General features: G+C 33.9%; 44 protein-coding genes. 15 read left to right on the top strand and 29 right to left on the bottom strand.

Annotated elements, in window-relative coordinates; genetic code table 11:
• Positions 1 to 270: 270 nt before the first annotated feature.
• The gene (locus HNQ00_RS11980) at positions 271 to 1,059 is read right to left on the bottom strand and encodes an ISAon1 family transposase (RefSeq protein WP_463671352.1); all 789 of its coding nucleotides are present in this window, start codon (positions 1,057 to 1,059) and stop codon (positions 271 to 273) included.
• Positions 1,060 to 1,277: 218 nt separating this feature from the next.
• The gene (locus tag HNQ00_RS16420) at positions 1,278 to 1,541 is read right to left on the bottom strand and encodes an ISAon1 family transposase N-terminal region protein (protein WP_463671353.1); all 264 of its coding nucleotides are present in this window, start codon (positions 1,539 to 1,541) and stop codon (positions 1,278 to 1,280) included.
• A gap of 741 nt (positions 1,542 to 2,282) precedes the next feature.
• On the opposite strand from HNQ00_RS16420, the gene HNQ00_RS11975 reads away from it, so the two are divergent.
• From HNQ00_RS11975 to HNQ00_RS11950, 6 genes are all read left to right on the top strand, one after another.
• Complete coding sequence (locus HNQ00_RS11975) at positions 2,283 to 2,822, top strand: lysozyme inhibitor LprI family protein (RefSeq protein ID WP_173838734.1); 540 nt, start codon at positions 2,283 to 2,285, stop codon at positions 2,820 to 2,822.
• A gap of 291 nt (positions 2,823 to 3,113) precedes the next feature.
• Entirely contained in the window at positions 3,114 to 3,920 is an 807-nt protein-coding gene (locus HNQ00_RS11970; protein ID WP_173838733.1) for an enoyl-ACP reductase FabI, read from the top strand.
• Positions 3,921 to 4,055: 135 nt separating this feature from the next.
• Entirely contained in the window at positions 4,056 to 5,054 is a 999-nt protein-coding gene (locus HNQ00_RS11965; protein ID WP_173838743.1) for a glycosyltransferase family 2 protein, read from the top strand.
• A gap of 3 nt (positions 5,055 to 5,057) precedes the next feature.
• The gene (gene coaE, locus HNQ00_RS11960) at positions 5,058 to 5,654 is read left to right on the top strand and encodes a dephospho-CoA kinase (RefSeq protein WP_173838732.1); all 597 of its coding nucleotides are present in this window, start codon (positions 5,058 to 5,060) and stop codon (positions 5,652 to 5,654) included.
• Positions 5,655 to 5,713: 59 nt separating this feature from the next.
• The gene (locus tag HNQ00_RS11955; protein WP_173838731.1) at positions 5,714 to 7,297 is read left to right on the top strand and encodes a sensor histidine kinase; all 1,584 of its coding nucleotides are present in this window, start codon (positions 5,714 to 5,716) and stop codon (positions 7,295 to 7,297) included.
• A gap of 5 nt (positions 7,298 to 7,302) precedes the next feature.
• On the top strand, positions 7,303 to 8,016 hold the full coding sequence (locus HNQ00_RS11950) for a response regulator transcription factor (RefSeq protein ID WP_026707544.1): 714 nt from the start codon (positions 7,303 to 7,305) through the stop codon (positions 8,014 to 8,016).
• Positions 8,017 to 8,218: 202 nt separating this feature from the next.
• On the opposite strand, the gene HNQ00_RS11945 is transcribed toward HNQ00_RS11950, so the two are convergent.
• From HNQ00_RS11945 to HNQ00_RS11905, 9 genes are all read right to left on the bottom strand, one after another.
• Positions 8,219 to 8,959: an acyl-[acyl-carrier-protein] thioesterase gene (locus HNQ00_RS11945; protein ID WP_173838730.1), complete on the bottom strand. Its 741-nt coding sequence runs from the start codon at positions 8,957 to 8,959 to the stop codon at positions 8,219 to 8,221.
• A 5-nt stretch (positions 8,960 to 8,964) separates the two neighbouring features.
• Complete coding sequence (gene miaA, locus HNQ00_RS11940; RefSeq protein ID WP_173838729.1) at positions 8,965 to 9,894, bottom strand: tRNA (adenosine(37)-N6)-dimethylallyltransferase MiaA; 930 nt, start codon at positions 9,892 to 9,894, stop codon at positions 8,965 to 8,967.
• Positions 9,895 to 10,080: 186 nt separating this feature from the next.
• Positions 10,081 to 10,911 carry an ion transporter gene (locus HNQ00_RS11935; protein ID WP_173838728.1) on the bottom strand — a complete coding sequence of 277 codons (831 nt, stop codon included), beginning with the start codon at positions 10,909 to 10,911 and terminating at the stop codon, positions 10,081 to 10,083.
• Positions 10,912 to 10,929: 18 nt separating this feature from the next.
• The gene (locus HNQ00_RS11930; RefSeq protein ID WP_173838727.1) at positions 10,930 to 12,291 is read right to left on the bottom strand and encodes an exonuclease domain-containing protein; all 1,362 of its coding nucleotides are present in this window, start codon (positions 12,289 to 12,291) and stop codon (positions 10,930 to 10,932) included.
• 76 nt (positions 12,292 to 12,367) lie between these two features.
• Positions 12,368 to 13,027 (bottom strand): YggS family pyridoxal phosphate-dependent enzyme, encoded by a 660-nt coding sequence (locus HNQ00_RS11925; RefSeq protein ID WP_173838726.1) that lies wholly within the window; start codon positions 13,025 to 13,027, stop codon positions 12,368 to 12,370.
• A 28-nt stretch (positions 13,028 to 13,055) separates the two neighbouring features.
• Positions 13,056 to 14,270 carry a DUF1015 domain-containing protein gene (locus tag HNQ00_RS11920; RefSeq protein WP_173838725.1) on the bottom strand — a complete coding sequence of 405 codons (1,215 nt, stop codon included), beginning with the start codon at positions 14,268 to 14,270 and terminating at the stop codon, positions 13,056 to 13,058.
• A 71-nt stretch (positions 14,271 to 14,341) separates the two neighbouring features.
• Entirely contained in the window at positions 14,342 to 15,229 is an 888-nt protein-coding gene (locus tag HNQ00_RS11915; RefSeq protein WP_173838724.1) for a 3-hydroxyacyl-CoA dehydrogenase family protein, read from the bottom strand.
• Positions 15,230 to 15,286: 57 nt separating this feature from the next.
• The gene (locus HNQ00_RS11910; protein ID WP_173838723.1) at positions 15,287 to 16,252 is read right to left on the bottom strand and encodes a Gfo/Idh/MocA family protein; all 966 of its coding nucleotides are present in this window, start codon (positions 16,250 to 16,252) and stop codon (positions 15,287 to 15,289) included.
• 160 nt (positions 16,253 to 16,412) lie between these two features.
• The gene (locus tag HNQ00_RS11905) at positions 16,413 to 17,027 is read right to left on the bottom strand and encodes an alpha-ketoglutarate-dependent dioxygenase AlkB family protein (protein ID WP_173838722.1); all 615 of its coding nucleotides are present in this window, start codon (positions 17,025 to 17,027) and stop codon (positions 16,413 to 16,415) included.
• 236 nt (positions 17,028 to 17,263) lie between these two features.
• Between HNQ00_RS11905 and HNQ00_RS11900 the strand changes: the two genes are divergently transcribed.
• Positions 17,264 to 19,747 carry a zinc-dependent metalloprotease gene (locus tag HNQ00_RS11900; protein WP_173838721.1) on the top strand — a complete coding sequence of 828 codons (2,484 nt, stop codon included), beginning with the start codon at positions 17,264 to 17,266 and terminating at the stop codon, positions 19,745 to 19,747.
• 88 nt (positions 19,748 to 19,835) lie between these two features.
• On the opposite strand, the gene HNQ00_RS11895 is transcribed toward HNQ00_RS11900, so the two are convergent.
• The 3 genes from HNQ00_RS11895 to HNQ00_RS11885 all read right to left on the bottom strand — a co-directional run bounded on the left by HNQ00_RS11895 (position 19,836) and on the right by HNQ00_RS11885 (position 23,635).
• A complete protein-coding gene (locus HNQ00_RS11895) occupies positions 19,836 to 21,185 on the bottom strand; it encodes a TIGR00341 family protein (protein WP_217425270.1) in 1,350 nt (449 codons plus the stop codon).
• Positions 21,166 to 22,344 carry a Na+/H+ antiporter NhaA gene (gene nhaA, locus HNQ00_RS11890; protein WP_173838720.1) on the bottom strand — a complete coding sequence of 393 codons (1,179 nt, stop codon included), beginning with the start codon at positions 22,342 to 22,344 and terminating at the stop codon, positions 21,166 to 21,168. Before nhaA ends, HNQ00_RS11895 begins: the two co-directional genes overlap by 20 nt.
• Before the next feature lie 295 nt (positions 22,345 to 22,639).
• Positions 22,640 to 23,635 carry an LLM class flavin-dependent oxidoreductase gene (locus tag HNQ00_RS11885; RefSeq protein ID WP_173838719.1) on the bottom strand — a complete coding sequence of 332 codons (996 nt, stop codon included), beginning with the start codon at positions 23,633 to 23,635 and terminating at the stop codon, positions 22,640 to 22,642.
• Positions 23,636 to 24,101: 466 nt separating this feature from the next.
• Here HNQ00_RS11885 and yaaA point away from each other — a divergent pair, with 466 nt between their 5' ends.
• Positions 24,102 to 24,860: a peroxide stress protein YaaA gene (gene yaaA, locus HNQ00_RS11880; RefSeq protein ID WP_173838718.1), complete on the top strand. Its 759-nt coding sequence runs from the start codon at positions 24,102 to 24,104 to the stop codon at positions 24,858 to 24,860.
• Positions 24,861 to 24,926: 66 nt separating this feature from the next.
• Here yaaA and HNQ00_RS11875 read toward each other — a convergent pair whose 3' ends face one another.
• From HNQ00_RS11875 to HNQ00_RS11860, 4 genes are read right to left on the bottom strand one after another with little or no spacing between them, the layout of a single operon-like run.
• Complete coding sequence (locus HNQ00_RS11875; RefSeq protein ID WP_173838717.1) at positions 24,927 to 26,513, bottom strand: MDR family MFS transporter; 1,587 nt, start codon at positions 26,511 to 26,513, stop codon at positions 24,927 to 24,929.
• Between the two features lies 1 nt (position 26,514).
• The gene (locus tag HNQ00_RS11870; protein ID WP_173838716.1) at positions 26,515 to 27,594 is read right to left on the bottom strand and encodes an HlyD family secretion protein; all 1,080 of its coding nucleotides are present in this window, start codon (positions 27,592 to 27,594) and stop codon (positions 26,515 to 26,517) included.
• An 11-nt stretch (positions 27,595 to 27,605) separates the two neighbouring features.
• Complete coding sequence (locus tag HNQ00_RS11865; RefSeq protein ID WP_173838715.1) at positions 27,606 to 28,940, bottom strand: TolC family protein; 1,335 nt, start codon at positions 28,938 to 28,940, stop codon at positions 27,606 to 27,608.
• Positions 28,930 to 29,562: a TetR/AcrR family transcriptional regulator gene (locus HNQ00_RS11860; protein WP_173838714.1), complete on the bottom strand. Its 633-nt coding sequence runs from the start codon at positions 29,560 to 29,562 to the stop codon at positions 28,930 to 28,932. The genes HNQ00_RS11865 and HNQ00_RS11860 overlap by 11 nt, the downstream gene beginning before the upstream one ends.
• Before the next feature lie 365 nt (positions 29,563 to 29,927).
• Here HNQ00_RS11860 and HNQ00_RS11855 point away from each other — a divergent pair, with 365 nt between their 5' ends.
• The 7 genes from HNQ00_RS11855 (at position 29,928) to HNQ00_RS11825 (ending at position 34,862) form a co-directional block, all read left to right on the top strand.
• Positions 29,928 to 30,308 (top strand): DoxX family protein, encoded by a 381-nt coding sequence (locus tag HNQ00_RS11855; protein WP_173838713.1) that lies wholly within the window; start codon positions 29,928 to 29,930, stop codon positions 30,306 to 30,308.
• Positions 30,309 to 30,313: 5 nt separating this feature from the next.
• The gene (locus HNQ00_RS11850) at positions 30,314 to 30,901 is read left to right on the top strand and encodes a TetR/AcrR family transcriptional regulator (protein WP_173838712.1); all 588 of its coding nucleotides are present in this window, start codon (positions 30,314 to 30,316) and stop codon (positions 30,899 to 30,901) included.
• Positions 30,902 to 30,967: 66 nt separating this feature from the next.
• Complete coding sequence (locus HNQ00_RS11845) at positions 30,968 to 31,600, top strand: nitroreductase family protein (protein ID WP_173838711.1); 633 nt, start codon at positions 30,968 to 30,970, stop codon at positions 31,598 to 31,600.
• A gap of 220 nt (positions 31,601 to 31,820) precedes the next feature.
• Positions 31,821 to 32,816 carry an NADP-dependent oxidoreductase gene (locus HNQ00_RS11840; RefSeq protein ID WP_173838710.1) on the top strand — a complete coding sequence of 332 codons (996 nt, stop codon included), beginning with the start codon at positions 31,821 to 31,823 and terminating at the stop codon, positions 32,814 to 32,816.
• Between the two features lie 209 nt (positions 32,817 to 33,025).
• Complete coding sequence (locus HNQ00_RS11835) at positions 33,026 to 33,583, top strand: C40 family peptidase (RefSeq protein WP_173838709.1); 558 nt, start codon at positions 33,026 to 33,028, stop codon at positions 33,581 to 33,583.
• A 123-nt stretch (positions 33,584 to 33,706) separates the two neighbouring features.
• A complete protein-coding gene (locus HNQ00_RS11830) occupies positions 33,707 to 34,159 on the top strand; it encodes a hypothetical protein (RefSeq protein WP_173838708.1) in 453 nt (150 codons plus the stop codon).
• Positions 34,160 to 34,298: 139 nt separating this feature from the next.
• Positions 34,299 to 34,862, top strand: a complete 564-nt coding sequence (locus HNQ00_RS11825; RefSeq protein ID WP_173838707.1) for a DUF4494 domain-containing protein — start codon at positions 34,299 to 34,301, stop codon at positions 34,860 to 34,862.
• Between the two features lie 78 nt (positions 34,863 to 34,940).
• Here HNQ00_RS11825 and HNQ00_RS11820 read toward each other — a convergent pair whose 3' ends face one another.
• The 11 genes from HNQ00_RS11820 to HNQ00_RS11770 all read right to left on the bottom strand — a co-directional run bounded on the left by HNQ00_RS11820 (position 34,941) and on the right by HNQ00_RS11770 (position 46,154).
• Positions 34,941 to 37,352 carry a TonB-dependent receptor gene (locus tag HNQ00_RS11820; protein WP_173838706.1) on the bottom strand — a complete coding sequence of 804 codons (2,412 nt, stop codon included), beginning with the start codon at positions 37,350 to 37,352 and terminating at the stop codon, positions 34,941 to 34,943.
• 138 nt (positions 37,353 to 37,490) lie between these two features.
• Positions 37,491 to 38,756, bottom strand: a complete 1,266-nt coding sequence (locus tag HNQ00_RS11815) for a sensor histidine kinase (RefSeq protein WP_173838705.1) — start codon at positions 38,754 to 38,756, stop codon at positions 37,491 to 37,493.
• Positions 38,749 to 39,426: a response regulator transcription factor gene (locus HNQ00_RS11810; RefSeq protein ID WP_173838704.1), complete on the bottom strand. Its 678-nt coding sequence runs from the start codon at positions 39,424 to 39,426 to the stop codon at positions 38,749 to 38,751. The genes HNQ00_RS11815 and HNQ00_RS11810 overlap by 8 nt, the downstream gene beginning before the upstream one ends.
• Before the next feature lie 309 nt (positions 39,427 to 39,735).
• On the bottom strand, positions 39,736 to 40,641 hold the full coding sequence (locus tag HNQ00_RS11805) for a metalloprotease (protein ID WP_254598508.1): 906 nt from the start codon (positions 40,639 to 40,641) through the stop codon (positions 39,736 to 39,738).
• A gap of 490 nt (positions 40,642 to 41,131) precedes the next feature.
• Complete coding sequence (locus HNQ00_RS11800) at positions 41,132 to 41,932, bottom strand: hypothetical protein (RefSeq protein WP_173838702.1); 801 nt, start codon at positions 41,930 to 41,932, stop codon at positions 41,132 to 41,134.
• A gap of 15 nt (positions 41,933 to 41,947) precedes the next feature.
• Positions 41,948 to 42,199 (bottom strand): FUSC family protein, encoded by a 252-nt coding sequence (locus tag HNQ00_RS11795; protein ID WP_173838701.1) that lies wholly within the window; start codon positions 42,197 to 42,199, stop codon positions 41,948 to 41,950.
• Between the two features lie 51 nt (positions 42,200 to 42,250).
• Complete coding sequence (locus HNQ00_RS16340; RefSeq protein ID WP_173838700.1) at positions 42,251 to 42,715, bottom strand: hypothetical protein; 465 nt, start codon at positions 42,713 to 42,715, stop codon at positions 42,251 to 42,253.
• Positions 42,716 to 43,006: 291 nt separating this feature from the next.
• Positions 43,007 to 43,768, bottom strand: coding sequence for a tryptophan synthase subunit alpha (trpA, locus tag HNQ00_RS11785; RefSeq protein WP_173838699.1), 762 nt, complete (start codon positions 43,766 to 43,768; stop codon positions 43,007 to 43,009).
• Positions 43,769 to 43,812: 44 nt separating this feature from the next.
• On the bottom strand, positions 43,813 to 44,133 hold the full coding sequence (locus HNQ00_RS11780; protein ID WP_173838698.1) for a gamma-glutamylcyclotransferase family protein: 321 nt from the start codon (positions 44,131 to 44,133) through the stop codon (positions 43,813 to 43,815).
• Positions 44,134 to 44,343: 210 nt separating this feature from the next.
• Complete coding sequence (trpB, locus tag HNQ00_RS11775) at positions 44,344 to 45,525, bottom strand: tryptophan synthase subunit beta (protein WP_173838697.1); 1,182 nt, start codon at positions 45,523 to 45,525, stop codon at positions 44,344 to 44,346.
• Between the two features lie 11 nt (positions 45,526 to 45,536).
• A complete protein-coding gene (locus tag HNQ00_RS11770) occupies positions 45,537 to 46,154 on the bottom strand; it encodes a phosphoribosylanthranilate isomerase (protein ID WP_173838696.1) in 618 nt (205 codons plus the stop codon).
• Between the last annotated feature and the right edge of the window lie 117 nt (positions 46,155 to 46,271).

Here is a 46,271-nt window from a genome sequence, read left to right as displayed (position 1 = left end):
AACAGAGTAGTTAAGCCCGCCTGCGCAGATGGTACTGCAGTTATGTGGGAGAGTATGTCGTCGCCTTTCTTTATCCTGAATTTATTTTAGGATCTATAAGAACCCTTATCCAATCGGATAAGGGTTTTTTGTTGTGTAAAAAGGTGAACTATTGTGGGAGCCCCCTCTATAGCTATCTGTTTTTATCTGGGCTAATCGGGATGCGTCGATTTTAATTGGATACTATTTTGGGATCAAGTGCAAAAGTTGGGGATTAAGCAAATAATTTAGTTAATCTAAATAGAAAGAAATCAAATTTTCTAACACCTCTATCCCGATAGCTATCGGGAGAGATCTAAAAGCTTTTATTTTAGCATTGAAAGATTCTGCAGAAGCATTAGTGCTTCTATTACCAAAATAATTCAAAATAGAATCATAGTTAATTTTAATGGTATTCATTATTGTATTAAAACTTTTTATTCCTAAGCCCTCAACATCGTTATACCAGTGTGCTAATTTTGTGATAGCTATCAATTTATCAGTATTGTTATTGTAAATATTGCGTAATTTTTGACTTAAAAAGTAAACTGTTTTAATTTCTGGATATGCTTCAAATACTATTGTTGCCCTAACTTTTTGGCTTTCGCTCCATTTGTTAGAGCTTTTGTAGAGTAGAAACCTACTCCTGGTGAGTAATTGCTTGGCAGTATCTCCGTTAGAGAATTCTTTAGAAACAAAAGGTGTATTGTTGAGTTTTGCTTCTAATATACTTTGGTTTTCTTGATCTAGCGCCTCCCATTTTAATCTAATGCGAATTTCTTGTACAGCTTCTAAAGCAAGTTCTTGAACATGGAGACGATCTATTACTTGTGTTGCTTTTGGAAAAGATTTCTTAGTAATTAATTTCATGCTATTAGCCATGTCTAGAGTAATTTCAATAACCTGAGAACGTTTTTTTAAATCTATCCTTTTTAAATGATTAATAACTACTTCTGATTTTGTTCCAGCAATAATGGCTACAATAGAACCTTTTTTACCTTTTCCTGCTTTATTGGTCACTACGGTATAAAGCTCTCCCATTGACAAGTTTACTTTGTCTATAGATTAATGACTACCTATGTTTTCAGGGAAAATTAGCCACTCATTTGCATGTTCTCGTTGTTCCCAATTGGAAAAATTACTAAGATGTTTTTTATATTGTCGTTGCAATTTTTTACGATTAACACCAAAGAAAAATCCAATAGTATGACAATCGTTTGCTTTAGTATCTATTAATTTCTTTTAAAAAATCCGCAAACTCATGAGTCATGCGGGTTCCTTGTGCTACAATATTCCTCCCGATAGCTATCGGGACTAAAAACTACTTTCCCTGTATCTTTGTTAAGCCACCTCCTACGATTAATATGGAGATATACGAATTTCCCTCTAAGTGGAAATTCTTGAATAGTAATCTCATGTAAAAAACCTTTTGAAACTACTTGTCGATTATTATACTCTTTGGGTGGAGCACTTTTTTCTTCAAAAAACAAATGCATTTTCTCTTGTTCAGTTTTGGTATTCACCAAATCGAAGTGTTCTACAATTAATTCAGTCAGTATGAGTTTTAAAAGTTCTATATAATTTACCAAGGGGTACTTTTTTGTCTGCTAATTTAATGAAAATCAAATCCCTCCCCAACTTTTAGGATTGATCCGAAAAAAAAAATGGTTTAGATTGCTGTCTTTTTTAATTTTTATTCTGTTATATGATGCTGCTTTAGCCATGTTTGTTATAGTTTATGAATTTTATATACCAATTTTTGCTACTATATTTATTTTTCAGTTTCATAAATACTTATTGCTATATTGATGCATTGTACTTCATTAATTATACTGTATGATGTGGTTTCGTCAACTTTTAAGGGAGTTGCTTTCATGTAAGAAGATGGTTTTATTTGATTACTTATATTTATGCACTATTTTTAGCTCAATTGCAGTAGTTGTATTATTTTATTTTCTTCTTCTCATTTTCAGTTTTGTATATATTGAGTATTTTTTTTAAATATTTTAATTAATTGTATATCAATTTGTTATATTAAAAATGGTTTCGCATATAATTTGGATTATCATACTATAAATTCCAGTAATAAAATTTAATACTATTATTTTTATTGTATTGTTTATTAGGTGCATGTAAAAGAATCGTTTGTTTTAATATAATTTTATGTGTTCCTTTTATCGAATTGTATTATTTTGCTATAAATAATTAATAGACTTAGTATATTTATTTTTATTGAGTTACGCATAATATAAATTGACGAAATAATGAGAACATTTTTTTTAATAGCTATCCTATTTGTTGGAGGTTTTGTAAATGCACAAACCGAATTAACTTCTTCTAAAATTATTCAAATAAAGGCTAAAGTTGATCAAATGGCGTCTAAATATAAGGACTCTATAAATAGTAGGCTGGGAGATACTAAAAGTTCAATAGGTACTGATTTTAAAACTGATGTCTACCGTGTTGACAAATTAGCAGATCTTAAAGTGGGTGTTGACTATTCTACTGCTGGTATGACGGCTGCTATAGTGTCCCTAAATAATGATTATGATGCGTTATTAAATAAATACTATACTATATTAATGAAGAGGTTAACGCCTGAAGATCAGGAGAAACTAAAGATAGCACAACGTAATTGGCTTAATTTTAGAGATAGTGAAATTCAAGTTATTACTACCGTTTCAAAAGGTGAGTATTCAGGGGGCGGCACAATACAAAGTAATATTATGGCTGGCCGTATTAGTGATTTGACAAAGCAAAGATTAAACGAAATTATGGATCACCTCAATCAATTTATGGATTAAAAATACCTTCGTCTTTTCCTAGGTTATTATCCTGCATTTTCTGTAAAGGGAGGTATTGTAAATGTTTTATGAATACTAAACCTGCTAATCTACCCCCGACAGTCGCGGTATCGCTCAATTTTAAAAACAAGGTTTTTTTACCGTAGTTTTTTTATTGAGAATATAGCAGATGGCGGGACTAAATGCTATTGAAATTTGAGAATAGTGTGGTCCTAAGATGATGGATAAAGCGGATCATCTTGCAAGCTTAATGTGGAAAGTGTATTTTTGACTGTTTTAAAAAAAGAAACTATGTATAATTTATTGAAAGGAAAACGAGGAATTATTTTTGGTGCTTTAGATGAAAATTCAATTGCATGGAAAACTGCTGAACGCGTGCATGAGGAAGGCGGTGTTTTTGTATTGTCGAATGCTCCTGCTGCAATGCGGTTGGGAAACATTACTGATTTAGCTCTTAAAACAGGTGCTCAAGTTATAGCTGCAGACGCAACATCTGTAGCTGATTTAGAAAATTTAGTGGAGCAGGCTATGTTTATTTTAGGAGGTAAAATAGATTTTGTTCTGCATTCAATTGGTATGTCTGTGAATGTTAGAAAAGGCAATCACTATACTAATCAAAATTACGATTTTACAGAAAAAGGTTGGAATGTATCTGCAGTTTCTTTTCATAAAGTACTGCAAGTATTGTACAAAAAAGATGCTATGAATGAGTGGGGAAGCATTGTGGCTTTGTCTTACATGGCTGCACAGCGTGTATTTCCCGATTATAATGATATGGCGGATAATAAAGCTTTTTTAGAATCTGTGGCAAGAAGTTTTGGATACTTTTTTGGTAGGGACAAGAAAGTCAGGGTAAATACAATCTCGCAATCTCCTACAGCTACAAAGGCAGGTCAAGGGGTGAAAGGTTTTAGTGGTTTTATCGCATTTTCTGATAAGATGGCGCCACTTGGCAATGCATCTGCATTAGATTGTGCTAATTATACTGTATCAATGTTCTCTGATTTGACAAAAATGGTAACCTTGCAAAATTTACTACATGATGGTGGATTTTCTAATGTGGGAGTGAGCCAAGAGGTAATGGAGATGTTTGAATAATTATTTTTAGACCTTATAAATAGAGTAAAAACCAACACTTAATAGCTGTTGGTTTTTTTTATTGATAATGTTAAAAAAGCTATCTTTGCGCGCTAAAATAGCTTGTTTAAGTTTAATCAATATCCCAAAGTACCTATGTTGTTCTCACTGATAATTCCTGTTTATAATCGTCCTGATGAAGTTGATGAACTTTTAGAAAGTTTAGTTCAAACTGATTATCAAAATGAGTTTGAGGTTGTGCTAGTTGAAGACGGATCTACAATAAGGTGTGAGGATATCGTTGCAAAATATACGGAGCGCTTGTCTATATCGTATTATTTTAAACCTAACTCTGGTCCAGGAGATTCTAGAAATTATGGAATGCAAAAAGCCAAGGGAGATTATTTTATCATCTTTGATTCTGATTGTATTATTCCTAGTCAGTATTTAAATGAGGTTGATAAAGCTTTGAAATTAAATTATGTCGACTGTTTTGGAGGTCCGGATCAAGCGCTGGATAGTTTTTCGGATATTCAAAAAGCAATTAATTTTGCGATGACTTCATTTTTAACTACTGGTGGAATTCGTGGTGGTTCTGAAAAGATAGATAAATTCCAGCCTAGAAGTTTTAATATGGGAATTTCTCGAAAAGCTTTTGAAGCCTCAAAAGGTTTTGGAAATATTCACCCTGGTGAAGATCCAGATTTGTCTATTCGATTATGGAACTTAGGTTTTGAAACCAAACTCTTTCCAAATGCGTATGTATATCATAAGAGAAGGATTGATTGGGATAAGTTTTCGATTCAAGTAAATAAATTTGGAAAAGCCAGACCAATTTTGAATAGTTGGTATCCGAAGTATAACAAGCTAACGTTCTTTTTTCCAACCGTTTTTATTTTGGGATTTGCCTTATCAATTTTCTTGTTGATTTTTACTGTTGATATTTTAATCAAACTGTATTTTATTTATTTTGTAATTATTTTTATTAGTGCAACTTATAAAAGTAGAAGTTTAAAAATAGGAGCACTTTCGGTATTGGCAGTTTGGAAACAGTTTTTTGGCTACGGAACAGGATTTTTAAAATCTTATATTAAGGTTATTATATTAAAGCAGCGACCACAAGAAGCATTTCCAGAATTATTTTTTAAAGTGTAATATATGACTAAAATTATAGGGTTAACAGGAGGAATAGGAAGTGGTAAAACAACAATTGCCCAGCATTTTCATTCTCTAGGAGTTCCTATATATATTGCAGACGATGCAGCAAGGGAGGTAATGCAAGATAAAAGTATCATTGCGTCCTTAAAAAAAGCTTTTGGAGTTTCAATTTTTGATGGTGAGGAACTCAATCGTGCTGCTTTAGCCTCAATTGTGTTTAACGATAGCGAGAAATTATTACAGTTAAATGCGATTGTTCATCCTGCAGTGCGGGTTCATTTTGAAAGCTGGTTCAACAATCATTTAGGAGCTACCTACATAATTTATGAAGCTGCAATCTTATTTGAAAGTGGGAATTATAAAAAATGCAATCAAGTTATATGTGTTGTTGCTCCATTAGATACAAGAATACAACGTGTTGTAAGCAGGGATAATACTGATATTGCCTCAATTGAAAAACGGATAAATTCGCAATGGACAGACGAACAACGTATCAATAAAAGTGATTATGTAATCGAAAATGTAAATCTCGCAACAGCCAAGTTAAAAGTGGAGGAAATTCATAAAATTTTATTGATTAAACAAAACGGTCGCTAGATGTTAATGTTTGGTTAATAGATTATCATTCATACTGTTAAAATGTTAATTTTGTTCTGATGAATAAATTTTTTTTTAGAATACTGGTTTTATTGATGAGTTTATCCTTAATCGGGATTATACTTGTACAAGTTTATTGGTTTATCAATTCCTTCAAAAATAATGAGGAGCAATTTAAATTTCACGTTACACAAGTTATTGGTAATGTGGCAGATAAAATGCAAAAGCAGGAAGCTTACTCGTTTTTAGACAGGTACAATCATATAAAAGATAGTACAGGGACGATACCTAAAAAGGAAGACCTTCTAGAGGTTTACTATTTTGAAAGAAATACAAAAACCAACAAGACGTATGTTTATTCAAACAGTATAATATCTGAGGATTTTAATATTTCATCTTCATTGTTTAATAAAAAGTTGAATAACGAAAAGTTTAAAAGTTTTAGTTCAAAAAGGACTACTGAGGTTTATAATAATAGTGGGGTCGATAAGTCAAATATTAAACAAAATTTGATGCCCGATGTTACTATTGAAAAATCAGGAAACTTAGATGTATTAGATAAAGTACAATTTGAAATCTATTATAAGGATTTTGCTGCAGCTAAACCTTTACAAGAAAGGATTTCTAATGAGGCTTTACAAAAATTAATCAAAAAAGAATTAGAACAATTTGGCGTTAAAACCAAGTTTGAATATGGAATTTATAGTAATGGCATTGCAACACCTATAAAATCGGCTGACTTTCAATATGATAAGGAGTCAACGTATTCAACACCTGTATATACAGATAACGAAGGAAACGAAAAATACAAGTTGTTAGTTAGTTTTCCTCACAAGAAAAAGTTCTTGTTAAGTGAGTTGATTAGTTTAAGCGTTTTATCAATAATTTTTACATTGATTATTATTATTGCTTATTCAAGTGCTTTGAGTCAATTAATAAGACAACGTCAGATTTCTGAAATCAAAACAGATTTTATTAATAACATGACTCACGAATTTAAAACACCTATTGCGACGATAAATTTAGCATTAGATGCTATTCGTAATCCTAAGATTATTGATGATCGGGAAAAAGTGATGAAGTATTTGCAAATGATTCGTGACGAGAATAAACGAATGCATGCGCAAGTAGAAAACGTTTTAAGGATTTCTAAGTTAGAGAAGAAGGAGCTCGATATAGAAAAGGAATCTTGTGATGTAGTTGATGTGATTAATGATGCTATTGAACATGTTAATTTGATTTTAGAAGACAGAGAAGGAAGTATTGAAAGCCATTTTAATGCAGATAGAACTTCGGTTTTAATTAACGAGGTGCATTTCACAAATGTGTTAGTAAATGTATTAGAAAATGCCATTAAGTACTCTCCAGATATTCCTCGCATAGAGGTTTTTACAGAGAATATTAAAGATATGATCTTAATAAAAATAAAAGACAACGGTTTAGGAATGAGTAAAATCGCTCAAAAACGAGTTTTCGAAAAATTTTATAGAGAGCATACCGGAGATTTACACAATGTAAAAGGGCATGGGTTAGGTTTAGCTTATGTAAAAAGAATTGTTGAAGACCACAATGGTCAAGTATATGTAGAAAGTGAAAAGGGAAAAGGAAGTACCTTCATAATAAAAATACCACTAATAAATTAGATACTATGGAAACTATAAATAAAAAAATACTTCTTGTTGAAGACGACTTAAATTTTGGAGCTGTACTTAAAGATTATTTAATGCTAAATGACTTTGAAGTTGTTTTAGCTAAAAACGGAATGGAAGGTTTCGAAAAATTTAAAAAAGATACGTACGATTTATGTATCCTTGACGTAATGATGCCGTACAAAGATGGGTATACATTAGCTAAGGAAATTAGAGAGAAAAATAGCGAAGTGCCTATTATCTTTTTGACTGCTAAATCAATGAAGGAGGATGTTTTAAAAGGGTACAAAGCGGGAGCAGATGACTACTTAAACAAACCTTTTGATTCTGAAGTGTTGTTGATGAAAATCAAAGCAATCATTCAAAGAAAATCTTCTGATATGAAAAGCGAGCAAGTTCAGTTTGAATTTAATGTGGGTAAATTTCACCTTAATTCAAAATTGAGATTCTTGACTTTCATGGAACAAGAGCCTATTAAATTGTCTCCTAAAGAGAACGAATTACTAAAAATGTTAATCCTTCATGAAAATGATTTGATGCCAAGAGAATTAGCATTGACAAAAATCTGGAGAGATGACAATTACTTTACTTCTAGAAGTATGGATGTGTATATCGCTAAACTTAGAAAGTACCTTAAACTTGACGAAGATGTTGAAATTTTGAATATTCACGGAGAAGGTTTTAGATTAGTTGTAAAAAATAAAACTGTATAATCAGTACCGTTTATATATAGAAGGCTTCGAGAAATCGGAGCCTTTTTTTTTGTAACTAATCCTGCTTTCCGCTACAAGATTTTTCATAAAAAAAGAATTTCCATTGTCTTAAAAAGAGCTTCTTTTAGTCGCTTTTTTAAGCCAGGAAATTCATATTTTTATGTGCAAATGCTTTCCACTTCATTCAGGGTTATGGATCTTACTACTTCAAGTTCAACTGCAGGGCATAGCAATTTTTATCTTCTTTAGAAACAGTAAAAATGTAAGCATCCTCAGCCACGTTTTCATGAATAACTACTTTATCTTTTAGAGAAAGTTCTTTTAAAAAATTCATCTCAAAACTTTTTATTCTTTGATATAGTATAGTTTTTTCATCTACTAGGTCCAAGCACCATTCTAAGTACTTTACGTTATTAACGTGATTGACGATATCTAGATCTGATAATTTGATCATCTTTTCAAAAAGGATTTCTTTTTCGGTACTGATTTTAATTTTCGAAAAGCCTTCTATAGTTGCCTTCTTATCAGGAAAAAGTTCAAAGTGATCGTGAGCGAGCGCTAAGGCTTCTGGTCTGCGTCTTGAGGTATTGAATACTGCCCAAAACGTTTCTGAACCTATAATCTTTTTACCGTTAAGATGTACTTCTAAGGCACGAATGGATCTAGAATTTTCTAAGGTATTAATCCAGGTAGTGACCGTTACTGTGTCGCGCCATTTAGGTAAGGCACTTACTTCTACACGCATTCTACTCAAGACCCAAGCTTGATTAAATTCTTGCATGTCTGAAAAACTAATTCCACCTATATCAGAATGTGAGGCGGCAGTAAGTTGCAAAATATTGCATAATTCAGTGTATTTTAAATAGTCATTTGGCATGCATTGTGAAAAATTGATTTCCCAATCTTTACTGTGTATAGAAGTGAAATTTGGACTTATTGGCATAGGAATTATAATGTAATTTGTGTTTTTTTATTGATGTGGTCAAATACTTCTTTATAAGGTGTTTCAAAGTCAAACCATGTTGTGTTTTCGTCACGCTTAAACCACGTTAATTGGCGTTTTGCAAATCTTCGGCTGTTTTTTTTGATTTCTTCTATAGCAAAATCTAGTTTAATAGTACCATCAAAAAAGTCAAAAAGCTCTCTGTAGCCCACTGTTTGCAATGCATTCAGTTCTCTATTGGGATATAGCGCCTTGGCTTCCTGTAGTAGTCCGTTTTCCATCATAATAGTAACACGCTGGTTAATTCTATTATATAAAACGCTTCGATCTGCCTCTAGTCCTATGATTATAGGAGTAAAGGGGCGACTGTGCTGTTTCTGATTTAAAAATGAAGAATACGGTTTACCAGTTCCTAAACAAACCTCTACAAATCGCATCATACGCTGTGGGTTCAATAAGGTCTGGGGATTATCGGCTGTTATAGTCTTAAAATATTCTGGATCAAGTTGCTGTAATTGTTGTTGCAAATAGTTGATACCTAATTTCTCATAGTTAGCAGTTACACTTTCTCTTATAGAATGCTCTATTTCAGGAAATTCGTCAAATCCCTTTAAAACAGCGTTTACATACAAGCCAGAACCGCCTACTAAAATTACATAATCATTTGTTTGAAAAAGAGTATCTATAGTTGCAATTACCTGTTTCTCATAATCACCTACTGTATAGCCTTCGAATATAGACTTATTTTGAATAAAATGATGTGGAGCAGCTTGTAATTCGGCAACACTTGGGACTGCAGTACCTATAGTCATTTCCTTAAAAAATTGACGACTATCACAAGAAACGATTTCGCAGTTATAATGATTTGCTATCTGAATACTCAAAGCAGTTTTTCCTATTGCTGTTGGTCCTACGATGGTAATTAAATGTTTCATGTCGCTATTTTGCTTAGATGAAATTCGTAAATGTTAAGTATTGCAAGGTAGTATTTCTTACTGAAAAATTAGGCTTGTAACACGCGCTTTAACAAAGAAGGATAGCTAATTTAAAAGTGGTAAGAAACAGCACTTACGACCTTTTATCAATCCCAAATGATAAATGGCAAGAGATAAGATAAGTGGTTAAAATTTATGTCCGCAATTGGAACAGTAATTAGCAGTTGTTGTGTGTGCTTCGTCACCACATCCCTCACAAGCTTGAGGCTTAAAATGATCATTTTGCTTTTGACTGTTTTTTGCAATTTCCGCTGTAACTATTCCAGTAGGAACTGCAATAATTCCATAACCCAAAATCATTACAAAAGAAGCAATAAATTGTCCCAATGGCGTTACGGGTGAAATATCGCCATAACCAACGGTGGTTAACGTAACAATAGTCCAATATATACTTGCTGGAATACTGGTAAAACCACTTTCTTTTCCTTCTACAATGTACATTAGTGAACCAATGATGATGGTAATTATTAGTACAAAATAAATGAAAACCACAATTTTACCACGGCTCGCATTTATAGCTTGCTTTAACTGTACAGACTGACTTGTAAATTGAGGATGATTTAATATTTTAAATAAACGAAGTAAGCGTAGGGAACGAACGACACTAAATATGCTGGTACCAAGGAAGAATATAGACAAGTACATAGGCATGATCGCTAACAGATCTATAATACCGTAAAAACTAAAAATATACTTCCAGGGTTTATCTATAGATACGATTCGTAATATATATTCTATGGTAAAAAATATTGTAATGATCCATTCTAACGTTACTAGTTCATAATGATATTTTAAATCAAACGAATTTACAGTCTCCATCATTACTAGTACTACGCTAAGTAATATAAGCCCAAGTAAAATTAAATCAAAGAGGCGACCTGCCTTAGTGCTGGTGCCATAAATGATAATGTGTACTTTTTGTCTAAAAATGTCGTACTGCGATTTAATTTTCCCCATGAAGGTGCTCGTTCTTTTTTAGAATTTTATCAGTTTGGGTTTTTTCTCCTTACGTAAGTAAGACTGTATTATATTTTTGACATCCCTATTATTAATCATCGGTATCAATATGTTCTTTAGTACTTCTATATTAGTAATTTGATAGTTCAAATCATAGAAAGCATATCCTTTATAGATTCCGTTTTCGATCAGGATAGCACTACGCTCACTTATTGTTCGTCCACGATCTACAATAACCATATTTTGACTTTCAAATTCACTTGCTTTAATAAAGGCTTTTACACGTTCATTATATTCTTGAGGCGAAACTAGACCAATGCATGCACCATCACATTCCTTAATTTTATATTGAAAACAAGCGGTTTTAGTTTCGTACAATCCAGTGTACTTCTGGCACAGATGGTATTTTTCAGTAACTCTAAAAAGCATGTTCTTACCTTCAAGTAGAGAGGTAAAAGAAGTTATTTCTTTTTTTCTACCATCAGCCTTATGAAGTTTGAGGTTGATGTAACCATCTTTATCAACTTCAGGATACAGTGCCCATTGAAATATGGTTTTACGCTGCGCACGGTTATACCTTGGTTTATTAATTTTTATTTCTTGACTTTCTTTTAAGAGCGCAACTAATTCACTTCCAGTTTCTTCATAAGTAACTGCGAAAACTTCTGCTTGAATTTTCTTAGCGCTATTTGTAATGCCAGTAAAATGCTGATTGATTCTCTTTTTTATATTCTTGCTTTTGCCCACATAAATAATATCTCCCTTTTCATTATAAATATAATATACACCTACAACATTAGGTAAATCACGGATGATATCTTGTAAACGAGGAGCAAGTCCTTTTTCTATTTTTAACTTGATGAAATCTTTAACGATTTCCTTGTGCACGTCTTTTTCAAGAAGCATTTGAAATAACTTTACAGTAGCTAGAGCATCTCCACTAGCGCGATGCCTATCGGCCATAGGTATTCCTAATGCGCGTACTAATTTCCCTAAACTATGTGAAGGCTGTTCAGGTAATAGTTTTTTAGATAGTTCAACGGTACATAGCGTTTTCATAGTGAAATCGTAGCCCAGTCTTTTAAACTCTGTTCTCAAGATTCTGTAATCAAAATCGGCATTGTGTGCCACAATAACACAGTCTTCAGTAATTTCGATAATGCGTTTTGCTACCTCATAAAACTTTGGTGCCGAAACCAACATAGAATTATTTATTCCAGTTAATTTCACCACAAATGGTTGAATGGGTATTTCAGGATTTACTAAACTAATGAATTGGTCTACAATCTCATGACCATCATATTTATAGATAGCAATCTCAGTAATTCCCTCTTCATTAAATGCTCCTCCAGTGGTTTCTATGTCTAATATTGCGTACAAATTTCTTTCTTTAATGTTGCTGATATACTCTTCTTTTATTACTAAATATTAAGTATATGTATTGTAATTTTAAGGACTATCGCCCTCCAAATATGCTGCTTCCTATTCTAACCATGTTGCTACCGCAGTCTATAGCAAGCTTATAATCTCCAGACATTCCCATAGAGAGTGTCTGTATTGAATTACTCATTACTTTGTCATTTTTTAAACTTTCATAGATGGCGTTTAATTCTTTAAACTCTCTGCTTATTTGGTTTTGATCATCAGTAAATGTAGCCATTCCCATCAAACCTACGATGCGAATATTTCTTAATTCTTTAAAATCATTCGATTCAAGTAATTCGTGTAATTCCTGCTTGTCCAAACCAAATTTTGTGTCTTCCTCAGCAATGTGCATTTGTAGCAAGCAATCTATTGATCGGTCGTTTTTTAATGCTTGCTTGTTAATCTCGCTTAATAATTTTAAACTATCAACACCGTGTACTAAGCTCACAAATGGTGCCATAAATTTCACCTTATTTGTTTGTACATGACCAATCATGTGCCACTGAATATCCTTTGGCATTTCTTCCCATTTTTCAGCCATCTCTTGGATCTTATTTTCACCAAAAATGCGTTGTCCCGCATCATAGGCTTCCATTAGGTCAGATACTGGTTTTGTCTTTGAAACTGCAACAAGGGTTACTTGTTCAGGAAGTGTACTTTTTATTAGGTTTAAATTAGCTGCTATTGCCATGTTATATGCTTTTTATTTTAAGCTTAATTTATAATTCGTAGATTACGATTCCGCTTCTAAACTTAGGTTCAATATACGTACTTTTTGGAGGCATAATCAAATTATTATCTGCTAATGCCTTTATTTCATTAATATTTGAAGGGTAAAGTAAAAATCCCACTCTAAATTCCCCCTCATCAATCTGGTTTTTTAATTCTAAAACGGATTGCTTGCCAGAGAGATACTCTATACGCTCATCGTTGCGCAAATCTGCTACCGCGAGTAAGGGTAGGAGCACCGTATTATACAAAATTTGAGTGTCTAAACTTTCTAAAGCATCTTTTGATGGAGCTACTTGATTTTTTAGTTTTAAACTATAAAAGTCACCGTCAAGATACATACCAAATTCATTTTTAACAACAGGCTGATACGGTTGTTGGAATTTGTTTTCGAGTATAAAATTCAATTGCAGTTTTGAGATGAAATCCTCTTTAGACAGGCCGTTAAGATCTTTGACTACACGATTAAACTCGTATATTTTAATATTATTTTCTGATATTAAATAACTCAATAAATGCGCTTTATTAGTATCATTAGGATAATCTTCAGACAATAGTTTAGCAGCTTCAGTGCGATGATGTCCATCTGCTATGTATAAAGAGTCTACTTTGCTGAATATATTTTGAATCCACGCGATCTCGGATTCATCATCAATTTTCCACAGATAATTAATCTCTTTTTTAGTAGTCGAAAACTCAAAGTCGGCTAATTGTTGCGTTTGCTCAAGAATCCACTTTTCTATAGCACTATTATCAGGATAAGTCATTAGAACTGGCTCTGTATTGAACTCAGAGTTTTTCATGTACTCTTTGAGTAGTCTTACTCGAAACGCCAGTGTTTCTTCGTGTTTTTTAATTTTGTTGTTGCGGTAATCGTCTATGTTTGCAGCAACAATAATTCCTGTAAAAGAATGGTTGCTAGTAACAATTTTGTGAATATAGATTGCCGGCTTAGCATCTTTAATTATGATACCTTCGTTTTTAAAATCTTGGTATTTTTGATGAACTTGTCGGTATCTTTTTTCAAAGGTTACTGTTTCCTGATTATTGTAAGCAGGTTTTATAACATGTAAAAAAGATAACGGATTAAAGTCTAATTGTGCAGCTAGCTCTGCAGTGACATACTCTTCATAAGAACGGCAAGTCACTAAGCACACTTTATCACGAGTAGGACGAGCGGCTTGAAAAGGAATGATTTTTGCCATAATAAATCAAAAATAAAGTCCAAAAAACTAGCTTGTATAGAATAATAAACTAGGTTTTTGGACTTTTTAGACTATATAAATTGTTTCGAAATCTTCTCTGCTTTTTTACTCTCTAAATAATCGTAGAAGCCTCCTCCAGATTTAACTCCTAATTTTCCAGCACGTACCATGTTTACTAATAAAGGGCACGGAGCATATTTAGGATTTTTAAATCCATCATACATCACGTTCAAAATAGCCAAGCAAACATCTAAACCAATAAAATCAGCTAGTTGTAAAGGTCCCATAGGATGTCCCATTCCTAATTTCATAACGGTATCAATCTCATAGACACCCGCTACCTTGTTGTATAAAGTCTCAATAGCCTCGTTAATCATAGGCATCAAAATTCTATTGGCTACAAAACCAGGGTAATCATTTACTTCAACGGGTGTTTTTCCAAGTTTCTCAGAAAGTGTCATAATCGTTTGAGTCACTTCATCGCTAGTGTTGTATCCTCGAATGATTTCGACCAATTTCATAATAGGCACCGGATTCATAAAGTGCATTCCTATAACGCGCTCCGGGTTTGTCACAACCGCTCCAATTTGTGTAATTGAAATAGAAGAAGTATTTGTTGCAAGAATAGTATCTGCTCCACATGCTTCATTCAGTTGTTTGAAAATTTCTAATTTCAAACCAACGTTTTCTGTAGCGGCTTCGACAACTAGGTCAGCACCTACAACGCCATCTTTTACATCTGTATAGGTAATAATGTTTGTTATTGTTTTAGCTTTGTCTTCAATCGTGATGCTTCCTTTTGTAACCATTCGATCTAGATTAGCCGCAATTGTAGCCATTCCTTTATCCAGAGATTTCTCAGATACATCAATTAATTTAACGGTAAATCCGCTTTGTGCAAACGTGTGGGCAATTCCGTTCCCCATTGTTCCAGCACCTATTACTGCTATTACTTTCATTTAATTTATTTTTTAATTTAAAGTCTTCTCGTCTAACTTATAAATCGTCTTCTATTATTATTTCTTAAAGCAATCAATGATTTGGTACGCTACTTTTAAAGCATCAGTTGCTTGTTCTAAGGTAACTACAGGGGTAGTATTGTTAGTAATGGCATCTGCAAAAGTTTCTAATTCGTCCAGAATGGCATTATTTTGCTCTACTTCAGGATTAGAAAAATAGATTTGCTTTTTTACGCCTTCTGCATTTTGCAAAATCATGTCAAAATCACCTGGAACTTCAGGAGCATCTTTCATTTTTACAACCTCACATTTTTTCTCTAAGAAATCTACCGAAATGTAAGCGTCTTTTTGAAAGAAACGCGTTTTACGCATGTTTTTCATTGAGATTCGGCTTGCTGTTAGATTAGCAACACAACCATTTTCAAATTCGATTCTTGCGTTAGCAATATCAGGCGTGTCACTAATGACAGAAACACCGCTTGCGCTAATATTTTTCACCTTTGATTTCACCACACTTAATATAACATCAATGTCGTGAATCATTAAATCGAGTACTACTGGAACATCCGTACCTCGTGGGTTAAATTCAGCTAGACGATGCGTTTCAATAAACATAGGTTTTTCGATCATGTCTTTTGAAGCGATAAATCCAGGGTTAAAACGTTCCACATGACCTACTTGACCTTTAACATTATACTCCTTAGATAATGCAATTATTTCGTCAGCCTCTTCAATAGTATTCGAAATAGGTTTTTCAATAAAGACGTGCTTACCTGATTTAATAGCAACCTTAGCACACTTATAATGAGAAAGTGTAGGGGTAACAATATCTATGACGTCTACTGCGTGAATAAGTGACGCTATCGTACTAAAGTGTTTGTAACCAAATTCTTTAGAAATCTTATCAGCATTTTCTTGATTAGGGTCATAAAAACCAACTAATTCATATTTGTCAGATTGTTGTAGTAATCGTAAATGTATTTTTCCTAAGTGACCTGCACCTAATACTCCAATTTTCAGCATAATGATGTAATTTGTACAAAAATAGCAATTAATACTAACATTAAATAAGGAATCAATACAATTGTTAGGGCAAATTTCACAAGTCAAAATAGCCTTAAAATCAGTGTAAAAAAGGAAATAAATACTAGTTCACTAACAAATTTATTGCCGTGTCTTGCTTTTAGTCTTGGTGTACAATCGTTCTAAAAGTAAGATTCACTCTTGGTTTAGAAACTAATTTAGTAGGAGGTAAGCGGTGGAGCCAGTGTGTTTGGGTTTCGTCTTTCATTACTAGCAAGCTACCGTTTTGCAAAATTACTTGTATAGTTTCTTTAGTAGTTTTGTTTTTAAAGGCAAATTTTCTCTCTGCACCAAAACTCATTGACGCAATAGCACCATTTTTCTTCAAATCTTTTTCGCCATCACTATGCCAAGCCATACCTTCATTACCATCATGGTACAAATTTAAAAGGCAAGAGTTGTAGGTTTCACCAGTAGTTATTTCGGCTAGATTTTTTAATTCTATTAATTCAGCGGTCCATGGTAGTGCTTCTTTAGTAGTATTTGAATAAGTGTATTTAAACGGAATATCTCCATACCAAGCCACCTTTCTTTTAGTGATGATCAATTTTCCAAAGATGACCGCTTGATCATTTTTCCAAGCAATGGTTTCCAGTAACTTATTTAAATAATCATTTGCCTCTTTTTGAGTCATCAGTGTCCCATAGTAATTTACGGTGCCCTCTTTCGGTAGCAAATTGACTTGGCTTTGCGGTTGATCGTTAAATAAGTCCATAATGTAGCAGCTTTTTATAAAGATTAAAGTTCGTTAAAAAATGCGCGATCGCAAACATATTTTGGTTCATTTTTTTATTCGAAAATAAATTATAAAATACGAATAGTAAAGCAATAAAAATTAGTAGGATAACATCGAGGGCAGTTGTTAATTTAGTGTTAAAACATCATAAATAAATTAATATAGAGGTGGTTAAATTTATTTTTGAAAGAGATTAATCAAAAAATAACCTATTGATGAAGAAAATTGTCATTTTGAGTACATTAGCTGGATTGTTATTAACACCAGTATGTGTCACCGCACAAAAGCAGTGGCATATTGATGAGAATAAAAAGAAGAAACCAGAAACTACTGCCCCTCCAGCCGAAAAAAAATCAGAGCAACAAATTAAAGAGTATAGCAAAGTTATCACAAAGGATGCTATATCTGATGATGGTTTGTTTACTGTACATAAGGTAGATAAAAAATATTTTTTTGAAATTCCGAATACCCTTTTAAATAAGGATATGTTGCTCGTGAGCCGTCTTTCAAAATTGCCTTCTAACTTAGGTGGTGGATATGTAAACGCGGGATCTGAGACAAACGAGCAACTGATTGTATGGGAACGTTTTCAAGATAAAATTTTGATCAAAGTGAAATCATACAATGCTGTCGCTAATGATAGTTTGCCGATAAGCATATCAGTAAAGTCTAACAATTACGAACCCACATTATTTGCATTTGATATCGTTGCTTTTAGTAAGGACTCCTTGAATACAGTAATTGATGTAACAAAATTCTACAGTTCTGATGTGAAAGCGATCAGCGGAATATCTGCTTCTATGAGAGAGTCTTATAAAGTAAAAGGACTAGATGATTCGCGTAGTTTTATTAATAGCATGCGCAGTTATCCTATGAATATTGAGGTTATTCAAGATTTTACTTATAATGCCTCTAAGCCGCCAGTTTTACAAGATTCTGAGACCATTAGTATACAAATGAATCAATCGATGATTCTGTTGCCAGAAAAATTAATGCAACCTCGTCTAGCAGATGATCGTGTGGGTTACTTTACTATGAGTCAGTATGATTATAATAGTGAAGAATTAAAATCAGACAATAAAACGTACATCCGCCGATGGAGATTAGAGCCAAAAGATCCTGCTGCTTACGCTCGTGGCGAACTAGTGGAACCTATTAAACCTATTGTTTATTATATTGACCCAGCCACTCCTGAGAAGCTGAGAAAATACATTAAACAAGGAATTGAAGAATGGCAAAAACCATTTGAAACAGCGGGTTTTAAAAATGCAATTATTGCCAAAGACCCACCTACAAAAGAAGAAGATCCTGATTTTAGTCCTGAAGACATGCGTTACTCTGTAGTGCGCTATGTGGCTAGCACAACTAGAAATGCTGTGGGACCAAGTATCTCTGACCCTAGAACGGGGGAGATTATAGAAAGTGATATTATCTGGTACCACAACCACCTTCGCTCTTATAGAAATCGCTATTTATTAGAAACTGGAGCGGCAAATCCAAGTGCTCGTACTTTAAACACTAGTGAAGAGGAAATGGGTGAGATGATGCGCTTTGTTATTGCACATGAAGTGGGGCACGCGCTAGGCTTTCCTCACAATATGGGCGCTAGTAATGCCTATGATGTTGAAAGTTATAGAAATGCCGATTTTACACAGAAAAACGGAATAGCAGCCAGCTTAATGGATTATGCTCGTTATAATTATATCGCTCAAGCGGGTGATAAAGGGGTTCGTTTCATTCGTCAGATGGGACCTTATGATCACTACGCTGTGAACTGGGGATACCGTGTAATTCCTGGAGCAGTTTCTCCAGAGGCAGAGGTGGCTACCTTAGACAAATGGATTTTAGAAAAAGCTTCAAATCCTATTTACAAATACGGTAAGCAAAGCAGCAGTTTTGATCCTACATCGCAAACAGAAGATATTGGTAATAATTCAATGAAAGCGAGTTCGTACGGACTTAAAAATCTACAATATGTAGGAGCACATCTAGCTGAATGGACTAGTGATAAAACAAACAACTACGAGGATTTAAGCGAGCTATACGATGAGTTTCTAGGAGTTTGGAGTCGTTATGTAGGTCATGTAGTAACCAATGTAGGAGGTGTTTTTGAAAATAGTAAGAAACCAAATCAAGCTGGTCCCGTTTATACCGTAGTACCAAAAGCACAGCAAGTAGAAGCCATGATATGGTTGCAACAAAATGCTTTTGCATCACCTACTTGGTTGGTTGATATGAAAACATTACGCAATATTGATTTCGCTGGTTATACAGAACGTTTTAGAAATTTACAAACGCGACATTTAAATTCGGTTTTAAGTTTTGATAGATTGGGTAGATTAATGGATGCTGCTGTGCAAGGTGATGATAATTATAAAGCAATTAATATGCTTACTGACATGCGCAAAGGAATATGGAAAGAAGCTGCAGCACGCACAAATGTTACTATTTATAGAAGAAACTTGCAAAGAGCTTTTATCGAAAGAATGGCTTATTTGATGCAAGAAGAGATGAAGTCAAGTCGCTCAGAAAGCGCCTATAACGTTTCACAATCAGATGTGAGAGCCTTAGTTAGAGGGGAATTGAAAGCTTTAAAATCACAACTAGCAATGGCTAACAATCCTAATCTTAATACTGAGACTCGTTACCATTATGAGGACTGTATCGCTAGAATTGCTTTAATCCTAGACCCTAAATAAGAGAACTAGTTATCTAATACTTAATTAGTGTCCATAAAAAAATCCGCTGCAAGGCGGATTTTTTTTGTGTCTATACTTTATTGTGTGCTTATTTAACAACAGTTTTTTCAGCCACTTTTTTGACTGGTTTAACAGGTTGTCTGTACAGTTCTATTTCGCTTTTAGCTAATCTTTTTTCCAACCAGAATGTTAACTTTTGTACGTTCTCGTCTTTCAATGGTGTTTTACTTTGATAGATAAGAACAGGAACTACTGCGGTACTATCGGTATTTTCATTAAAAACGTGGTTTGAAACTGCAATATTTTGAACTTCTGGGAACAAAATTTTTATTTCGTTAAGTAGGTTTTTATTATCGTACTTATCAGCTTCGATTTGCTTTTTAAGTTTTAATATCGATACATCTTTCTCACTTAAAACCGACTTATTAAATTTAATCTCATTTAAAATATCTGTCTTTAAATCAGTGGTATCTTGTATCACACTTAATTTAGTATTCGGGATTTGGTAGTCTTTTAATTTAGCGTTAAAGGCTTTGATCTGGCTATCAGAGAATTTTTTACTTAAAAATCCCAATTCTAATTTCTTTGGACTTTCGTTAAACTTAGTTTTCTTGTATAAAATAGCAATACCCTTACTAGAAAATTCACTTTCGATAAAAACATCTATTTGGTGTTGGTAGTTTTTTTGTTCGAATAATTGGTAAGCAAAATAAATACTTGGTAAGATCAATATAGTTATTAAAGTTGTGATAATGTATTTTACTCTTTTTTCGGTGCTTTCATCTAGTTGCTTCTTTTTAGGATATTTCAAAAAAGTCACAATAAAGAAAGTAGAAATACAAATAAAAACACAGTTAATCGAGTACAAGTAAATGGCTCCAAAGAAAAAGCGCATGCTTCCTATAGCTAAACCATAACCAGCAGTACAAAGCGGTGGCATCAGGGCAGTAGCAATGGCTACACCAGGGATGGGATTTCCTTTTTCTACACGAGTAATAGCAATAGCCCCTACAATTCCTCCTGCAAAAGCAATAAGGATATCATAGATATTAGGTGATGTTCTTGATAATAGCTCGGGTTGCATTTCCTTGAACGGACTAATATAAAAATATATTGCCGAGACTATAAGTCCTACTAAAGTTGCTACTAATAGATTTTTTAAAGACCTTTTTAATAAGTCAAAATCGAATACCCCTAAACCAAAACCAGCACCTATAATAGGCCCCATTAAAGGGGAAATAAGCATGGCTCCAATAATTACTGCAGCCGAATTTACATTCAGTCCTATCGAAGCGATAACAATAGCACACGCTAGAATCCATAAGTTAGCGCCTCTAAAAGAGATATTTGACCGTACATTTTCAAGGACTGTATATTTATCATCCTCACCTTTATTGAGGTTGATGTAGTCAAGTAATTTAGCTATTAGTACTTTCAATTGTAGCTTGTTTTAAAGTTGTTTTTAAGAATAAGAATCCTAATACTCCCGCTACTAATGAAGATAGTAGAATTACAAATTTAGCATTATTTATAATCGTTTGATCGTCAAAGGCAAGTAAAGTTATGAAGATAGACATGGTAAAACCAATTCCTCCAAGGAAACCTACACTTATAACAGTTTTCCAGTTCAAATCAGCAGGAAGTTTACAAACGCCTAAACGTACCGCTATAAAACTAGCTAGAGCAATACCCAGTGGTTTCCCTACAATTAGCCCTAGAGCAATCCCTATACTGTAATGCTGTGATAACGTTTCTCCTATATTTGAGCTTATGATTATTGCTGTGTTTGCTAATGCAAAAAGCGGAAGAATGAAAAAACCAACCGGTTTGTGCAAGGCTCTTTCCAGTTTTGAGAAGATTGAATCTTTTTCTCCATGGCAAAACGGAATCGTGAAAGCCAACAAAACTCCGGTAATAGTAGCATGAATTCCTGAATGCAACATGAACCACCACATCACCACACCACCTAGTAAGTACAATGTAAGGCTACGCACTTTCATGCGATTCATTATTAAAAGTCCTACAAATACAGCTAATGCAATGAATAAATTCATCCATACAATGGTTTTAGTGTAAAATATTGCGATCACTAGTATCGCTCCAAGGTCATCAATAACAGCAAGTGCCGTTAAAAAAACTTTCAGTGATAATGGAACTCTATTCCCTAAAAGAGATAATATACCTAAAGCAAAAGCAATATCTGTAGCCATAGGAATACCTGCTCCAGAGTGCGTTACTGTACCGTAATTGTTTATTAAAAATATTCCAGCGGGAATAAACATACCTCCCATTGCTGCAAAAATAGGCAGTAAAGCATCTTTTACATTTGATAGTTCACCGTCGTTAATTTCTCGTTTTAACTCTAAACCTATTAATAAGAAGAAAACAGTCATTAAACCATCATTAATCCAATACTCTAAACTCTCACCAAAAAATTTAGCATGCCAAGTATAAATATACTGCGATGCAAATATGGAATTTGCCATGATTAATGAAACGATAGTACAAGCGATTAATATTAATCCAGTTGCTTTTTCATTATCAAAAAACTCTTTAAACAAGTCACCATTATAAATTTTCTTGATGGCTTTTTTCATTTTTCTTTTCACGTGCACGGTTCTCTGTATTTTAGGTGACAAATTATGTCTGTTTGTACTATTTTTTTGGACGTAATAGCCCGATTTACAAAAATAGGCAAAATGTTAGAAAATAGCCTCTTTAATACGGTAATTATTAAGGCAAACTTGATATTAAATCATATAAAAAGCGCAATAAAATCTACAATTGCTCCCGTTTATAATGTAGAGAACCCTGTAAATTGTATTGCGCTTGTATATAATAATTCTGTAAGTTATTTACAGGCAGTGATCTAGCTGTTTTTGATCTTGTAAATTACTTTTCTTGAGCTTCTTTAATGATTTCGTATGATTTCAAGCGGGCGTCAAAATCATAAATATGAGAGACAACCATTAATTCGTCAACATTAGTTTGCTCTACAAAATCTTCTAATTGAGACTTGATTTCTGTAGGGTCGCCTACAAATGAGTAATGCAAAAACTGTTGCATAACTTGTTTTGCTTCTTCAGGAACTTTAAAGTTAGGATCTGCTGGTTGCAGCGGTCTTCTATCGTTTGTTAATATACCTAAGAATACTTTTTGCATTGATGTAGCTAGCGCAGCAGCTTCGGTACTAGTTTCGGCGGCGGTAACATTTACACAAGCGAGAACGTACGGTTCTTTTAAATATTCAGACGGTTTAAAATTAGCTCTATAAATCGATAATGCTTGCAGTAATTGCTGTGGTGCAAAATGACTTGCAAATGCATACGGTAGACCTAATGAAGCTGCTAATCTAGCGCTATCTGTGCTCGAACCCAAGATCCAAATGGGGATATCTAATCCTTCACCCGGTATGGCGCGTACTGCAGCATGACTATTTTCAAGAGATAAGTATTCTTGCAGTTCGACTACCGTACTCGGGAATTGGTAGGCCGCTTGATCATTTCTTTGCAATGCCTGAGCGGTTAATTGATCGGTACCTGGCGCTCGTCCTAGTCCTAAGTCAATTCTTCCAGGGTAGAGTGTAGCGAGCGTTCCAAATTGTTCTGCAATGATTAATGGAGCGTGATTAGGAAGCATAATTCCTCCAGAACCAACTCTGATTTTCTTTGTATTTTCGGCGATATGGCCAATTAAAATAGACGTAGCCGAACTCACAATGTGTGGCATATTATGATGTTCAGATAGCCAGAATCTTTTATAGTCTAATGATTCGGCTTTTTGAGCTAATGCAACACTGTTTTTAAAAGTTTGTGCCGGCGTTTTTTCTGCTAGTACAACAGCTAAATCTAATATTGATAAGGGAATAGTATTGAAATTATTTTTCATGTATCTTAATTCTAAATGAGTAATTGCAAGTGCTTAATGGTTTGTATTGTCTTTAAAATTTTTTTTTAAAAAGCCAACAAAGCCCTGCGTTTATTGCTATTGCAAAGATAATAAATACGGTTTTTTTTATCGCTAATTGTTTGTTAATATGTATACGATGTGCGGCAGTTGTTTTTTTGCTTTCGTTAAAATAGTTTCGCTGTTATGAACTAATTTTCCTCTCTTTTACAGCTGCTATTACTTGTATTCTCTGATTAATTTTCGAATAAAAAAGTAGCGCAAAGTATCCTTAAACTTTTATAAATTTCATCATTTTTGCTTTCGCGAAAGCGGAAATGGTCTAAACTTTGAAATGGAAAGTATCTAGAATTCTTATCGCGATATTGTATAATTCAATGAGCTTAACAGAATTTATGGTTTACAATTTGTATTTTTGGAAGCAATAAGAAAATAGAAAGACAGACCTATGAAAATCGTTATATCACCAGCAAAATCACTTGAATTTGAGAGAGAATTACCAACCGATAAATTTACCGAAGGGCAATTTTTAAAAGAAAGTAGAAAAATTCAAAAAGAATTGAAACAAAAGTCTCCCAAAGAACTTTCTGAATTAATGCATATTTCTGATAAGCTGGCTGATTTAAATTGGGAACGCAACAAGGATTGGAAAACACCTTTTACGATAGAAAATGCCCGTCCTGCTATTTATACTTTTGATGGAGATGTTTATACGGGTTTAGATGCATACAGTATTCCGGTTTCAAAAATTGATGTACTGCAAGATAAATTGAGAATATTATCAGGTTTGTATGGAATTTTAAAACCCTTAGATTTAATGCAAGCCTACCGTTTAGAAATGGGAACTAAATTTCCAGTTGGGGAAGCAGCTAACCTATATGAATTCTGGAAAGAAACGCTGACTAAAACTTTAAATAGTGAGTTAAAGGACGACGAGCTTTTTGTAAACTTGGCGAGTAATGAATATTTTTCGGCAGTGGACGTAAAAAAATTAAAAGTACCAGTTATTACGCCAGATTTCAAGGATTACAAAGATGGAAAATTAAAAATTATTAGTTTTTATGCTAAGAAGGCGAGAGGTATGATGGTTCGTTACATTATTGATACTAATGCCGAAACAATTGATGATCTAAAGGGATTTAATTATGATGGCTATCAATTTGATGCCAATCTGTCAAAGGATAATCACTTGGTTTTTACAAGATAAATTCTCTAAAAGACGATAAAAAAACGCCGACAAACTTTTAAAGTATGTCGGCGTTTTATTTTTATATTAATGCATTGCATCAGCAGGATTAATTTTATTTTTCCCTTTTTTGATAAAGAAAACAATTGGGATACAGCATAGAAACATGATTCCTAAATAGCTGAAAATATCCATATAAGATAACACTGTGCTCTGCTTCATAACAGAATAATCAAGTGCTTGATAGGCTTTTTTCAAGGCTTCATTTGTCGTAAAACCTTTAGACATAAATCCTTGTTGCAATAGCTGCACGCGTTCTTGAACTTGGAATTTACTACCGTTTAAATTAGCTACTAGATTTACACGATGTTCTTGACTAAAACGAGTGATAAAAGTGGTAATAATTGCAATACCAAAAGATCCTCCTAGTTGTCTCATCATTCCTGTAAATGCAGCTCCTTCACCAATATTCTTACCTGATAAAGTCGAAAGGGATAAAGTGGTAATAGGGACAAATAATAATCCTAAACCAACACCTCTAAGAATCAACGACCAGTATAAGTGCTCGACTCCAGTATCTGGCGTCATGGCATCACGCATCATGTAGGTAAATATAAAGAATACAAAGAAACCAACACCCACCATATAACCTTGCGGCACTCCTTTTTGAATTAGATTACCAATAATAGGCATCATAAAAGCGGTGGTTATCGAGCCTGGAATCAATAATAAACCAGCATCTGTGGCAGTCCATCCTAAGACTGACTGCGTGTAGATAGGGATAATTAATGTTGATCCATACAAACCAAAACCAAGAATAAAACTCATTATAGTACCTATTCGAAGGTTCCCATCTTTAAGCACACTTAAATTTACAATAGGATACTTGTAAACAAGTTGCCTCCAGATAAATAAAATTAATCCAAAAAATGAAGTGACACTTAAAACAACAATGGTAGTATTGTTAAACCAGTCGTCTTGTTGACCATGTTCTAATACAAATTGTAGCGAACCAATAAAAGTTGCTAATAAGATGATACCGTACCAGTCGACTTGATTTGATTTTAATTTCTCTCCGTATTTAGGGCTTCTAACAAAACTTAACGTTAAAAGTGTTGCGATAATCCCTAGTGGAATATTGATATAAAAAATATAGGGCCATGAAAAATTATCAACCAAGTAACCACCTAATGGCGGACCTAACGTAGGGCCTACAATTACTCCCATACCGTAAATAGCTTGTGCCATACCACGTTTTGCAATGGGATAACTCTCTGTAATAATAGTTTGTGCAGTTACTAATAAGGCACCACCACCTAAACCTTGAATAAATCTAAAGGCGACTAACTCCCAAATATTTGTTGCATTCCCGCATAAGAAGGAGGCCACAGTAAATATAACGATAGAAACGGCAAAGTAATTACGTCTACCAAATTGTTGTGACAACCAACTCGTCATGGGGATTACAATTACATTTGCAATCGCATAGGCAGTGATTACCCATGCTACATCTGTAAGTGTCGCTCCAAGGCTTCCCCTCATGTTTGTTAGCGCAACGTTGACAATAGTGGTATCTACAATCTCTAACAGTGCACAAAGTACTGCAGTTATTGTAATAATAACCCTTCTAAAGCCGTATTCTACTAAATCGTCTTGTCCTTGTGCTTGTTCCATTTTATTTTATATGTACATCGACATCCACATTCATTCCTGGACGCAATAGTTTTATTTTATCTACATCATTGTCAGCATTGAGACTTATTTTTACGGGTAAACGCTGAATTGTTTTTACAAAGTTACCTGTAGCATTATCAGGAGGCAGAATAGAAAATCGTGATCCTGTTGCTGGAGAAAATGAAGTAAGCGTACCTTTGAATTCGTAATCAGGATAAGCATCTACTGTAATAGTTACTACTTGTCCCGCTACCATTTTATTTAATTGCGTCTCTTTAAAGTTGGCTATGATCCAAGCTTCATTATTATTGATAATATAAAAAAGAGACTGTCCTGGTTGTACTAATTGCCCTGGTTGGATATCAATTTTAGATACTTGACCATCAATTGCAGCAGTAATTACGGTATACGTTAAATTAAGTTCTGCTGTTTCTAGCATGGCTTGTGCTCTTTTAATATTTGCTGCAGCAACATCAATTTGTTTGCTGGTAACATTCCCTTTTGCCTTTATAACTGAGGTTTGGTAGCTACTCGCTTTTTCTTGTTGTTGCAAGATGCGTACTTGACTTTCGGCTTCTTGTTTTGCCGCTAGTGCTTGCTCATATTGTTGCTTAGTGATAGTGTGCGATTGATATAGATTTTCATAACGAGCAAAATCACTTTTAGCTCTACCTAATCTAATTTTTGCAGTTTCGATATTTCCAGATGCAGATCTTGCATTGGCATCTGATACAGATACACTAGACGAAACACTAGCTACATCAGCTTTAGAAACTTCAAAACTTCCTTCGGCTGCTGCCAATGCTGCTTTTGCCTCATCAATTTTTAATTTGTAATCGCGTTGATCGATAGTAAAAAGCGTATCTCCTTTTTTAACAAAATCATTGTCTTTTATATACACTTTAGAAACATAACCTGAAACTCTAGGAATTATAGGGTTCATGTTCTTTTCTACTTGAGCATCATCTGTAGTTTCGTGTGATAAAGAGTGAATGTATTTGTATGAACCGTATACGACACCTACTAAAACTAGGGAAACAATTATAATGATAAACTTTTTATTGGTTTTTTTCTTTTCCATTTTAATGCTGATTATATTTTTGAAAGATTGAAGGTTTGATTTAATTGTCCGCTTACAGTAAGCAATTCGTAATATTTTTGAATAACGTTAGCCTTAGACAACGCTTTGTTGATTTTTGACTCTAATTGATCTACATCGCCTTCTAATAAATCATTAGTATCTGAGAGACCGTTATCGTATTTGTCTTTTAAAATTCGATAATTTTCTGAAGCTTGTTCAACTGCTTCAGTATACACAAGATCTTGTTTTAAAGCAAGGTCATAATCTTCGATAGCTCTTTGAACGTCAATTTTAATTTGCTCAGTTAGTAATTCTTCATGCTTTTTAAGCTCAGTAGCTTTGCTCTCAGCAACTTTTACAGTAGCATTGTTTTTTAAAATTCCACTTAAATCATAAGATAATCCCACACCTATGTTCATTGCATTTTGCACTGTAATTACATTCTTAAGATCGATAGCAGTGTAGCCACCTACAAGTGAAATGGCAGGGTAGTAGCCACTTTTAGCCACTTTTACATAATCTAAACTAGCTTTTTCCTGTAAACGTATTGCCTCAAGATCTTGACGACTTGCCACGGCTGTTTCATCAGATGTAGGGATATTGTTCATTTGGAAATTAGCAAAGTCACTTTCTCTAATCGTTAATTTTGTCGCTGCATCTAATTTTAATAATGTAATCAATTGAAAGTTGACAATGTTAAGATCTTTAGTTGCCTTCGCTAAAGACAGCTTAACATTCGAAGCTTGCAGCTGTGCTTTTAGTAAGTCGTTGCGAGGGATGATTCCGTTTTTTTCTAGCTGAATAAAATCAGTCACACGTTGCTCTGCACTTTTTTGATTCTCTTTTAAGAGTTCCACTGTCTTCTCGGCTTTATACATGCTTGCATATAAATCCACCACTTGCATGGCAACATTTTCTTTAGTTTGCAAAGCATTTGCACTTTCGGCAGCGTACAAATTGTTTGAAGCTTTTATACTATTTTGAATTTTAAAACCTGCAAACAAAGGCAGGCTCGCATTAACTTGCCCTACCATTAACTGGTTTACACTGGGAGCAGCTGTAGTAGATGCGCTTCCGTCGCTATTGTTGAGTTTAAAATTAATATCGGCATCCGTAAGACGCTGGTACTGTCCTGAGATTTTAAAATCTGGGTAGCTGTTGTTTTTTACCGTTCTTAACTCCTGTTTTTTAGTTATCACTTTGCTTTCTGCTAATGAAACTTGGGAGCTTTGTTCCCAAGCCAAATGTATCGCTTCGCTCAATGTTAAACTGGTTTTCTCTTGCGCTTGTATTGCGGAGGTTCCCATTAAGAATACTCCGAAAAGCATTAATTGACTAATTTTCATATATAAGAAGTGCTTTTATTGTTTGTTGAATGTGTTTTGTAAGGTTGGTTAATATATAATTGTCGTATAATTCATCAGTGTTCAAATTCAATAGGTCTACGAAGTAGTCTTTATTCATGTGAAAATGAAAAAAAGTACCTAAAATTGTGGGTGTCATTAAATCGACTGCAATGTCTTTTTGAAAAACACCTTGTTTTTGCCCTTCTTCTACAATTAGCGCTAAGGTTTTTAAATTTCCTCTCCTTAATTCAGTGAATGCTTTCAAATTTAGATCTCTCTTTTTACTAGCAATTTCAAAATGTAAGATTCGGTATATCCCTTTATTAGCATTAATTTGATGTATGTAAATGGTGATTAACTTATTAATCTTCTCTAATGGAGGGCTATCATCAGTTACCAAGCTGCCAATTGATTCTTTCAAATTCTTAGTGCGGTAGAGAATCAAAGATTCTAAAAGACGCTCTTTAGATCCAAAATAATAAGAAACCATGGCAATATTAATCTTGGCTTCCTTTGCAATTGTTCTAATTGATGTTCCGTCAAATCCTTTATCAGCAAACAGCATTTCTGCTACATGTAATATTTGAATTTGCTTATCGTTTAAATCAGTTGTGTTAGACATAGTATTAATTTATAGTACAAATTTAAACAACTGTTTAAATTAAACAGTTGTTTAAATTAAACTTAACACAATATTAACTTATGTATAGGGTCGATAATTTATTTTTTGATATCAAGAATGCTATTTTTTAGTATCTAAAAGTATTGGTTTATGGTGCTTTTAGACTAGTTTATTCCAGGCGATTTTATCCAATATAAAGCGTATAATGTGGCGTAACAGCTAAACAAAGAATTGTTTAAAGAATTCAATGTAGTAACTTTGAATGCTGTGCATTATAGTAAAATCTAAATTGCATACAAATCATTAAATTTATGAACGTTCATTCTTTTTTATTGTATCTTTGCGATTCAAAACAATCAAAAAAGATGGGAAAAGCAAAAATATTTTGGACAGTAATAAGGTATCTTATGGCTGCATTTATGGTATATGGAGGTGTACAGCACTTTTTAAATACCGATTTCTACAATCCATTTGTACCTGCGTTTTTACCTTTTAAGGCAGCAGTAATTTACATTTCAGGAGTTATAGAAATAGCAATAGGATTGCTATTATTAGCAAATAAAACAGCTGGAATAGGGTCGCTATTATTATTACTATTAATGCTAGCTTTTTTACCTACACATATATGGGATGTTTTTTCGAGCACACCAGCAATCGGTAGTCATGAAGCAGCGTTGGTACGTTTACCTGTCCAATTGGTTTTTATAGGTATTAGTTGGAAATTAAAAAATGTTTTTTACAAGTAAACGGTATGGCATTACTTCAAAAAAGTATAGAAAAACGGGATGCATTACTTAAAGCCACTTTGAGCTTGGTCACAAATGGCGGTATTCAAAGTGCATCTATGGCAAAAGTTGCTAAAATTGCTTCGGTTTCTCCGGCGACAATCTACTTATATTTTGATAGTAAGCAGGACTTAGTAAATCAGTTGTATTTGAATGTTAAAACTGCTTTTGCTGACGCAGCTTTTGAGAATTATATTTTAGAAGAAGGGGTCTATATCAGTTTTAAAAAAATATGGCTAGCAATGGCTAACTACAAATTAGAATACAAAGAAGAGGCTTCCTTTTTATCACAATGTGATAATAGTCCTATGATTGATGAGAATACGAGACAAGAAGGATTAAAAGCGCTTGACCCTTTGTTTGTTTTATGGGAAATGGGGCAAAACCAAGGCTTGATTAAAGGGATGTCACCTTATTTATTGTATGCCTACGCGATTTATCCAATGGCCTTTTTAATGAATATGGAGAGTAGGGGAATTAATCCTTTAAATGAAGCTATTCTAGAAGAGGCGTTTGTAGCAGCTTGGGACAGTATCAGTGAAAAGAAGAGTTAGTAGTACTCGCTTTATAATTTTCGAAAATTAAAATAAAAGAATAAAAATTTAAATATAAAAACACAGATGGAAGCATTATTAGATAGATTAAACTGGCGTTATGCTGCAAAGGCAATGAACGGAGAAAAAGTGGCTCAAGAAAAAGTAGATCGCATACTAGAGGCTGCAATTTTAGCACCTACATCAAGCGGATTGCAACCATTCGAGATTTTTGTGGTAACAAATCAAGAAGTAAAAGAACAAATTAGACCTATCGCATGGAATCAATCTATGATTACAGATTGCTCTCATTTATTGGTTTTTGCTGCCTGGGATACCTACACAGCTGAGAGAATCAATACCATGTTTGATCTTACAAATGAGAAAAGAGGCTTTACAAATGAAGGTTGGGAAAACTACCGCCAAATGTTGTTGAGCACGTATCCACAAAAAGACGAAGAGGTAAATTTTCAGCATGCTGCTAGACAAGCTTACATCGCATTTTCAATGGCTATAGCGCAAGCGGCATTTGAAGAAGTAGATTCAACTCCTATTGAAGGTTTTGATCCAGACGAACTGGACAAAATCTTAAACTTAAGAGAAAAAGGATTAAGAAGTTGTGTAATTTTACCTTTAGGGTACAGAGATGCGCCAAAGGATTGGCTTGTTAATTTAGTTAAAGTAAGAAAAAGCAAGGAAGACTTGGTTACCGTGATCTAAGACTATCTTAAATTAGGTTTAAACTGCTGTTTAATAAGTGATTAAGTGTTTTTAAGTAAATGACTTAACTATTTATTAATCAGCAGTTTTTTTATTTTTTACAAGCACAATAGTTTGTTAAAGTACTACTGTAGTACCTACCATTAGCGTTGGTTTTTGTAATTTAATGCTTTCAAATTGTGCTAGTAAGCGCAAGAGTACTAATTTAAAACAATACAAAATGAGTCACACTATTTTATTGAATAAAAGACCAGTAGGTCGTCCAGAGATATCAGATTTTAAAACCATTACAGAAGATAAACCTACCATTGATTTGGGAGAGATATTATTAAAAACCAGTTATGTATCGGTGGATCCTTATTTAAGAGGACGTATGAGCGATGCAAAATCATATGCTGAACCATTTGAGCTCAATAAGCCTATGGTTTCTGGGATTATTGCAGAAGTTGTAGCGTCTAATAATGATACTTATAAAGTAGGGCAGTTTGTATCGGGAATGCTAGCTTGGAAGGAATTTCAAAAACACTCTGGAGACGGTTTGCGAATTGTTGATACTTCTGAGGTTGGACAGTCAGTGTATTTAGGAGCACTGGGAATGACAGGAATGACCGCATTGCTAGGACTTACCGAAATAGGAAAACCTAAAAAAGGCGAGACGCTAATAATATCTGGAGCAGCTGGAGCCGTAGGAAGTATCGTGGGACAAATAGGGAAAATTCTAGGCTGTAGAGTAGTAGGGATAGCAGGTTCAGATGAGAAAGTGAGCATGCTAAAAACCAAATTTGGTTTTGACGAAGGAATCAATTACAATACCACCGAGAATATGGCAGAAGCCATTAAAAAAGCATGTCCTGACGGTGTAGATGTTTACTTTGACAATGTAGGAGGAGAAATATCTGATGCTGTTTTATACAATATTAACCGTTTTGCTCGAATGATTATTTGTGGAGCCATATCTGCTTACAATGAAACAGAAACGGTAAAAGGGGTTAGTGTGCAGCCTTTTCTAGTAAAGAATAGTGCACTTATGCAAGGTTTTATATTAGGTAACTATGCCGAAAAATTCCCAGAAGCAACATCGCAATTGCTAGAATGGTTTAAAGCAGGTAAAATTAAATCAGAGGAGACAGTCGTTGAAGGTTTTGATAACATTCCTCAGGCGTTTATTGACCTTTTTGACGGAAAAAACAAAGGTAAAATGGTTGTTAAGGTATAATCATTTTACACTTTAGCTATTTATAGTAGAGCGCTTCAAATTAATTTGGAGCGCTTTTTTATTGATTATCAGCTGTTAGATTAAAAAATAGAAGCCAACTTTAGTAGGTACTTGAATATTTACCTACTTTTGTAAAAATGACATGTCAAGCAACGCTAGAAAGTCTTTGTTGTATGTTTGATTCAATAGTTTTAACTTTAATTTAAATTATGATTTTTAAAAATTCTTCTTTCCTTAAGTCAGTTATGATAGCTAGTTTACCTCTCTATGTATTGAGTAGTTTTACAAGTAGCAGGGAGGATGAGGTTCTTTCGAAAAAAATAATTATCGAAAATACATTTGCTGCTAAATCGGAAAGCACCGTTTCAATCGAGGAAGATTTGCGCACGGCACTGCTTAATTTTGGAAAAAGTTTATTGGGTACAAGATATGTCTATGGTGGTACTAGTAAAAAAGGATTTGATTGTTCTGGGTTTGTGTATTTTGTTTTCAAAAATTTTAAAATTAGTGTACCTAGAAGTACGTCGCAGTTTAAAAATTTTGGTACAGAAATTCCAATTAATGAAGTAAAAAAAGGAGACATTCTTCTATTTTTAAGTCCTACACGCAATGCGATTGGTCATATTGGTATCGTTTCAAATGCTGATGGAATGCAAAGTAAATTTATTCACTCGTCTTCAGGGAAACAAATGCAAGTGATGATCTCAAGTCTAAGTCATAAATCATATACGCGTCGTTTTGTTAAAGCAATTCGTGTATTGCAGTAGATTATATCGTATTGTAAAAATCTGTAAAACTTCAATTTAATGTTTGTCTCAGCTTTATTGTCGATGTAAGTTGTTTTGAAAAATAAATAGTATATCTTACTACTTCTATAAACAACTGAAAACATGAAAAATAAAGTCGATAAAAATTGGATAATTGCTGCTTGCGTAGCAAATCAAAAGGAGCTAATCGAAAACTTCACAAATCGAGAAGCCGAAATTAATGACGCGGCATTTAAAAAAAATGCTTCTGCTAGTCAAACAGAGGATCGCAGTGCTGGAAAGTATGAATTACTTAAAGCAATTGGTGACGAATTAGCCTTTGCTCAAAAAGAACTAGCTTTTTTAGAAACACTCGATGGTGATTTAGAAAATAATAGCGTGGCACTAGGAGCAGTTGTAGTAACAGATAAATTGACATTCTTTATCGCAATATCAAGCGAAAAATTAGAAAAAAATGGCGCTACAATTGTTGGGATTTCAACTAGAGCACCTATTTATGACAAAATGAGAGATTTAAAAAAGGGCGATTCTTTTGAATTTAATGAATCTAGCTACCAAATTGAAGATTTGTATTAATTAAAAAGCTTACCGCTTGATAAGTAGTTGGTTGGCTTAATTGCTATTTATTTTTTTCGAAATTGTGAATATCTATTTTTGTAATTGGCTATTTTTTTTTCTTTAAAATCTATCTTTGACATCCTTAAAAAATGAAATTATGAGCACAACTTGGTACGAATGCAAAGTAAAATATAGAAAAACAGATGAAAGCGGAGTACAAAAGGTAACAACAGAGCCTTATCTAGTAGACGCGTTATCTTATACAGAAGCTGAAAGTAGAATTAATGAAGAAATGGCAGCTTACATTAGTGAAGAATTTAAAATCACTAACATCAAAGTAGCTAATTACTCAGAGATTCATCCCTTTGAAAATAGCGACCGTTGGTTCAAATCAAAAGTATCATTATTAGCTTATGATGAGGAAAGTGGTAAAGAAAGAAAAACTAATATGTATATTCTTTTACAAGCAAATGATGTAAAAGAAGCTTTTGATAATACTACTGCAGTAATGAAAGGAACTATGGGAGATTATTCTATCCCTGCAATTACTGAATCTCCAATCTTAGATGTGTTCCCTTATTTCTCAGGTGAAGAAGGGGACTTAGAAAAAATCGAGCGTTTTAATGTATTAAAAGCTTCGAAGCCAGAAGTTATTGCTGACGGTGAAGATCACATGGAATTTGTTAGTGAAGAAGAGGTTGAAGAGGAAGCAACAGCCTAATATATTAGTCTTAAAATGAAGAAAGCGCAAATTATTAAAAAATAATTTGCGCTTTCTTCATTTTAGTACTGTAACTAATTAAAACTTGTAACTGTACCCTAATCTAATTACTTGTGTCTCATTGTAGTCGCGACTATTGTAGAAGAAGTTGATGCCATCGATGCGTTTTTTAATAACCATAGTATTAAAAAGATCGGTTGCGTTGAGGAATAGTTCGCCTTTTCCATTTTGAATTCCTTTTTTTATTCCAAGATCAATCGAAAATCGAGACTCTATTTTTCCTTGCGGAATAATGTCTGGCGCTAGATAAACTGCTGTTAACTGTGCATCGACATTCTTTGCAAAGTGAAAACTGTTGTTGATTTTCAAGTTTCCAGATACCGTTTCCTGAAGTGTAGCACTGTAAACAGATGGCGACGGATACAAGCTTGTTACAGTAAATGCATCTATTTGATTGCGGTACACATTAGCATTAATATTTAAGGAATACAGCTTTGAAATCTCCTGCGATAAGACGGCTTCTAGACCAGTATTGTAGCTTTTATCAGCGTTTTGGAACGTAGCATAAATCAAAGTACTAGGTGGTACAGATGTAGCTATTCGGGTAATGGTTCCATTTGCAAAACGATGGTATAAAACAGTGTATATACTTCCTTTTGTCCAGCTATTTTTGTATCCTATTTCGATACTATTTGTAAATTGTGGACGCAAACTAGGGTTTCCTACTTTGATAATTTCAGCATCATCATATTTTGGGAAAATACGTATATCAACTTCGTTAGGACGGTCAACACGACGGTTGTAGAATATAGATATTTTTTCACTTTCATTAATTTTATAAGCTAAACGCATGTTAGGGAATGGTTGCGTGTAGTTATAACCACTTCTACTATACACCACATGATCTGGGTTGACATCGTATTGTATTTTTACGTATTCTAGTCGCAAACCTATTTCTGCCTCCCACTTTTTGTCTTCAAAAATGTAGTTTCCGTATACAGCAGGTATTAATTCCATATAATTTGCCCAGCCGCCAGCGTTTACATCAAGCACTGAAATTGCTCCTGGTATAAACTGCATATTGGTAGGAATGGTTCTGTTTCTGAGTTTCAAACCAGTCTCTATTCTACCGTGTTTTAAAGGCTCGATATAGTCAACGTTCAGGTCGTATACTTGCTCATCAGATAACAATTTAAATGAATCTGTACCTGTAGAAGTGGGCAAGAAATTGTCATAAAAATATTTTTCATCTTCCCTATGAAAGGTATAGTTCAAGCCTGCATTTAATGTTCGTCCTGGTGCATTGAACTTGTGCTGGTAGTTTACTGTTGCCATCACCGTAGTTTTAAGTTCGTCTTCCAGAAACTGCCACAAACGCAGACGCTGTGAATAGTCCGCATTAAAAAAAGGTTGGTCACCGTTGTCAATAATTTTTTCACTCCCAAAAAGGCCGGATATAGTTAGTGAATTTTTGTCGTCAATTGCATAGTCAATTCCAGATTTTATAGTCGTGAAATGGGTGTCGCGATTGCGTTTAAGCTGCGAGTTAATTATAGTGCCATCATCAAAAAAGCGATTTAGAAACTCGTTTTTATTCAAAGTCTCTGTGTAAAGATAATCGCCTTGAAAAAACACATTGACTTTATTTTTACGATAGTTCAAAGACAGTGAAGGATTCACCTTTGGTGTAAAAGAATATTGTGGTCTTATAGTAGGTAAATTTGTTTTTCTCTCCCATAATGACCCCAAGCCAGTGGTCAATCCCAACTTTCCGTTGAAGCCATCTTTTTTATTTTTCTTGTAAATAATATTTATCACTCCCGCGTTACCATTAGCATCATATTTAGCCGATGGATTATTAATAATTTCAATGCGTTCAATGGCTGAGGCTGGAATATTATCAAGTCCCGTGGCATTACCAAAACCCGTTAATGCAGTTTGCTTGCCATCAATAAGTACGGTTACTTTGTCATTTCCGCGCAATTGAATCTTTCCGTCAGTAGTGGTGATACTGGGTAGATTTTGCATCGCTTGAAGTACAGAACCGCCTTGCTGTGACGGATTATCATTTAAGGAAAAAGTTTTCTTATCCATTTTGTTGCTAATCTCAGCTTGCTTTGAAGTGATTACAACTTCCTCAAGAGCCATCAAATCTGGTTGTAGAAGGATTATTTTTAAATCAAGAAATTCTGAAAGTGAGCCAACAAATACTGAATTTGATGCCGTTTTGTAACCCAAATACGAAAATTCGATGTTGTAATTTCCTGTTGGTACTTTTGTCAAAGTAAAACGTCCTTCTTCGTTTGTGACCGTTCCCACAACAAATGTATTTTCTTTTTCTGTTTTCAAAATGACGTTGACATAAGCTAATAAACTAGCATCGTTTTGATCTTTCAGTTGTCCAGAAATCGTGACAAGTTTACTTTGGGCAAAGGCAGCAATTGTAAAGTAAAAACTGCAAATAACGGCAATGGTATATTTTAATTTCATAACTTAATGTAAATGTTGTTACGTGAAACAGTTGTAATACTACGTTTCGATATTATCATACAAAGATGAGATGCAATTTAGAATTAAATTTGAATTGCATACAGCCAACATCCATTTGTAAATACAACAACGTTTTAATTAAAACAAAACCGTAAAGTGATGCCAACTATTTTCATAAGCGTAGCGCACTGTCCAGCCATTTAAATCACATATTTTTTTTATTATTGCTAACCCTAATCCGTTTCCTTGCTCTACTGAAGATTGTTTAGAAAAACGATTGAACAGTTTGGTATTATTTAGTGGCTCTTTATCGGCTGTATTGCTAAAACTGAATCCGTTTGTAGTGGCAATTATTGTAATCTTTCCTGAATGAATATTGTGCTTTATAGCATTTAAATACAAATTGCTAATCATAATTTCCATCAGTGTTGGGTTAGCGATTACAGTCGCAGCTTGCGATAAATCCAGTTCAATTGTGATGTTTTTACTGTCAGCTTGTTCTTTAAAAAAGAGGATGTTCTGGGTAATTGTTTTTTCGATAATAATTAAAGTGGTACTAGCATAGATTTCGTTTTCCATTTTAGATAATAGAAGTAGATTTTTGTTCAACCTGCTGAGTCTTGTTATCGTATCGTTAATCGAACTTAATTGCTCGTACTGTTCGATTGTGAAATCACCCGTCTGCACAAAGCTATCTAGTTTTGCCTGAAATATTGCCAAAGGAGTTTGTAGCTCATGGGCTGCATTTTCAATAAACTCGCGTTGTGCTTTAAATATAGAACGATTTTTAGCAATTAATTTTTGTAAGCTAGTATTGAGACGACTAAATTCTGTTATGTTTGAAGAGATGCTTGCAGTAGGCACTGATTTATCAATTTCGAAATTTTCGATTTGTATCAAAATAGCGTTGAAAGGCCTCCACAATTTTTTTGATAATCGTTTTGTTATGGCGTATAAACCTAGTAGTAAAAGAGATAGTATAATGAGAAATAAAAGGGCAATGCGCGTGACGAGGTCCTCTGTTTCAACCAAACTGATTTTAGCAGCATAACTATATTCCTTCCCATCTATTGTTATTGGAGTAGTTAGCTCTCTGTAAGGTTCAATTTCATTATCGAGTGCGTCAAAATAGCTGTTGTTAAATAAACTATCAACAGCATGATTTCTCAAAGGAACAATTTTTATGTTTCTATTGTAGCGATTCCAGGTACCGATATCACGCTGCTTAAAGGCAGGTAGCGTATATTTTAAAAACTCTTTTTTATGCAGTAAAAGAGTGTCATCAGTATCGTCGTTGTATAATTTTTTAGTACTAAAATAGAATAGGGGAGCAGCTAAGAGTAACAGCAGTGCTGAAAAAATCACATAAGCTCTGGAGGTTTTATATAGTAAATTTCTAGTCATTTTGCCATTTATAACCTAGTCCATAAACTGTTTTTATATAATCGGCGCTACCGGCATCTTTCAATTTATTTTTTAAATTTTTGATGTGTGCGTAAACAAAATCGTGGTTGTCCAGCATGTCAGCCATGTCACCTGATAAATGTTCTGCAATGGCGCTCTTAGAAAGTACTCTATTTAAATTCCCAATCAAGTACAACAGTAAATCTATTTCCTTTTTAGTAACATCTATGGTTTTGTTATTGACTTTTATAATCTTTGAAAGCGTATCGATTTCGATTTCATTAAAAGTAACCTTATTATTTCCGTTAAAGTTCTTGCGGCGAATTAAGGCTTGAATTCTGACCAATAATTCTGATAGGTGAAATGGTTTTGTGAGGTAATCATCTGCTCCTAAATTAAAGCCTTCGATTTTTGATTCTAAAGTTTCCTTAGCTGAGGTAATAATAATACCTTCTAATCGATCCATCTCTTTCAATTTTCTCAAGATACTAAAGCCATCTCCATCAGGAAGTGCCAAGTCTAGTAAAACGCAATCATATTCATAGTTGGCTATCTTGTCTTGAGCAGTTTGCAAACTATTTGCCCATTCGCATAAAATAGCATTACCAGTCAAATACTGCTGAATACTGGAAGCCAAATCATTTTCATCTTCAATTAGTAATACTTTCATACTTACAAATATAAGTAGGCAATTTAGAATTTATTTAGAATTTTAGCTTGAAGTGCATTAAGTTTTTTGGAAAACAATGCTAGAGGATAATTTGTAAGTAGACTAATTGTACAGCTAAATTTAAAAGAGAAAAGATTCTTATATTGACTAATATAATTTGGCTGCAGCCAAAATAGCTATGGCATACTGTAAGCTACTAGTTCGCTGGCTATTATCTATTAACTTATGCGGTAATATAATAGCATATAAATGGTATAGATGTGGCTTTACAAAAAAAAAGAGGCCCAATTGGACCTCTTTAAGTTATTTTTAGTTTCCTAAATTAATAAAATCTTCTGCTGAAATTTCTCCAGACTGTATTTTACGTAATTCACTCATTTTAGATTTGATAAAAGCATCAATTTTTGGATTGATTCTTTCAGGAGTTGTAGTACGGTAACTTCCAGATAATACATTATCGTAGTAGTAGAAAAAGTTATAATCAAAATCACTAGCTGATAAATCATAATTCCCTAAGTACCATCCTAAACGTGCCGCTGATCTTCTTTGAGGAGGAGTTCCGTGGTGACCTGCACTTGTAGTATTGTTGTCGCCAATTGCGTAAGCAAATTCAAATCCAGGTCCTGCTTGTTCCCATGTAGCGTTATACCCTGTTGGTTTTCTCATGTAGTATCCAGCAAAACCGTCAGCTTCTAATTCGTTTGGTCTTGCAGTATTCTCTGGTTTAGAGGGCAAGTTGTAAGTGTATTGCAGTTGGTGGCCAAATTCATGTGCAAGAATCATAGCAGGTACAATTTGTCCCTTAGCTAGAGCCGCAACGTAAATAGCTTCTCCAAAATAAATTTTCTTAGGATTTGAGTACGAAATAGCATTGTAAGTTGAATTAGGGTTGCTGTTATCGTGTACCATCTTCAAGGTTACCGCTGCTTGACCAAAAACTTTAGCAATTTTTGTGTTTTGTGCATAAATGAAGTTGGTTTGCGTTGTGTTGATCATGGTTGTGTTCAAAAAAGCAGTCGAACTCCAGTTACCATCAACGTAACTACATTGAGCGCTAAAATCGCTAAAGATTAAATCACTTCCAGTTAATGCTGTTCCTTCAGAAGCAGCTAATGCAGCTTCATTCATCTCAGCTTGGTCATTGCTAGAACAACTAGCCAAAAGTGCTAAAGAAGCCACTGTGCAGAACATAGTATTGTATCTGCTAAATTTCATTTTTTTCATTGTAAATGGTTGGTTTTGTTAAAGTGTAAATGTATATTTAATTACGATATGTTTAACATTTTTACGCAAACCATGAGAAATGTTTGGTGATTTTAAAGTTTTGGTGATTAATTATTAAATTAAGTAAGTTGTTATACAATGGTGATTTTGAATATATTATCTAAAAATGCAATTAAGATAGTAAACATTTAGATACTATAAAATTTAACATATTTGGATTATATTTTTACTTGTTTTTTAATCTACAAATAAAGTAATATCTTGTTAAAACAAAAATAATTGTTTTTTGGTCGATGAAAAATACCTTTTAGTCTATTTTAGTTGAATTTTTGAAATAGGAAATAAAGCTAATTTTTTTACTCTACTACTACTACAATTACTAGCTTATACAAGTTATGCTAGAGCAGGTTTTTCTATAAGAGAAATTGGTTTCACAGCAATCGTATAGGTTACGAAAAATAGCCATAAGTATGGTTTGTATCTAGTTAACTGCCTTTCTTTTTTCTAAATATTCATGGGGACTTCTTACAATAGGAGCATCAAGTACTTTATTGAGGTTGAGTTCGATTTTTATCCCAGTAAAAAGAGTGTATTGCAGCTTTACAAATCCGTATTTCTCCGAAAAATAGCTAATCAATTCTGAGGAACCAATTTCTGAAGTCGCGATGGAACGCACTTTAATGCAGTTAATTGCTCCAAAATTAGTTACTACCTTTTCTTTAGCTAGGATTTCGTACTCATAAGTTAAAAGTAATCTGTTTTCCCATTCTCCCCATATTTTATTTGACCAATTATTGCCAATGCTCATGCTATCTGACCATTTATACCCTACTGGCTCGCCTAATTTAATATAGGGATACGGACAAGTTTCTAACGATTGAAAAAAACCACTTCTGTAAGGATGTATCCATATATTTTGTTCATTTTCAACCAGACCTGTAGAACACATTGAATTAAGTACTGGAAAGGGAGCGTAAATAATTGAGGTTTGATTTTTATTAACTCTCTTAAACATTTTTGGTTTATACACCGTCATATGAATTTCAGATAACTGCACAGAATCACTATTTCTAGTAAGATCAAATTTGTTATAGTCATTATTTTTTAAGTAGACAGCAGTATCATTTTCTATAATATCTACTGTATAAGTAAATTCCTTTCCTAAGGTATAGATTAGGTTATTTTTATCTATTTTACTTCTTTCAATGTGAACTCCATCGTACTGCTGTGAATAGCTAGCAGTAGCTGTTACTAGTAATAATATTAGTAATTTTCTTTTCATGATTGTATAAATCGTCTATAAATTGCGCTCTCTTAAAATGTCGTCTATCTCCTTTGCTCTTTTACTCTTAGGGGCATTAATCAGTTTATAAATAAAATACAACGGGATTAAAGTGACTAATCCCCAACTGTTTTTTGTTACACTATAAAATATAATTCCCATTAAAAACCCTATCAAGAGGCTGTTTTGTATGGAAAATGATTTTAATTTTTTAGCTTCTTCTTTTAGTTCAGCATCACTTAAATTACGAATATCAGTATTGGTCATTTCTTGTGTTTTAGGGTTTGGTTTATTCTAGTGAAGTTGGTAATGTTTCAATTAATACTTAATTGCTAAGCCAAGTTGTTTATTATTTTCGAATGCTTTTTTATCTAAAGACCTCCCGATAATTGCGCCAAGAGCTAAACCAACGGGTAGTCCTAGTCCCAACAGTCCCATATTTCCTAATGCATAGCCAAATGCTACTCCTACTGGCAGACCAATAGCAGTCATTCCTGTAATCGTACCTAATGTCATATAGTATTGCTGCGGTACGATTTTAGACTCTTTTTGAATAAGTTTGAGTATTTGAATCTGATTTGTCTTGATCAACTTAGCAAAATCATTTCCTTCTAGAGTAGAGGCATTGATAGCGTTAACATTTTCATTAATTATAATAATCTCTTTGTCTGACAACGGTTTATTTTTCAATTCTATTAATAATCTTTCAAATTGCTCATGCATTTTGCCAGCTTTAGTTTCCTTGGGTAGATCTGGTCTGCTTTTTAAAGTCGTAATATTCATTATTTTAGTTATTGGTTAGTTATATGGTTTGTTTGTATTTAAATTTGGTTGAAATTCTCTAATAGCATTGCATGTACTTGCGGGCACATGCATTCATCATCTTTAGAAATCACCATACAGAAAGTGTAATAAAATTGTAATTTGTAGTTAATTTCTGTATTCAAATATATAGTTTTTTTCTTTAGATCGAAAATTATAATTACAGATCAACGGCTAAGCTTTGACAATGGGGTATAAAAAAACGGCACTTAAAAATTTTAAGTGCCGTTGTTCTATTTTTGGTAGTAATCGCTATCGAATTGCTTTTGCAAAATCAGCTATTCTTCCAGTACCATTCTCGGTTAAGTGCTGTATAAATGCACTACCTATAATGGCTCCTTTTGCAAATTTCGTTGCTTGATTGAAGGTTTCTGCATTATTGATTCCGAAACCAATTACTTGTGGATTTTTCAAATTCATGTTGGCAATACGTTTGAAGTAGTCTTCTTGCGTACTTCCAAAACCAGTTTGTGATCCTGTAACACTTGCCGAACTCACCATATAAATAAATCCATCAGAAACACTATCAATAAAGTGAATGCGCTCATCAGATGTTTGTGGTGTAATCAAGAATACATTTAGCAAACCATATTTTTCAAAAATAGCTTTGTATTCATCAGCGTAAACATCAACAGGAAGATCCGGAATAATTAATCCATCCACACCTACTTCTTGACATTTTTTACAAAAGTTCTCTATTCCGTATTGTAACATAGGATTGAAATATCCCATCATTACTAAGGGAATAGAAACTGTTTTTCTAATATCTTTTAACTGGTCAAACAGCACTTGCGTAGTCATTCCGTTGTGTAAAGCTTGGGTAGAACTTGCTTGAATTGTAGGTCCGTCAGCAAGTGGATCGCTAAACGGCAAACCAATTTCGATCATGTCTACACCATTTTTTTCTAAGTCTTGTATAATTTGAACCGTATCATTCAAACTAGGATATCCAGCAGAGAAATAAACAGAGAATATCTTTTTATCTTCTTGCAGCTTTTGTTTTATTCTATTCATTGCTATACTAATTAACAGATGCCTGATCTGTGTACTATATTTTTTTACGTTTTGGCGCTAAAGGCCCATGCTACTTCATTTGATTGTAAACGAACTTCAATCCTTTTGTACTGTTTTCCTTCATAAGTATCAGCGAGTTCTAGTTCATGAACTGAAAGATCATAAACCATCCCTTCAATAATATCATTAGTATTTTCAGTAGGGGCAATGATAGGGTAGGTTTCCATACCAAATTCCTCTTCGATTTTAATTTCTTTTACTTCATATCCTTTCAACGTTTCAGGAGTTCCTTCTAAGAATCTTCCAAAAACGGTTTCCTGAACTTCTTTATCTTTTAATGATCCGTAGGCAAATAATTTTTCCATTTTTTCTTTTTTGAATTTGTGCTATGATTTATTTACTCTCATAGTTTTTATTGCGTTAGGGATAGCAGCGGTATCGCCCAATTTAGAATACAAGGTCCTTAGACCGCTAGTATTCTTATTGGGAATTTAGCGTATAGCCCGGCCTTTTTTTTCTGATTTTTATCAGAGGAAAAAAGGAAACGCCCAAATGTAAAATTAGTGAAAAGTTATCTACAAATTGAAATAATCAATGTAAGTACTCAAATCTTTATCACCACGTCCCGATAGATTGATCACTACGATATCCTCTTTTTTAAATTTCATTTCGTCTAGAACAGCAAATGCATGCGCACTTTCAATGGCTGGAATTAGCCCTTCTAGTTGAGATAGTTTTAATCCCCAGTCCATTGCTTGTTTATCTGTGATAGAAATAAATTGTGCACGTCCTGAAGCAAATAAATGAGCGTGCATAGGACCTACACCTGGATAATCTAAACCAGCTGAGATAGAATACGGCTCGGTAATTTGTCCATCTGTAGTTTGCATCAATAAGGTTTTACTACCGTGTATTACACCTACTTTTCCTAGGGCTGAAGTAGCAGCACTTTCGCCAGAATCTACTCCGTGTCCAGCGGCTTCGACAGCGATGATATTAACATCTTTTTCATCAAGAAAATGATAATAAGCACCAGCAGCATTAGAACCTCCACCTACACATGCGATTACATAATCGGGGTTTTCACGACCCTCTTTTTCCAGTAATTGCGATTTGATTTCCTTAGAAATAACCGATTGGAAACGTGCTACCATATCAGGATAGGGATGTGGTCCCACTACAGATCCTATGATATAATAGGTATCCACAGGATTGTTGATCCAGTCACGAATGGCTTCGTTTGTAGCGTCTTTTAGCGTTTTTGAACCTGAAAGAGCGGGACGAACCTCAGCACCTAACATTTTCATACGAGCCACGTTTGGCGCCTGACGTTTAATATCAATTTCCCCCATGTACACAATACATTCCATTCCCATAAGTGCACAAACAGTAGCCGTAGCCACACCGTGTTGTCCAGCTCCAGTCTCGGCAATGATGCGTTTTTTACCCAATCTTTTAGCGAGTAATATTTGTCCAATAGTGTTGTTGACTTTGTGCGCACCAGTATGACATAAATCTTCCCTTTTTAAATACACCTTGGTATTGTACATCGCAGACAAACGTTCTGCAAAATACAATGGAGTAGGGCGACCCACATAATCTTTAAGCAAGGCATCAAATTCAGCTTGAAACTCAGGTTCAGCTGTGATTTTTAAATAATTCTGACGCAGTTCTTCTACATTTGGATATAACATTTCTGGAATGTAGGCTCCTCCAAATTCACCGTAATAGCCTTTTTCGTTTACGTTGTATGACATTGTTTTATTTTTTATTGTGGATGATTAAACGTGGAGATACATTGCACTGCATCCCTACTTAATGATATGTTCTTTAATCCAGGTTCTATTTCAAACTTGCTGTTGACGTCTATGGCATAAACCGGCAAATTAGTTTTCAAAATTTCATTTACAGCATCCATTTCGTCAAGACCTATTCCTCCGCTTAAAAAGAACGGTTTTGATGATGGGTATTGCTGTAGTACTTTCCAATCAAATGTACTTCCGTTACCTCCTGGTAGCTTTCCTTTAGTATCGAATAAAAAGTAATCACAAACCATTTCAAAAGGTTCAAGTACCGCAAAGTCAAAGGTATCTAAAATTGAAAATACTTTTATGATTTCGATCTCCTTTAACAAGGATTTACGTAATTCACCACAAAATTCAACCGACTCCTTACCGTGTAACTGTACTGCTTGTAAATCGTATTGTGTTACTTTTTGAACAATATTTTCAACAGATTCATTCACAAAAACCCCCGTTTTTTTAATAGACTGAGGTAATTCAGGTATGACACCATCAAAATAACGAGCCGATTTCTCCCAGAAAATAAAGCCCATATAATCGGGTAGGAGTGCTCCCAGCTCGAGAATGTTTTCAGGGTATTTCATACCACAGATTTTTATCCCCACCCTGGCCCTCCCCGAAGGGGAGGGAGACTTTGTGTTAACTTTGATTGTCTTTTTCATATCTATTTATATTAAAAACTTCGGTAGAAGTTTTTTACT

The organism is Flavobacterium aeripolare, from assembly GCF_013294025.1.
Lineage (GTDB): Bacteria > Bacteroidota > Bacteroidia > Flavobacteriales > Flavobacteriaceae > Flavobacterium.
Note: the sequence above shows the minus strand (reverse complement) of the source record. Positions and strands in the feature narration are given on the sequence as shown.

Coding starts and splice junctions, on each gene's coding strand:
- HNQ00_RS11910 (WP_173838723.1), bottom strand. CDS start 16,252: ATGCTGAAAATTGGAGTATTAGGTGCAGGTCACTTAGGAAAAATACAT.
- HNQ00_RS11770 (WP_173838696.1), bottom strand. CDS start 46,154: ATGAAATACCCTGAAAACATTCTCGAGCTGGGAGCACTCCTACCCGAT.
- HNQ00_RS11875 (WP_173838717.1), bottom strand. CDS start 26,513: ATGGAACAAGCACAAGGACAAGACGATTTAGTAGAATACGGCTTTAGA.
- HNQ00_RS11945 (WP_173838730.1), bottom strand. CDS start 8,959: ATGCCAATAAGTCCAAATTTCACTTCTATACACAGTAAAGATTGGGAA.
- HNQ00_RS11825 (WP_173838707.1), top strand. CDS start 34,299: ATGAGCACAACTTGGTACGAATGCAAAGTAAAATATAGAAAAACAGAT.
- HNQ00_RS11965 (WP_173838743.1), top strand. CDS start 4,056: ATGTTGTTCTCACTGATAATTCCTGTTTATAATCGTCCTGATGAAGTT.
- HNQ00_RS11805 (WP_254598508.1), bottom strand. CDS start 40,641: ATGAAATTTAGCAGATACAATACTATGTTCTGCACAGTGGCTTCTTTA.
- HNQ00_RS11970 (WP_173838733.1), top strand. CDS start 3,114: ATGTATAATTTATTGAAAGGAAAACGAGGAATTATTTTTGGTGCTTTA.
- HNQ00_RS11885 (WP_173838719.1), bottom strand. CDS start 23,635: ATGAAAAATAATTTCAATACTATTCCCTTATCAATATTAGATTTAGCT.
- HNQ00_RS11900 (WP_173838721.1), top strand. CDS start 17,264: ATGAAGAAAATTGTCATTTTGAGTACATTAGCTGGATTGTTATTAACA.
- HNQ00_RS11915 (WP_173838724.1), bottom strand. CDS start 15,229: ATGAAAGTAATAGCAGTAATAGGTGCTGGAACAATGGGGAACGGAATT.
- HNQ00_RS11780 (WP_173838698.1), bottom strand. CDS start 44,133: ATGGAAAAATTATTTGCCTACGGATCATTAAAAGATAAAGAAGTTCAG.
- HNQ00_RS11935 (WP_173838728.1), bottom strand. CDS start 10,911: ATGGGGAAAATTAAATCGCAGTACGACATTTTTAGACAAAAAGTACAC.
- HNQ00_RS11975 (WP_173838734.1), top strand. CDS start 2,283: ATGAGAACATTTTTTTTAATAGCTATCCTATTTGTTGGAGGTTTTGTA.
- trpB (WP_173838697.1), bottom strand. CDS start 45,525: ATGTCATACAACGTAAACGAAAAAGGCTATTACGGTGAATTTGGAGGA.
- HNQ00_RS11980 (WP_463671352.1), bottom strand. CDS start 1,059: ATGGGAGAGCTTTATACCGTAGTGACCAATAAAGCAGGAAAAGGTAAA.
- yaaA (WP_173838718.1), top strand. CDS start 24,102: ATGAAAATCGTTATATCACCAGCAAAATCACTTGAATTTGAGAGAGAA.
- coaE (WP_173838732.1), top strand. CDS start 5,058: ATGACTAAAATTATAGGGTTAACAGGAGGAATAGGAAGTGGTAAAACA.
- HNQ00_RS11800 (WP_173838702.1), bottom strand. CDS start 41,932: ATGAAAAGAAAATTACTAATATTATTACTAGTAACAGCTACTGCTAGC.
- HNQ00_RS11870 (WP_173838716.1), bottom strand. CDS start 27,594: ATGGAAAAGAAAAAAACCAATAAAAAGTTTATCATTATAATTGTTTCC.
- trpA (WP_173838699.1), bottom strand. CDS start 43,768: ATGAATAGAATAAAACAAAAGCTGCAAGAAGATAAAAAGATATTCTCT.
- HNQ00_RS11840 (WP_173838710.1), top strand. CDS start 31,821: ATGAGTCACACTATTTTATTGAATAAAAGACCAGTAGGTCGTCCAGAG.
- HNQ00_RS11820 (WP_173838706.1), bottom strand. CDS start 37,352: ATGAAATTAAAATATACCATTGCCGTTATTTGCAGTTTTTACTTTACA.
- HNQ00_RS11905 (WP_173838722.1), bottom strand. CDS start 17,027: ATGGACTTATTTAACGATCAACCGCAAAGCCAAGTCAATTTGCTACCG.
- HNQ00_RS11830 (WP_173838708.1), top strand. CDS start 33,707: ATGAAAAATAAAGTCGATAAAAATTGGATAATTGCTGCTTGCGTAGCA.
- HNQ00_RS11865 (WP_173838715.1), bottom strand. CDS start 28,940: ATGAAAATTAGTCAATTAATGCTTTTCGGAGTATTCTTAATGGGAACC.
- HNQ00_RS11955 (WP_173838731.1), top strand. CDS start 5,714: ATGAATAAATTTTTTTTTAGAATACTGGTTTTATTGATGAGTTTATCC.
- HNQ00_RS11860 (WP_173838714.1), bottom strand. CDS start 29,562: ATGTCTAACACAACTGATTTAAACGATAAGCAAATTCAAATATTACAT.
- HNQ00_RS11920 (WP_173838725.1), bottom strand. CDS start 14,270: ATGGCAAAAATCATTCCTTTTCAAGCCGCTCGTCCTACTCGTGATAAA.
- HNQ00_RS11815 (WP_173838705.1), bottom strand. CDS start 38,756: ATGACTAGAAATTTACTATATAAAACCTCCAGAGCTTATGTGATTTTT.
- miaA (WP_173838729.1), bottom strand. CDS start 9,894: ATGAAACATTTAATTACCATCGTAGGACCAACAGCAATAGGAAAAACT.
- nhaA (WP_173838720.1), bottom strand. CDS start 22,344: ATGAAAAAAGCCATCAAGAAAATTTATAATGGTGACTTGTTTAAAGAG.
- HNQ00_RS11855 (WP_173838713.1), top strand. CDS start 29,928: ATGGGAAAAGCAAAAATATTTTGGACAGTAATAAGGTATCTTATGGCT.
- HNQ00_RS11835 (WP_173838709.1), top strand. CDS start 33,026: ATGATTTTTAAAAATTCTTCTTTCCTTAAGTCAGTTATGATAGCTAGT.
- HNQ00_RS11810 (WP_173838704.1), bottom strand. CDS start 39,426: ATGAAAGTATTACTAATTGAAGATGAAAATGATTTGGCTTCCAGTATT.
- HNQ00_RS11850 (WP_173838712.1), top strand. CDS start 30,314: ATGGCATTACTTCAAAAAAGTATAGAAAAACGGGATGCATTACTTAAA.
- HNQ00_RS11795 (WP_173838701.1), bottom strand. CDS start 42,199: ATGACCAATACTGATATTCGTAATTTAAGTGATGCTGAACTAAAAGAA.
- HNQ00_RS11845 (WP_173838711.1), top strand. CDS start 30,968: ATGGAAGCATTATTAGATAGATTAAACTGGCGTTATGCTGCAAAGGCA.
- HNQ00_RS16340 (WP_173838700.1), bottom strand. CDS start 42,715: ATGAATATTACGACTTTAAAAAGCAGACCAGATCTACCCAAGGAAACT.
- HNQ00_RS11950 (WP_026707544.1), top strand. CDS start 7,303: ATGGAAACTATAAATAAAAAAATACTTCTTGTTGAAGACGACTTAAAT.
- HNQ00_RS11925 (WP_173838726.1), bottom strand. CDS start 13,027: ATGGCAATAGCAGCTAATTTAAACCTAATAAAAAGTACACTTCCTGAA.